General features: G+C 64.7%; 46 protein-coding genes. 23 read left to right on the top strand and 23 right to left on the bottom strand.

Annotation, left to right across the window (positions count from 1 at the left end):
- The first annotated feature begins 128 nt into the window (after window positions 1-128).
- From QZY03_RS25775 to QZY03_RS25765, 3 genes are all read left to right on the top strand, one after another.
- A complete protein-coding gene (locus QZY03_RS25775) occupies window positions 129-539 on the top strand; it encodes a toll/interleukin-1 receptor domain-containing protein (RefSeq protein ID WP_295585991.1) in 411 nt (136 codons plus the stop codon).
- A gap of 145 nt (window positions 540-684) precedes the next feature.
- Window positions 685-930, top strand: coding sequence for an antitoxin (locus QZY03_RS25770; RefSeq protein ID WP_295585988.1), 246 nt, complete (start codon window positions 685-687; stop codon window positions 928-930).
- Window positions 927-1,391 carry a TA system VapC family ribonuclease toxin gene (locus QZY03_RS25765; protein ID WP_295585985.1) on the top strand — a complete coding sequence of 155 codons (465 nt, stop codon included), beginning with the start codon at window positions 927-929 and terminating at the stop codon, window positions 1,389-1,391. Before QZY03_RS25770 ends, QZY03_RS25765 begins: the two co-directional genes overlap by 4 nt.
- On the opposite strand, the gene QZY03_RS25760 is transcribed toward QZY03_RS25765, so the two are convergent.
- Complete coding sequence (locus tag QZY03_RS25760) at window positions 1,345-1,830, bottom strand: ATP-dependent zinc protease (protein WP_295585982.1); 486 nt, start codon at window positions 1,828-1,830, stop codon at window positions 1,345-1,347. The genes QZY03_RS25765 and QZY03_RS25760 overlap by 47 nt on opposite strands.
- Before the next feature lie 410 nt (window positions 1,831-2,240).
- On the opposite strand from QZY03_RS25760, the gene QZY03_RS25755 reads away from it, so the two are divergent.
- The 5 genes from QZY03_RS25755 to trpC all read left to right on the top strand — a co-directional run bounded on the left by QZY03_RS25755 (window position 2,241) and on the right by trpC (window position 6,098).
- Complete coding sequence (locus tag QZY03_RS25755; protein ID WP_295585980.1) at window positions 2,241-2,498, top strand: hypothetical protein; 258 nt, start codon at window positions 2,241-2,243, stop codon at window positions 2,496-2,498.
- 134 nt (window positions 2,499-2,632) lie between these two features.
- A complete protein-coding gene (locus tag QZY03_RS25750; RefSeq protein WP_295585977.1) occupies window positions 2,633-3,304 on the top strand; it encodes a hypothetical protein in 672 nt (223 codons plus the stop codon).
- Window positions 3,305-3,334: 30 nt separating this feature from the next.
- Window positions 3,335-3,916: an aminodeoxychorismate/anthranilate synthase component II gene (locus QZY03_RS25745; protein WP_295585974.1), complete on the top strand. Its 582-nt coding sequence runs from the start codon at window positions 3,335-3,337 to the stop codon at window positions 3,914-3,916.
- Window positions 3,917-3,923: 7 nt separating this feature from the next.
- Window positions 3,924-4,946 (top strand): anthranilate phosphoribosyltransferase, encoded by a 1,023-nt coding sequence (gene trpD, locus QZY03_RS25740; RefSeq protein WP_295585971.1) that lies wholly within the window; start codon window positions 3,924-3,926, stop codon window positions 4,944-4,946.
- 354 nt (window positions 4,947-5,300) lie between these two features.
- Window positions 5,301-6,098 (top strand): indole-3-glycerol phosphate synthase TrpC, encoded by a 798-nt coding sequence (gene trpC / locus QZY03_RS25735; protein WP_295585968.1) that lies wholly within the window; start codon window positions 5,301-5,303, stop codon window positions 6,096-6,098.
- 14 nt (window positions 6,099-6,112) lie between these two features.
- On the opposite strand, the gene crp is transcribed toward trpC, so the two are convergent.
- Window positions 6,113-6,766: a cAMP-activated global transcriptional regulator CRP gene (crp, locus tag QZY03_RS25730; RefSeq protein WP_295585965.1), complete on the bottom strand. Its 654-nt coding sequence runs from the start codon at window positions 6,764-6,766 to the stop codon at window positions 6,113-6,115.
- Window positions 6,767-6,922: 156 nt separating this feature from the next.
- Between crp and QZY03_RS25725 the strand changes: the two genes are divergently transcribed.
- The 4 genes from QZY03_RS25725 (at window position 6,923) to aceK (ending at window position 11,275) form a co-directional block, all read left to right on the top strand.
- Window positions 6,923-7,339, top strand: a complete 417-nt coding sequence (locus QZY03_RS25725) for an OsmC family protein (protein WP_295585962.1) — start codon at window positions 6,923-6,925, stop codon at window positions 7,337-7,339.
- On the top strand, window positions 7,332-8,936 hold the full coding sequence (locus tag QZY03_RS25720) for a DUF885 family protein (RefSeq protein WP_295585959.1): 1,605 nt from the start codon (window positions 7,332-7,334) through the stop codon (window positions 8,934-8,936). Before QZY03_RS25725 ends, QZY03_RS25720 begins: the two co-directional genes overlap by 8 nt.
- Before the next feature lie 91 nt (window positions 8,937-9,027).
- The gene (gene rraA, locus QZY03_RS25715; protein ID WP_295585956.1) at window positions 9,028-9,516 is read left to right on the top strand and encodes a ribonuclease E activity regulator RraA; all 489 of its coding nucleotides are present in this window, start codon (window positions 9,028-9,030) and stop codon (window positions 9,514-9,516) included.
- A 10-nt stretch (window positions 9,517-9,526) separates the two neighbouring features.
- The gene (gene aceK / locus QZY03_RS25710) at window positions 9,527-11,275 is read left to right on the top strand and encodes a bifunctional isocitrate dehydrogenase kinase/phosphatase (protein ID WP_295585953.1); all 1,749 of its coding nucleotides are present in this window, start codon (window positions 9,527-9,529) and stop codon (window positions 11,273-11,275) included.
- Window positions 11,276-11,500: 225 nt separating this feature from the next.
- Here aceK and QZY03_RS25705 read toward each other — a convergent pair whose 3' ends face one another.
- The 7 genes from QZY03_RS25705 to glcE are packed head-to-tail and all read right to left on the bottom strand — an operon-like array spanning window position 11,501 to window position 19,088.
- Window positions 11,501-13,027, bottom strand: a complete 1,527-nt coding sequence (locus QZY03_RS25705; RefSeq protein ID WP_295585950.1) for a hypothetical protein — start codon at window positions 13,025-13,027, stop codon at window positions 11,501-11,503.
- A 14-nt stretch (window positions 13,028-13,041) separates the two neighbouring features.
- On the bottom strand, window positions 13,042-13,518 hold the full coding sequence (locus QZY03_RS25700) for a hypothetical protein (protein ID WP_295585947.1): 477 nt from the start codon (window positions 13,516-13,518) through the stop codon (window positions 13,042-13,044).
- Between the two features lie 35 nt (window positions 13,519-13,553).
- A complete protein-coding gene (locus QZY03_RS25695; protein ID WP_295585945.1) occupies window positions 13,554-15,023 on the bottom strand; it encodes a hypothetical protein in 1,470 nt (489 codons plus the stop codon).
- Window positions 15,024-15,027: 4 nt separating this feature from the next.
- Window positions 15,028-15,816: a hypothetical protein gene (locus QZY03_RS25690; protein ID WP_295585942.1), complete on the bottom strand. Its 789-nt coding sequence runs from the start codon at window positions 15,814-15,816 to the stop codon at window positions 15,028-15,030.
- The gene (locus QZY03_RS25685; RefSeq protein WP_295585939.1) at window positions 15,810-16,730 is read right to left on the bottom strand and encodes a 2-hydroxy-3-oxopropionate reductase; all 921 of its coding nucleotides are present in this window, start codon (window positions 16,728-16,730) and stop codon (window positions 15,810-15,812) included. Before QZY03_RS25685 ends, QZY03_RS25690 begins: the two co-directional genes overlap by 7 nt.
- A 33-nt stretch (window positions 16,731-16,763) precedes the next feature.
- A complete protein-coding gene (gene glcF, locus QZY03_RS25680) occupies window positions 16,764-17,978 on the bottom strand; it encodes a glycolate oxidase subunit GlcF (RefSeq protein ID WP_295585936.1) in 1,215 nt (404 codons plus the stop codon).
- Between the two features lie 9 nt (window positions 17,979-17,987).
- Complete coding sequence (gene glcE / locus QZY03_RS25675; protein ID WP_295585933.1) at window positions 17,988-19,088, bottom strand: glycolate oxidase subunit GlcE; 1,101 nt, start codon at window positions 19,086-19,088, stop codon at window positions 17,988-17,990.
- Between the two features lie 198 nt (window positions 19,089-19,286).
- Between glcE and QZY03_RS25670 the strand changes: the two genes are divergently transcribed.
- Both QZY03_RS25670 and QZY03_RS25665 read left to right on the top strand, forming a co-directional pair.
- Window positions 19,287-20,756 carry a 2Fe-2S iron-sulfur cluster-binding protein gene (locus tag QZY03_RS25670; RefSeq protein WP_295585931.1) on the top strand — a complete coding sequence of 490 codons (1,470 nt, stop codon included), beginning with the start codon at window positions 19,287-19,289 and terminating at the stop codon, window positions 20,754-20,756.
- Between the two features lie 123 nt (window positions 20,757-20,879).
- On the top strand, window positions 20,880-21,827 hold the full coding sequence (locus QZY03_RS25665) for a DUF4124 domain-containing protein (RefSeq protein ID WP_295585928.1): 948 nt from the start codon (window positions 20,880-20,882) through the stop codon (window positions 21,825-21,827).
- Window positions 21,828-22,100: 273 nt separating this feature from the next.
- On the opposite strand, the gene ubiG is transcribed toward QZY03_RS25665, so the two are convergent.
- From ubiG to thrC, 3 genes are all read right to left on the bottom strand, one after another.
- Window positions 22,101-22,868: a bifunctional 2-polyprenyl-6-hydroxyphenol methylase/3-demethylubiquinol 3-O-methyltransferase UbiG gene (ubiG, locus tag QZY03_RS25660; protein WP_295585926.1), complete on the bottom strand. Its 768-nt coding sequence runs from the start codon at window positions 22,866-22,868 to the stop codon at window positions 22,101-22,103.
- 368 nt (window positions 22,869-23,236) lie between these two features.
- Complete coding sequence (locus tag QZY03_RS25655) at window positions 23,237-24,007, bottom strand: transglutaminase-like domain-containing protein (protein WP_295585923.1); 771 nt, start codon at window positions 24,005-24,007, stop codon at window positions 23,237-23,239.
- 6 nt (window positions 24,008-24,013) lie between these two features.
- Window positions 24,014-25,414: a threonine synthase gene (gene thrC / locus QZY03_RS25650; protein ID WP_295585920.1), complete on the bottom strand. Its 1,401-nt coding sequence runs from the start codon at window positions 25,412-25,414 to the stop codon at window positions 24,014-24,016.
- A gap of 456 nt (window positions 25,415-25,870) precedes the next feature.
- On the opposite strand from thrC, the gene QZY03_RS25645 reads away from it, so the two are divergent.
- The 8 genes from QZY03_RS25645 (at window position 25,871) to QZY03_RS25610 (ending at window position 33,945) form a co-directional block, all read left to right on the top strand.
- On the top strand, window positions 25,871-26,179 hold the full coding sequence (locus QZY03_RS25645; RefSeq protein WP_295585917.1) for a DUF485 domain-containing protein: 309 nt from the start codon (window positions 25,871-25,873) through the stop codon (window positions 26,177-26,179).
- A complete protein-coding gene (locus QZY03_RS25640; RefSeq protein WP_295585915.1) occupies window positions 26,176-27,879 on the top strand; it encodes a cation acetate symporter in 1,704 nt (567 codons plus the stop codon). Before QZY03_RS25645 ends, QZY03_RS25640 begins: the two co-directional genes overlap by 4 nt.
- A 488-nt stretch (window positions 27,880-28,367) precedes the next feature.
- On the top strand, window positions 28,368-28,625 hold the full coding sequence (locus QZY03_RS25635; RefSeq protein ID WP_295585994.1) for a DUF4212 domain-containing protein: 258 nt from the start codon (window positions 28,368-28,370) through the stop codon (window positions 28,623-28,625).
- A 12-nt stretch (window positions 28,626-28,637) separates the two neighbouring features.
- Complete coding sequence (locus QZY03_RS25630) at window positions 28,638-30,431, top strand: sodium:solute symporter family protein (protein WP_295585912.1); 1,794 nt, start codon at window positions 28,638-28,640, stop codon at window positions 30,429-30,431.
- Between the two features lie 11 nt (window positions 30,432-30,442).
- A complete protein-coding gene (locus QZY03_RS25625) occupies window positions 30,443-32,308 on the top strand; it encodes a putative nucleotidyltransferase substrate binding domain-containing protein (RefSeq protein ID WP_295585910.1) in 1,866 nt (621 codons plus the stop codon).
- An 11-nt stretch (window positions 32,309-32,319) separates the two neighbouring features.
- Window positions 32,320-32,997, top strand: coding sequence for a 3'-5' exonuclease (locus tag QZY03_RS25620; RefSeq protein ID WP_295585908.1), 678 nt, complete (start codon window positions 32,320-32,322; stop codon window positions 32,995-32,997).
- Between the two features lie 100 nt (window positions 32,998-33,097).
- Entirely contained in the window at window positions 33,098-33,508 is a 411-nt protein-coding gene (locus tag QZY03_RS25615; RefSeq protein ID WP_295585905.1) for a nucleotidyltransferase domain-containing protein, read from the top strand.
- Window positions 33,505-33,945 carry a DUF86 domain-containing protein gene (locus tag QZY03_RS25610; RefSeq protein WP_295585902.1) on the top strand — a complete coding sequence of 147 codons (441 nt, stop codon included), beginning with the start codon at window positions 33,505-33,507 and terminating at the stop codon, window positions 33,943-33,945. Before QZY03_RS25615 ends, QZY03_RS25610 begins: the two co-directional genes overlap by 4 nt.
- A 286-nt stretch (window positions 33,946-34,231) precedes the next feature.
- Here the strand turns inward: QZY03_RS25610 and QZY03_RS25605 are convergent, their stop codons facing one another.
- Window positions 34,232-34,450, bottom strand: coding sequence for a cysteine-rich CWC family protein (locus QZY03_RS25605; RefSeq protein ID WP_295585900.1), 219 nt, complete (start codon window positions 34,448-34,450; stop codon window positions 34,232-34,234).
- A 202-nt stretch (window positions 34,451-34,652) separates the two neighbouring features.
- Entirely contained in the window at window positions 34,653-36,137 is a 1,485-nt protein-coding gene (locus QZY03_RS25600; protein ID WP_295585897.1) for a phosphomannomutase, read from the bottom strand.
- Window positions 36,138-36,232: 95 nt separating this feature from the next.
- Between QZY03_RS25600 and QZY03_RS25595 the strand changes: the two genes are divergently transcribed.
- Window positions 36,233-37,090 (top strand): hypothetical protein, encoded by an 858-nt coding sequence (locus QZY03_RS25595; RefSeq protein ID WP_295585896.1) that lies wholly within the window; start codon window positions 36,233-36,235, stop codon window positions 37,088-37,090.
- 72 nt (window positions 37,091-37,162) lie between these two features.
- On the opposite strand, the gene yihA is transcribed toward QZY03_RS25595, so the two are convergent.
- The 9 genes from yihA to ubiH all read right to left on the bottom strand — a co-directional run bounded on the left by yihA (window position 37,163) and on the right by ubiH (window position 45,935).
- Window positions 37,163-37,813: a ribosome biogenesis GTP-binding protein YihA/YsxC gene (gene yihA, locus QZY03_RS25590; RefSeq protein WP_295585893.1), complete on the bottom strand. Its 651-nt coding sequence runs from the start codon at window positions 37,811-37,813 to the stop codon at window positions 37,163-37,165.
- Window positions 37,813-38,322: a cyclic pyranopterin monophosphate synthase MoaC gene (gene moaC / locus QZY03_RS25585; protein ID WP_295585890.1), complete on the bottom strand. Its 510-nt coding sequence runs from the start codon at window positions 38,320-38,322 to the stop codon at window positions 37,813-37,815. The genes yihA and moaC overlap by 1 nt, the downstream gene beginning before the upstream one ends.
- A 22-nt stretch (window positions 38,323-38,344) precedes the next feature.
- The gene (gene ppa, locus QZY03_RS25580) at window positions 38,345-38,893 is read right to left on the bottom strand and encodes an inorganic diphosphatase (protein WP_295585888.1); all 549 of its coding nucleotides are present in this window, start codon (window positions 38,891-38,893) and stop codon (window positions 38,345-38,347) included.
- 277 nt (window positions 38,894-39,170) lie between these two features.
- A complete protein-coding gene (locus QZY03_RS25575; protein WP_295585885.1) occupies window positions 39,171-41,195 on the bottom strand; it encodes a sodium-translocating pyrophosphatase in 2,025 nt (674 codons plus the stop codon).
- 39 nt (window positions 41,196-41,234) lie between these two features.
- Window positions 41,235-41,462, bottom strand: a complete 228-nt coding sequence (locus QZY03_RS25570; protein WP_295585882.1) for a hypothetical protein — start codon at window positions 41,460-41,462, stop codon at window positions 41,235-41,237.
- 69 nt (window positions 41,463-41,531) lie between these two features.
- A complete protein-coding gene (locus tag QZY03_RS25565; protein WP_295585880.1) occupies window positions 41,532-42,785 on the bottom strand; it encodes a 6-phosphofructokinase in 1,254 nt (417 codons plus the stop codon).
- A 108-nt stretch (window positions 42,786-42,893) separates the two neighbouring features.
- A complete protein-coding gene (locus QZY03_RS25560) occupies window positions 42,894-43,256 on the bottom strand; it encodes a hypothetical protein (RefSeq protein ID WP_295585878.1) in 363 nt (120 codons plus the stop codon).
- Window positions 43,257-43,419: 163 nt separating this feature from the next.
- The gene (locus QZY03_RS25555; protein WP_295585876.1) at window positions 43,420-44,634 is read right to left on the bottom strand and encodes a UbiH/UbiF/VisC/COQ6 family ubiquinone biosynthesis hydroxylase; all 1,215 of its coding nucleotides are present in this window, start codon (window positions 44,632-44,634) and stop codon (window positions 43,420-43,422) included.
- The gene (ubiH, locus tag QZY03_RS25550; protein ID WP_295585873.1) at window positions 44,631-45,935 is read right to left on the bottom strand and encodes a 2-octaprenyl-6-methoxyphenyl hydroxylase; all 1,305 of its coding nucleotides are present in this window, start codon (window positions 45,933-45,935) and stop codon (window positions 44,631-44,633) included. The genes QZY03_RS25555 and ubiH overlap by 4 nt, the downstream gene beginning before the upstream one ends.
- Window positions 45,936-46,241 lie beyond the last annotated feature (306 nt).

Genomic DNA, 46,241 nt, shown 5'->3' with positions numbered 1-46,241 from the left:
TGTCGATGCCTGAGTCTGAACGCGGGCGGCGTGCGTCATCATACCCACCCGTGCGCCGAACCTCGACTGCCGGTGCGTCCCGGCAACACGGTTCTTGCATGGGGTATTGGGCGCCATTTCGGGTCAGATTGAACATCCTACTCTCGCACTGCAGCCTCGATCACGATTTCACCATCCGCGTGGCCGCCACCTTGCGCCGCCACGGCGTGCCCCTGTGGTTCAGCCAAACGAATATCATGGGAGCGCAGCAGTGGCACGACGAAATCGGGTCGGCCCTGCGCAGATGCGACTGGTTCATCGTCGTGCTCTCGCCGGACTCGGTCGGTTCGAGGTGGGTAAAACACGAGCTGATCTACGCCCTGCAACAGGCGCGATTCGAGGATCGCATCGTACCGCTGCTCTACCGGCAGTGCGATATCGAACGGCTGTCCTGGGTTCTGCCCGCGTTTCAGCACATCGATTTTCGCAGTGATTTCGATGACGGCTGTCGGGATCTGCTGAGGCTCTGGGGTCTGGGGCATCAGCCCGCCTATGGCTAACCTCTCGGGGGGCGTACGTACTATGGTGCTCGCGCTGGCCCGCGACGCCCGCGGTAACGACCCCTCCGGCTTCCGGGGCGGCTGGAATTGCTGACGCGGCACCCCGCCGTTTGATCCCAATCCGTCGGAGTGGTATTTTCGCATTATGATCGAGACCCGACTCCAGATTCCGGATGACCTCTACCGCGAGGCCGAGCGCGTCGCGCGCGAGCGCGAAATCACCCTGGGCGAGGTCGTACGCCGGGGCTTGGAGTACATCGTGCGCGTCTACCCCCCGGTCCCGCCGACGCGACCGGAATGGCACCCCCCGCCGCCGCGGTCACTCGGACACTTCCAAGCCCCGGTGGAAGACTGGCGGCTTTTGGCCAACGAGCCGGACGCCCCCCCGTGATCTCGATCGACACCAACATTCTGCTGTATGCGCAGAACGCCGACTGCGCCGAACACGATGCAGCATTCGCGTTCCTTGGCGGCTGCGCGGGACGCGACGATGTGGTGATCTGCGAACTCGTCCTCGTCGAACTCTACCTTCTGCTGCGCAATCCTGCTGTCCTCAAGCGCCCGCTCGGCCCAAAGACCGCCGCCGATATCTGCGCGGCCTACCGCGCCAATCCGCGCTGGCGCCTGGCCGGACAGCCCGGATTCGCACGTCGCCGGATCTTCGACGCCCGCATCGTCCTGACCTTGTTCCATCATGGGGTCACCGATCTTGCGACCGCCAATGTTGCCGGAGGGCGCAGATCGAACATTTCGGTGACCTCACCGGCAGACTGCCGCAGAATCCGACCAGTCGCCAGCCGGCGGGTCAGTCCCTCCCGTAATGCCGGGCCGGCCGGGACTGACGCCCGGTGAGAAAGGAGCGGCCGGGGTCCACCAGGGCGCGTCCGGCGAACGCGGTGCGTCCCAGCAACATGCGAAACAGCATGGTCTCGCGGTTGGACAGGCCGAGTTCGATGGGCCAGGTCGAACCGCCCAGCGTCAATCGGGTCAGGATCACGTAACGCTGCTCACGGTGCCCGCCGGAGTCCGAAACCTGGCGGCGATCGATGACCGGCTCCTCGGCGTGAACCACCACATCGGTGCGTCCGCGCAGCGGATGGATGCCGAAGCGCACCCATGGCGCGCCGTGCCGATCGAAGGGGTCAATGTAGAAGGCATGCAGGGTGGAGGTGCGCGCCCCGGTGTCCACCTTGGCCTTGATCAGCGTCAACCCGAGGTCCGGCAGGGCCGCCCACTCGCGCCAGCCGAGCAGCAGCGGGCGGTGCGTCGATGCGGTCGGGGGGACGCTCATCGCAGGAGCTCCCGCGGGGTCAGACCCCAACGCGGATCGGCCGTGTCCCCCGCGGGTCGGCCCAAACCGCTGCCGGACGAAGCGATGTGAAACGCGGGGCTATGCATCGTGCGGTTTTGCAGGCTTGAGGTGATTTTCGGGATAAGGATTGACCGACGTGTGGTGTAGGGGCGACTAAAGTCGCCCCTACAGCCCCTGTGGATCTTGCAGGGATGCGCACTCGGGATGCTGACTCCTGGGAATCGCCCGAAGCTCTCCCGCCGGCATCAACATGAGCGCCGATTTACCGCACGGGGCCAGGGAGGCTATCATCCTCAAGCCTAGCGCACCGCACCGCCGTTCTGCTACCGCGGACCCGATGCGAACCCTGCCACCGAGCGCAAACCCCGTGATTTTGGAGCCGAGCAACAATGACGCGTTTACATTCCGCACTCCCCCTCGCCCTGTTCCTGGCGGCGGCCTCCCCCGTGTTCAGCCTCGCCGAAGACACGGCGGACGCCTGCCGCCAGATGGCGATCGACGATGAGGTCGCCCCGGAGGACATGGAGGACTACATCGCCGAGTGCCTCGCGGTGGTCCAATCCGACTCGCCCGAGGAGGCCGTGGAGGCGATGGAACACTTAGAGGCGATCGCGCCGGGCACCGCCGCTCCCGACCAGGCGCCCTAGCGCGGCAGCGCCGCGCCGCGGTCTTGATCGGCATTCCGGCCGCCAAGCCCGAACATCCGGTCATCGGCGCGGCGGCAGACTTGGCCCGTTCAAACGGCCCAGCGCTCGCGCACTACCGTCCAGCAGGTCCTTTCATGGTCAAACGCGTCACACTGCTCGCCCTCGCCGGCCTCGCCGCCGCCCTCCCCGCGTGGGCGGAGCAGGGCACGGCCAAAATCCTCGCCCCCTGGGAGGCCAACGGTCAGATTTACCAGGTGGCCGTGGACAAACTCCAGTTCATCGGCACCTTCGAGGGCATCATGTACATCGAGCACGGCCAGGGACTCCTGGACGCCGCCCTGTTCACCTGCCCCTCGACCCAGATCACCGAGATCCTCGCCAACACCATCAAGGGCCAGGGTTACTGCACCATCGAAAGTCCGACCGGCGACTACATTTATGCCGAGTTCACCTGTGACGGCGAGCCCGGCTCCTGCACCGGCACCTTCAAACTGACCGGCGGGACCGGCAAGCTCACCGGCATCACCGGCGAGAGCGATCTGATCGTGCGCACCGCGCTGAGCGGGACCACCATCGACCAAGCGACCGGCGGGACTGTCTCCGCCGCCAAAGGCCTCGCCATCTGGCCGGAGATGCGCTTCGAGATCCCGGGCAAGAGCGCCGAAGCGGTCAACATGCTCGGCACCGGCGTCGCCGGCGCCAAGAGTCCGCCGTTCCAGCCCAAGCCACCGGCCAAACCGGCCGAGGAACCCAAGCCGGGCGGCCTCACCAAGCCGTTGGTGCCAAGTGAGCCCGTGCGCAAGTAAGACGCTCCCACCCCCCAGGGAACCTTCCAAATGCTGCTGATGATCGACAACTACGACTCATTCACCTACAACCTGGTCCAGTATCTGGGCGAGTTGGGCGCCGCGGTGCGGGTGGTGCGTAATGATGAGCTGAGCGTGGCGCAGGTGGCCGCGCTGAACCCGGAGCAGATCGTGATCTCCCCTGGCCCCTGCACCCCGAACGAGGCGGGAATCTCGGTGCCGCTGATCCAGGCGATGGCGGGACGGGTGCCGATCCTGGGGGTCTGTCTGGGGCACCAGTCGATCGGCCAGGCCTTCGGCGGACAGATCGTCAAGGCCCGCCGGGTGATGCACGGCAAGACCTCGCCGGTGCACCATCGCAATCAAGGGGTGTTCACCGGGCTGGCGAACCCCTGCGAGGCGACCCGCTACCACTCGCTGGTGATCGCGCGCGACAGCCTCCCGGACTGTCTGGAGATGACCGCCTGGACCCAGACCGAATCGGGCGCACCCGACGAGATCATGGGCGTGCGGCATCGCACCCTTCCGATTCAGGGGGTCCAGTTTCACCCGGAGTCGATCCTGACCCAACAGGGTCATGATCTGCTCAAGAATTTCATCATGGGGCGCTGAGTAACCGATGGATATCAAGGCGGCGATTACCTCCTGCGTGGAGGGGCAGAACCTCGATAGCGCGCAGATGACGTTGGTGATGCGCACCATCATGACCGGCGGGGCGACCGCGGCGCAGATCGCCGGGTTTCTGGTGGCGCTGCGCATGAAGGGCGAATCGGTCGCGGAGATCGCGGCGGCCGCCGGCGTGATGCGCGAACTGGCGGCGGGGGTGGATATCACCGGGCTTGACTTCCCGGTAGACATCGTCGGCACCGGCGGGGACGCCAGCGGAACCTTCAACGTCTCCACCACCGCGATGTTCGTGGCCGCGGCCGCGGGCTGCCATGTGGCCAAGCACGGCAACCGCTCGGTATCGAGCAAATCGGGTGCAGCGGATGTCCTGGAAGCGGCGGGGGTGCGGCTCGATCTCAACCCGGCGCAGGTCGCGCGCTGCGTGCGCGAGGTGGGCGTCGGGTTCATGTTCGCCCCCGGCCATCACAGCGCGATGAAACACGCCATCGGACCGCGGCGGGAACTGGGCGTGCGCACGGTTTTCAATATCCTGGGGCCGCTGACCAACCCGGCCGGTGTGCCCAATCAGTTACTCGGGGTCTTCAGCGAGTCGCTGCTCCAGCCGCTGGCGGAAGTGCTGCAGCGCCTGGGCAGCCAGCATGTCCTGGTGGTCCATGCCCGCGATGGCCTGGATGAGATCAGTATCGGGGCTGAGACCGAGGTGGCTGAACTCAAGGATGGGATGATCAGCCGCTACCGGATCAGTCCGGATGACTTCGGTTTGCCCCGCGCCGGACTCGACCGCATCCGGGTGGCGGATCCGGCCGCCAGTCTGCGCATGCTGCGCGGTGTGCTCGCCAACGAACCCGGCCCCCCGCGTGACATCGTGCTGCTGAACGCGGGCGCCGCGATCTATGCCGCGGGGCGGGCGGCGACCCTGGCGGAAGGGGTCCGGCTGGCGGAGGCCGCCATCGCGAGCGGCGAGGCACTGCGGCGGCTGGAGTCGCTGGTTGCGCTGACCGCGACCATGGCCTAGGAACCATTCACTAACTAGGCGAAACAAGCCCATGAGGAAACGCCTTTGGCGTCCCGGTCGTTGTCGTTGTCGTAATCGAGTGGATGGGTAGTGCCACAATCGACGGATCCTCGAAGAGGGCGGGAAGCGGTAATCCTCCGATTTTTCGATCGTTCCCGGTCAGTGTTGCAGGGCTTCGCCTACCGATTTCAGGACTACCCAATCGCTATCCGATTACGACAACGACAACGATTGTGCTTAACTTGTTCCTGGCTAGTTACTTAGGTGCTTGCCGGAATCTCTGTACCAGCTCGCGAAGGATTTACGTCTTCGCGTTTGCGTTTGCTTTTCCGCTCAGCACGAGATGTCTCAGCCATGCCCGGAACCCCTGATATTCTGAAAAAGATCTGCCACCGCAAAGTCGAAGAGGTGGCGGCTCGCGCCGCGCACCTGCCGCTGACGGCACTCCAGGCCCGGCTGGCCGCGGCACCACCGGTACGCGGCTTCGCCGCGGCCCTGGAAACACGCATCGCGGCCGGCCAGCCGGCAGTGATCGCCGAGATCAAACGCGCCAGTCCGAGCAAGGGGGTACTGCGGGCGGATTTTGCTCCGGGGACGATCGCGGCGAGCTATGAGCGCGGCGGAGCCGCCTGCCTGTCGGTGCTGACCGACATCGATTTCTTCCAGGGCAGCGATGCCTACCTCGTCGAAGCGCGCGCCGCCTGCAGCTTGCCGGTGATCCGCAAGGATTTCATCATCGACCCCTATCAGGTGTATGAGGCGCGCGCGATCGGCGCGGATTGCATCCTGCTGATCGCGGCCTGCCTGGACGATGCGCGGTTACGCGACCTGAGCGCCCTGGCCCAGGGACTGGACATGGACGTGCTGGTGGAGGTACACGAAGCCGCCGAGTTGTCGCGCGCCCTGGCCGTGCCGGGCCGGCTGATCGGGATCAACAACCGGAATTTGCGCACCTTCGAGGTGACGCTGGACACCACACTGGAGCTGCTGGACGCGGTGCCCGCCGACCGGCTCCTGGTGACCGAGAGCGGCATCCTGAGCGCGGAATCAGTCACCCTGATGCGCCACCATGGGGTCCACGCCTTCCTGGTCGGCGAAGCCTTCATGCGCGCCCCCGACCCGGGAACCGAGCTGCGGCGGTTATTTTTCTGAGCGCGAAGCGCATCCTAACGAGTGCCGAACACCACGATCGTCTTACCCGCCACGCTGATCAGTCCCTGCTCCTCCAGGCTCTTCAACACCCGCCCGGCCATTTCGCGTGAGCAACCGACGATGCGCCCGATCTCCTGGCGCGTGATGCGGATCTGCATACCGTCCGGATGCGTCATGGCGTCCGGTTGCTTACACAAATCAAGTAAGGTACCGGCGATCCGCCCGGTCACATCGAGGAAGGCCAAGTGACCGACTTTACGGCTGGTTTGGCGCAACCGCGTCGACAGTTGCAGACCGACGGCATAGAGAAATTCCTTGGCCACATCCTTCAATTCGTTGTCGAGCAGCCGGTCGAGACGCTGATAGGTGATCTCCGCGACCTTGCATTTCATGCGGGTCCGCACGATGACGCTACGGGTGTTCAACGGCATGAACAGCCCCATCTCGCCGATGAACTCACCCTTATTGATATAGGCCAACAAGAGTTCGCGGCGCTCTTCGTCGTCGATGACGGCGGCCACCGAGCCCTCGATCAGGTAATAGATGCTCTCTGCCGGCTCCCCGACGCGGATGAAGTCCACGTTCTTGTCGTAGGACTTGGTATGGCAGTGAGACAGGAATGGCTGGAGCCAGCGGGGTTCTTGCTTGGGTGGGATCAGGATGGTCATCGGTCGCGGCCTTCGTCGGACAATGGCGCTGCGGGGCAGCGCACGAGTTAATTGGGAATCTTAGGCGAGCATCTGCGCCTTGTCGAACTATGGTAGCCTGCGGCGTCAGTACGGACGCCGCGGCGGCGTCCCGGATCGACTGCTTTGGGGGTGTTCATGAAGGCTCGGGTGAAGTGGATCGATGGGGTTGCCATGCTCGGCGAGTCCGAATCCGGACACGGTATCGTCATGGACGGTCCGCCGGACGCGGGCGGACGCAATGTTGGGGTGCGCCCGATGGAGTTGCTGCTGTTGGGGATGGGCGGCTGCACCGAGTTCGACGTGCTCTCGATCCTGCGCAAGGCGCGGCAGCAGGTCACCGATTGCGTGCTCGAACTGACCGCTGAGCGGGCACCCGCCGACCCCAAGGTCTTCACCAGCATCCACGCCCACTTTATCCTCACCGGACGGAACCTTGACCCCCGTCAGGTCGAACGTGCGATCAAATTGAGCGCCGACAAATATTGCTCGGCCTCTATCATGCTCGGAGCCGTCGCCACTGTCACCCACGACTTCGAGATCCGCGATGCTTGAAGCGGCGGCCGCATTCGACGCCGTCGTCGCGGAGTTCTATGAGGGTTGGTTTCGCTACCACCCGGACCGCGCTTTGGAACTTGGCTTCCCGGTGTCGGGCCGCTTGCTCCCGCCGCAAGAGGACGATGATCGCGCCGCCCTGCGCGGCTGGATCGAGGCCCTGATCCTGGGCCTGGATGAGATCGCATTCACCGCGTTGGACGCGGATCGGCAACTGGACTACGAGCTGCTCGTCGGCGCCGCGCGGATCGAGCATCAGGAGTCCCTGACGCGCGACTGGCGCTGGCTCGACCCCCTGCACTTTCTGCCGGTCGCGGAGATCGACCGCCTGACCCTGGACCCGATGCGGGCGCTGGACGGCGCCCTGCCCCAACTCCTGGAACAGGTACCGGAACACCTGCGCCAGGCCCAGGCCCAACTGCGTGAGACGGCGGCAGCGCTCAGCGCGCCCCTGGTGCGCGTCGCCGCCGCGGAGGCCGCGAGCGGTTGCTGTTATCTGCGTCACCTGGCGCGGAGCACCTGGCTGCGCGACCACGCGCGCGCGCCCCATAGACTACAAAACCTGGCGGAATCGGCCGCTGATGCCCTGACCGGCTTCGGCCACCTGTTGACGACCGAGTTGGCTAACCGAGCGCGGGGGGAACCCGGCTGCGGAAGCACACACCTGCAACTGCGGTTGCGCTATCTCCATTGCATCGACTGCGATCCGGAAATCCTGGGTGACTCCATTGCCGGGATGCTGCGGGCGACTGAAGGTGAACTGAGTCGCTTGACGGACGACCTGAATCAGGATGCCGTGTCGGGATCTGAAGCGCCGACCGCGCCGCCGGCCCGACTGCAGCAGTATCGCGAACGCGCTGATGAACTCGCGGCCCAACTCACCGCGAGCGGCCTCGTTACCCTGCCCGACGCCCCCCTGCGCATCGACCTGCGCCCGACTTGCGCGGGGCCGCGGCGCGCCCACACGGACTACCTCCCGGCGGCGGATGGAACGGGGACCCTGTATCTGTCCGCCGGCGACCTCGGGACCGAGTCCGATGCCCGTATCCGCGACCGTTGTCTCGTCAAGGGGTGGGGCGGCAGTCACTTGCTGGCCTACGCCGACGCGGCGCGGGCGCGGCGCCTGCCGCGCCGACTCGCCAACGCCGTCTCACTGACAGGGGGCTGGCACCTCTATCTGACGGACCGGCTGGGACGCACGGGAGTTCACGCCGGCGACCAGCACCATTGGACACTGATCGCCCGGCGCGACTGCCTGCGGCGGGCCGAACTCGACCTGGGCCTGCATACCGGCCGCATCGATAGCGCCCAAGCCCTGGCGCGCCTGCGTTCCCACGGGATCCCTGAGACGACTGCGGAGGCGGCCTTCGCATGCATCGTGCTCGCGCCGGGTGATGCACTGGCCGCGGTGCTCGGCTGGCGACTGCTGGAAGCGGCGCGGACGCAACAGGAAGCACGCGACGGCACGGGATTCGCCGAGCGGGCCTTTCATGACCGCTTGGTCTCCCAAGGACCGATCCCGTTGGCACTCGCGCTGCGCTACGGCCTGGGCCAACCCCTGTGGCAGAGCGCGGCCGATATGGTGTTCGGCGCTTAGGCATCAGCGCAGTGCACCCTTCGCTTCGCCGCCGTTTGCCCTTATGCTTTCCGCTACCGACGATTCAACCTTCCGCCAGGTCCATAGTCCGATGGCATTCAAGACCGCCGACCTTTACGACCAATACGAGACCCAGGTGCGGGTCTGTGATCCCATCTTCCGGGACTTCGGCGGACGCCGCGCCTTTTCCGGCGCGGTGGTGACCGTCAAGTGCTTCGAAGACAACACCCAGATCAAGGCGTTGCTGGCCGAACCCGGAGCCGGCCGCGTGCTGGTGGCCGACGCCGGGGGTTCGCCGCGCTGCGCCATGCTCGGCGACCTGATCGCCGCGAGCGCGGTCGCCCAGGGGTGGGCCGGGGTGATCCTGTTCGGCTGCGTACGTGATACGGATGAACTGGCCGGGATGGACCTGGGGGTCAAAGCCCTGGCCGCCAATCCGCGCAAGAGCCAGCGCCGTGGTGAGGGTCAACGCGACCTGGCGGTGAGTTTTGCCGGAGTCAGCTTCGCACCCGGCGACTGGGTCTACGCGGACGCGGACGGCATCCTGGTCGCCGCCGCCCGACTCGACCTCGCGGACTGAGGAGAGCGCCATGGCCTGGACCGAAGCGAAACAGATCGCGGAATGCATCCTGGATGGCTTCGACAGCCATTACCGACAGTTCCGGGAAGTCACCGCCAAAGCGCGACAGCGCTTTGAGAACGCGGATTGGGCCGCGGTTCAGACCGCCTCCCGCGAGCGCATCGACTACTACGATCAGCGCGTGGTGGAAACCGTGGGCATCCTGCGCCGCGAATTCCACCTGCATAACCGCGACGAGCGCCTGTGGCGGCGGGTCAAGGTGGAGTACCTGCGCCTGCTGCCGCAACATCGCCAGCCCGAGTTGGCGGAAACCTACTACAACTCGGTGTTCTGCCGCCTGTTCGACCGCCGCTATTACAACAGCGCCCATATCTTCGTGTGGCCGGTGTTCTCCACCGAACACCTGGAGGCGGAGAACCCGATCTTCCGCCCCTATTACCCGGCCCGTGACGGCATCGTCAAGATTATCGGCGCGGTGATGAACGGACTCGGGTTCACGCTTCCCTTCCGCGACCGACGCCATGACATCCGCAACCTCATGAACGCCATCTGCTCCCGCTTCCCGCACAATCGGGCGCTGGCGCAGAATTTTCAGATCGCGGTACTGACCGAGCCCTTTTTTCGTAACAAGGGGGCCTATGTCATCGGCAAGATCATCAATGGGGCGGACCAAACGCCCTTTGCGGTGCCAATCCTCAATGACGAGCAGGGCGGGCTCTATTGCGATGCCCTACTGTTGGGCAACGACGAGATCACCGACATTTTCAGCTTTTCCCGCGCCTATTTCATGGTGAATACCCAGGTGCCGGCAGCGGTCGTGGACTTCCTGCGACCGCTTCTGCCGCGTAAATCAAAAGCCGAGTTCTATACCGCCATCGGCTTCCAGAAATACGGCAAGGCCGAATTTTACCGTGATTTCCTGAAACATCTGCGCTATTCCTCGGACCAATTCAAAGTCGCACCCGGCATCCGCGGCATGGTGATGTGCGTCTTCACCCTGCCGTCATTGTCATTCGTCTTCAAGGTGATCAGGGACCGGTTCGCACCACCCAAGGAAATGACCCGCGAGATCGTCAAAGAAAAATACCTGTTGGTCAAAATGCATGACCGGGTCGGGCGCATGGCTGACTCCTGGGAATACTCCCACGTCGCCTTCCCGCTGGCGCGCATCTCAGCGGATCTGCGCGCGGAGCTGGAGTCCGAATGCGCCGGCAGCCTGGAGATCGATGGCGATCAGCTCATCATCAAGCACCTGTATATCGAGCGGCGCATGACTCCGCTCAATCTCTATCTGCATACGGCGGATCAGGATGAGATACGCCATGCCATCAGGGAATACGGCGACGCCATCAAGCAACTCGCCGCCGCCAACATCTTTCCCGGTGATTTTTTGTTCAAGAACTTCGGCGTCACCCGTGCCGGCCGGGTCGTCTTCTACGATTACGATGAACTGTGCTATCTCACCGAATGCAACTTCCGGGAGATCCCGGAGGCGCCCTACCCGGAGATGGAGATGGCGGCGGAACCCTGGTATACGGCCGGACCGGATGACGTCTTCCCGGAAGAGTTCGCGACCTTCCTGCTCACCGATCCGCGGATTCGTAAGGTCTTTCTCCAACTGCACCGCGACCTGCTCGAACCCGCCTGGTGGCGCACCCGCCAGACGGTGATCCGCAGCGGCCGTCTCGATGACATCTTTCCCTATCCGCAGGAGCGCCGATTCCGGCGCGCCCTATCTCAAGAAACCGCTCGCCAATAAACGTTTTCTCGTTCCCACGCTCCAGAGATTGTGAAAGTATTCGCTCCGAACCCGAAAACAGCGCAATGCCGTAGGTTGGGGTGAGGAACGAACCCCAACATTTCCGCGCCTTACGTTTGGCTCCTCGTTGGGCTTCGTTCCTCAGCCCAACCTACAAGGAATACTTGCCCAATCTCTCCAGCGTGAGAATGCCGTCCGACCGCTCCAGCGGCCGGTGGCGTCAGATCAATCTTTGACCCGCACGAAAAACAACAGTGCCATCGCCGGCAGCGAGGCCAGGAAACCAATGGTGAAAAGGCCGATATAGTCGACCTGTTCGACGATGACTCCGCCCATCCCGCCGAACAGGGCGGAGAACACCGACATGAAAGCCGATCCGATGGCGTAATGCCCGGCCTTGAACTCGGGTTTACAGGTACGCAGAATGTAGACGATGAGGACGGCGTTACCCAGACCCGCGGCGATCTGCTCGATCGTGTAGACAGTCCCGATGGTCAGGAATCCCAGCGTGCTGGTCGCCAGCGGGCGCTCATAGGCCAGCCAGATGTAGGCGAGGATATTGAGATTCATCAACAGCGTCAGCGGCCAGATGGCCCGGCGCAAGCCGGTGCGTTTGATCCAGAGTCCGCCGATCGTGGTCCCGATGATGGAACCCACCAACCCCAGCAGACCGCTCATCCAGGCGAGTTGCGTGTTGTCCACCAGCAGATAGCGCTTGAGAAACGGCGTCCCCATCGAGAAGATGATCTCATCGCCGATCTTGTAGAACATGATAAAGGCCAGACTCAGTGCAATCGCAGGCTTGGCCTGGGCCAGCAAAGCGATCAGCATGAAGGCGAAGCCATAGGTCAGGGCCTGCACCCCAGGGACACCCAACGCCAGGAGGACCGCGCTCAGGGCCAAGCCAAGCAGGGGAGCGCTGACCAGCGCGATGAGTGAGCGACGCGGCGAGACCTCAAGGTAAGCGGCGAAGGAGTTCAGGAAGGCGGCGCCCGCGTGACGGCCACCGACGCTGCGCTCCCGCGGCTGCTGGTAGCGCGGGAGCTTGACCAGATGCAGTATGGTCAGGACGGCCATCACCGCCGCCCCCGCCGCAAAACCGCAACCCCAGGCGCTGTACAGATTGCCGCCGAACGCATGCTTGGCGACCTCCGCGACCGCCAGGATGATGCCAAAGCGCGCCACGATCATCGCCAGACGGTAGGCCGTGACCCGCAACCCGGTATAGGCGGCCTGCTGCTTGGGGTCGCTGATGCCCTCCATGTAATAACCGTCGATGGCGATATCATTGGTGGCCGCGAGGAACGCCAAGACGATGAAGAGCCACACCAGAATAGCGTCGGGCAACCCCGCCCCGTCCCCGCGCAGGAGGCAGAGTCCGGCCAGCAGCGCGGTCAGCACGGTCAGCAGGGCCTGGATCAGGATCATCCAGGTACGCCGGGTGGAGTAGATATCCACGAAGGGCGCCCACAAGAACTTCAGATTCCAGGGCAGGCCAAGGAAGTTGAGATAACCCAGCGCGCGCTCCGACATCCCGACATCGGTGAAAAAGACCGACGACATGGCGCGCACCACCATGTAGGGGAAGCCCTGGGCGAAATAAGTGGAAAAAACCCACCACCGCGGATCGCCGAGTGGATCGGTCAGATCCGTAGGGTCCGCTGTGCGGACCAGCGACTTCGCGGTCGGTGAGCTGGCCGGGATGATGATCAAGGCCGATCGAGGCGCCTCGCGGTTTGCGTCGCTATCCATAAACCTCCAGGGAATCAGATGCCTTCAATCTCGACTCGCAGGACATTCGAGTTCGACCCGGCGTAGGTGACGACGACATCATAGACCCCAGGCGCCAGGAGTTTCGGGAGATAGCGCTGCGCATCGATGTTGAAATAGCCGCCGGTCGACACCCCGGCGAGGGACTCACGGCTCGCCGTGGGGGCATCGGGCGGCGGCGGCTCCTCCGGTTCGTTGCCGCCTTCCTCCATCACCGTACCGCGCACAATGACCTTGGTCGCGACATGACGCACTTGCACACCCAGCGGCGGCCCATCCATGGCGGCCAGCACCGGGACCAGAAAATAGCCGCAGATCGGCACCACCGGACGCTCACCGGCAGCGATGGTGATGCGTTGCGGCGCCGTGATCCGGACCCCACTCCAATCGGACGATGGCGCCGCGGGTGAACACACCGCTTGCGCGAAGGTACCGAGTGCGACCTCGCGAAACTGGTCCGGGATAAAGTCCATCCTGCCTGCCCTCTGGTGATGACATCAAGCGCAGACTACCAGCCGCTGCCGATGTCCAGTTTCTTGACGGCCTTCTCGCAGTTGTCGCAGAAGGCGTTCTTGCTGTTCACTGCCCCGAAGATGACGCATTGCGATGCGGAGAGATTCGCGCTGGTCGAATAGCTGGCCTCGCCATCCGGACAGCCCTTGAAGCAATGATCCCCGGCATGACCCTTACCTGAATAATGCGTCGCCACCTTGTCCGGCAGCGCACCCGTACCATTCGCCACCATCCCGACCTTGTGGCCGATTTCGTGGATGATGGTACACTCCTGTTTCGCGTCGGGCTGATCACTCCACCAGGCTCTGGTACAGACACAGGTTTGATTGGCGCCGCCGAGCGCCAGGCCGCCGCGCATCCGGTCGACCACATTCACCTTGACCTCGACCTTGCCCCGGCCGGCCGGCAGGGACGCAACGTCCACCTCGACCTCGTTCCAATAGTCTCCAGTCCCCTTGTGAGTCACTTTATCGGCTGCAATCGTGGATTCCCCGCCGCCGTCCGGCTTGAATTTGGCCTCGACGAACCAGCTCTCACCCGCAACCAGATCGTGCCACAGATAACGGGTCGCCACGGTGTTCGGCGACAGCAACCCCGCCGCCGTGACCGGAATGACGACCTTGGGCTTGCCGGGACCCACGTCGACCGTGGCACTCTGGACCACCACGTCGGCGTGCTTGACCGCGAGATGATCCGTGTAGGCCACGGTCAACAAATAGGGCTTGGTCGGCTTGACGGTCGCGTCGGCATCAACCGCGGTATCCACGTTGCCCGACAAGGTGTCGGTATCGGTGTCGCTGCCGATATTGCTTTGATGGGCAATGGACAGCGCGCTGTGCTTTTTCAGCACCATGTAATGCTTGTCATATTCGGTGTCGACCGGTGCCGTGGACGACAGCACCGAGGTCAACCCCGTCATCTTCGCCTCGACATAGTAGAATAGGCGCTTGGTGGTGAGGTCCCCGGTCTTGACAACCTTATCCTTACTGTCTTTGGCCTGGGCCTTGAACTTGTAGCCGCCACCCGCCACCAACGCGAAGTCGCCGTCGATGATCTTGGTGCCGTCCGCGTCCGTGGTGTAGCTTTTCTCGTCTTCCGTGTATTTGAAGTTAGCATTGCGGCCCTTCTCGGTATCGGTGTAGGCGTCGGTTCCCGTTGGTGCCAGCAGCTTGACCTTGAAGGCGTGCGACCCCGGTTTGTCGAACTTGACTTTCAGCCGCGGCTTGAGTCCCAGGCGGTCTTTGTTCTGGATCTCCGCGCCATTGACCCACTTATCTTCTTTCGGCAGGTTGACCCACTGATCGGCCGTGGCCACCTCCTTGTCATCGGCGCCGTCCAACCAGCCGATGGAAACGATATTGGGATCGGCCAACGGGCAAGGCTGCTTGGGATCGCCGACCTTCTTGTCGCATCCCTTCTTTTCAGCCGCCGTGGACGCCTTATCTGGTTTCGAACACCAACCCATTGTATTATTCCTCGATCAGCAGCGACGCGCCGCGCACCTTCGCCAACATCGTGTCGAGATACAGCGCCACGCCGCGACCCAACAGCTTGGTACGGCGCGCCGGATCGCGTTCCGCGGCCAGTGCCTGCGCATAGTGCAGCGCCCCCCCCAACACCAAAGGATCGCGGAAGAATCCGAGTCCGGCGAGAAAGGCGACACAGACATAGAGCACGCGAGCCGGCGGCTGCTCGAAGCCATCCTCCCAGGCGCGCGCCAGGGTTCCGCCGCAGAACCTGGTCAGCGTCGACACGGAGTGCGCACCGCACTTTTCGGGGAAAATACGATGGAGTGTCTGAATCAGGTCATCAGTCGTGACGCTCCATCCCTCTTTGGGCGTACCCAAGGTGGCTCTGAGTCTTGCCATGGCTCGAATCAGGTTGGCCGCATCCGGGCCACGGGTGGCGTCGAGGTAGCTCCAGGCGCGGTCGTAGACGAGATCGAGACGCTGAATGGGGCTGACGAGATCCTGGTCGAACAAGGGCGCCGCGATGTCCGCATAGAGCGGATTCCGGTGGAAATCCGCCCCCAGGAGAACCATGTGATCAGCGAATGACTGGACCGTCGCTTCCGTATCGATGCCGACCGCCGCTGCTTGCGTCATCGCGAAGTCCACGAATTCGCCGAGTGACTGCTCACTCGCCATCGCGGTCTGCAACGGGAACGACACCAGCAGATGCCGCTGCAAGCGAACGTTGAAGCGCTTCACCTCGTCGGCGGCCAACTGCGCGATTTGTTCAGTGCGAATGATCAGCATGGTGATTCCGCGGGAACCAATCCGCCATGCGCGCTCCGGCTGCCGCTCATGGCCTCCAACACCTTGTAAATGGCCGCAGAGTCTTCCTCACCCAGCCCTTGGCCGACCAGGGCGTTGAGGTATTGGGCGATGGTCGCGGCGCTCGGCAATGCCAGGCCAAGTTCAAGCGCGGACTCGCCGACGATGCGCATATCCTTCTGGTGCAGCCGCGCTTTGAAGCCAGGAGCGAAATCGCTGTCGATCATGCGCTGTCCGTGGACCTCCAGGATACGGCTGGCGGCGAATCCACCCAGCAACGCCTCACGGACCCGCGCCGGATCGACACCGGAGGCGCGCGCCAGCAGGATCGCCTCAGCGACCCCGACGATGGTCGCACCCACCACGATTTGGTTACATGACTTGCAGACCTGGCCAGCACCACTTCCGCCCACATGGACGATGTTGCGCCCCAGCGCCGCGAACAGCGGTCGGACCCGCTCGAAGACCGCCGCCTCGCCGCCGACCATGATCGATAGCGTGCCCGCGATGGCGCCAGCCTCACCGCCCGAGACCGGGGCATCGAGCATGGCCAGACCGCGCGCGCGCAACCGTGCGGCGATGGTGCGGGTGACGGCGGGCGAGATGGTGCTCATATCCACCAGCACGGCGCCGGGGCTCGCCCCTTCGATGACCCCGCCCGGCCCAAGGATGACCTGCTCCACGTCGGCGGTGTCCGCCACCATGGTGAAGAGGATATCCGCGTGGCGGGCGACGTCCGCCGGGCTATCGCAGGTCGCGGCACCGGCCGCGGCCAGGGGTTCCATGGACTCCGGGCGACGGGCATAGACCGCCAGGTTCCACCCGGCGCGCAGCAGATTCAGCGCCATGGGGCGACCCATGATCCCCAGCCCGATGAAACCGACGCGCTCTGCCATGCTGGTCACTCCAGAGGATTTGAACCTGATGCTTCAGTTGGCTGGGTCCAACAGTTCGAGCCAGTGTACCACCGGGACCCCACTGCCGGCCCCCAGGTGCAGTTGACAACCGATATTGGCGGTCGCGATCAGTTCCGGCGCACCAGACTCCAAGGCGAAGACCTTGTTCGAGCGCAACGCAAGCGACAGCTCCGGCTGAGTAAGCGAGTAGGTGCCGGCGGAACCGCAACACAGGTGCGCGTCCGGCACGACGCTTAAGGTAAAGCCGAGCCGGGTAAGAATGCCTTCGACCACGCCCTTGATCTGCTGCCCGTGCTGGAGCGTGCAGGGAGCGTGGAAGGCAATGCGCCGACCCCGACCGGGAGCCCCCAGCGGGCTCAAGTCCGCCGCCGCCAGCCACTCGGCCGGATCGCGGGCCAAGGCCGACACCCGCGCGGCCTTCTCGGCATAGAGGGGATCATCGCGCAACAGGTCACCGTAGTCCTTCACCATGCCCGCACAGGCGCTCGCGGTCACCAGAATGGCGTCGCAGCCGGCCGTTATCTCAGGCCACCAGGCGTCGATGTTACGGCGCATGGCGTCCAGGCCCTCGTCCTGGGCATTGAGGTGATACGCGACCGCCCCGCAGCAGCCGGCGGCGGGACTGGTGATCAGGTCGACACCCAGCCGGTCGAGCAGGCGGGCCGCCGCGGCGTTGGTCAGGGGTGTGGCAACCGACTGAACACAGCCGGCCAACACCAGGCAACGCCGCCGACCGCGCGGCGCGGGCCAGTCCCCAGCCGGGCGGGCGCGCGGCACCTTGGCCGCCAGCGCGGCCGGCAGCAGGGACCGCACCAGCCGACCGAGGCCGAGCAGCGGACGCAGACGGGCCGGATGCGGCAGCAGCCGGACCAAGGCGGTGCGCAGCAGCCGCTCGCCGACCGGACGCGCGACCCGCTCCTCCACCAGATGACGACCGATCTCGGCCAGCCGGGCATAGCGTACCCCGGACGGACAGGTGGTCTCGCAGGAGCGGCAGGTGAGACAGCGGTCCAGGTGCTGCTGCGTGATGCGGGTCGGGGTATGGCCTTCGAGGACCTGCTTGATCTGGTAGATCCGCCCGCGCGGTCCGTCCAACTCGTCGCCCAACAACTGATACGTGGGGCAGGTGGCGGTGCAGAAACCGCAGTGGACGCAACTGCGCAGGATGGCGTCGGCCTCGCGCCCCGCGGGGGTGGCAAGAAACTCCGGGAGGATCTGGGTCTGCACGGTTGGCCCTCAGAGGTCCTGATACAGTCGGCCGGGGTTGAGAATGCCGGCGGGGTCGAAAGCACGCTTGAGGTTGCGGTGCAGGGCCAGCAGCGGCGCGGACAAGGGTTGGAAGACCTCCCCCGTGCGGTCACCGCCACGGAACAGGGTCGCGTGACCGCCCACGCGGGCGACCAGGGCACGGATGACCGCGGGCGCGTCAGCACTGCGCAACCAGCGCTGGGCACCGCCCCACTCCAGAAGTTGCGGACCCGGCAATTCCAGGAGCGGCGTCGCCGCCGGCACAGCGCAGCGCCACAGGGGCAGATCGCCTTGGAAAAAGGCGTGGCCCTGCTCACGGACCTGATCCTCCCAGAAACCGATGGCATCCGCATCCGCCAGCGGTTCGCCGCCGATGCGTTCGGCCGCGGCGCGAACCCCTTGGGCGGCCCCGGCCAGACGCACCCACAGCCGACCGCCGTCGCCGGAATCGATCCAGCAGGAGGCCGTGATGGGCAAGGGCTGCGCCGCCCAACGCTCCATCCGCGCCAGGGCCTCGGGTTGACCACAGTCCTGCACCAGGGTCCGGGACACGGCCGGAGACGGCAACACCTTGACGCTGATGTCCAACAACACGCCCAAGGTACCGAATGCCCCGACCATGAGGCGGGAACAATCGTAGCCCGCCACGTTTTTCATCACCTCGCCGCCAAAACGCAGGACCTCCGCCCGGCCGGTAAGAATACGGGCACCCAACACCAGATCGCGGATGGCGCCGCCGGACGGCCGGGCGGGGCCGGAGAGACCACAAGCGACGGTGCCGCCCAGAGTCGCGCCAACACCCAGCCGCGGCGGTTCGCAAGGGAGATGCTGGCCGTGCTCGGCCAGTGCGGCCTCAATGGCCGCCAGGGTAGTCCCACAGCGGGCGGTCACCACCAGTTCCTTGGGCTGGTAGTTGATAATCCCGGAGTGCCCGGACAGGTCCAGTGGCGCGGTGCCCGCCGCGACCTGACGGCCGAGCCCGGTCTTGGTTCCGGCCCCGCGCAGGTTCAACGGGCGGCCAGCCGCCGCGGCCGCCCGCAACTGATCGAGCAGCGCGACCGTAAGATCGCCATCGGCGTCGGTGGTCATACTGGCTGATGCCCGCTGATAAAGGCGTACAGCCGCTTGGTTTGTTGCTCCACGGGATCCTCCAGTGCTTTTGCGTCGCGTCGGCACATCGACTATGTTACTTGTGAGTTGCGTCACCTTGCTATCCGCTGCCATCAATGGGATGCCGGGGTCGGGATTGCAACCTTGAGGCCGACACCCGTCAGGAGACCGCTATTCATGGGCTATCTGAGTCTCTCACGCGCCGCCCGCCTGGCCGGGGTCACCCGCGCCGAGATCCAGCGACGCATCCGCCGCGGCGACCTCGAAACCTTCGAGGGCGCCGTCGCGATCCAGGATTTGTTGCTGCTCTACCCGGCGGTGAGCCTCCATGACGACGAGGCGCTGCTCCGGGTGGAGCGGATCAAGTCCGCGGCCGTACCGAAGTCTCATCACGCCGATACCATCCTGCCCAGCCCCGAGGTCCTGGTCGCACGTCTGCGCGGCCTGAGCGCGACCCTGGTGGAGCGGATGTCGGCCCTGACGGCAACCGAGTCGCTGTTGGACGAGGTCGGCGCACGGCTCCAAGACCTTTCGGGCGGTGATCAGGGTCCGTCCGCGGCGGCGATCAGCGCGATGCAAGCCTGGTTTGCGCAAGCCCGCCTGGCCCTGGCGGAGCGACCAACGGCCGACAAGACGGCCCAACTGCTGGCGAAAGATACCTTCCTGCGCATCATGGCTGCCAACTGTAAACTGATCCCGAGCGGGCACGACTTCTTCATCGAGGGCGCCGAGTCCATCCTGGATGCCTCGGTGCGCGCCGGACTCAAGCTGGGTTACGGCTGCGCCAGCGGTAACTGCGGCGAATGCAAGGCCCGCGTGCTGAGCGGCGAGGTCGCCACGACGCGCGATCACGACTATGTGCTGAGCGAGCGCGAGAAACAGTTGGGCTACATTCTCACCTGCTCGACGACGGCGGTTACCGATCTGATCCTCGAGGCGGCCGAGGCGCTGTCGGTGCAGGACCTGCCGCGTCAGGAGATCCGTGCCAGCCTGCGCAAGCTGGAACCGCTCGCACCGGATCTGGTGAGCCTGAATGTCCAGACCCCGCGCACCCACACCTTGCGCTTCATGGCCGGCCAGCGCGCCACCCTGACCCTGGAGGACGGCGCCAGCCGTGAATTGCCGATTGCGAGCTGTCCGTGCAACGGACGCAATCTCTGGTTCTATGTCCGACGCGGGACGGACGCCTTCTCCGCGGCGGTGTTCAGCGGACTTCATGCCGGTCAATTGATCAAGGTGACCGGCCCGCAGGGGACCTTCGTGCTGCGCGAGGACGCACCGGAACCCGCGGTATTCATCGCCATCGGCGACGGCATCGCCCCCGTGAAAAGCCTGATCGAGCACGCCGTCTCCATTGATCTGATCGAGTCATTCCACCTCTATTGGGGCACGACCCATCCCGAGGGACACTACCAAAGCCGCTGGGGACGCGCGCTCAAAGACGCCCTGGACAACTTCAGCTTCACGCCGCTGATCAGCGACGCGGCGGCGGACCTGATCGCGGCAGTCCAAACGGACCACGCCGACCTCAGCGGCCTGCGCTTCTATCTCGCCGGGCCGGCCGCCGCGGTGCGCGCCGGCGCGGCAGCGCTCGGCGCGCTCGGTGTCGCCCAGGAACGCATGGCGAGCGAGTACACGGATACCTGACCGATTCGCGTCGGCTGCGGCCAACGGCGGCCGGCCGGGTTGTAAAGAATTGTTAGGACGGATCACGCAAGCCGCGCTAGCGACTAGAATCGCCAAGAGGAGGTTTAACCCCGAAAGGCGAGTATGAAGATCGCTGCTCCGATCCCTGCTGTACTCCTGTTGCTGATGCTTTCGATCGGCTCGGCCGTCTGTTTTGCCAAGGTTTATCAATGGAAAGATGCCGATGGCAATGTGCAGTTCAGCGACCGCCCACCTGATGCGCTCCCGGCACAAGCAGCCCAACCGGGCACGGCCTCGACCAATCAGGCCAGGGCCGACTCCAGCCTGATCGTCCGGGTCGTGCCAGTCGACTTCCGCCTGCACGACCGCGTCAACCACATGGTCGAGTCGGTTCCACGTGCGGTCGATAGGATTTATCGAACACGCTGTAATCTCACCTTCCCGGCCCAGCCGACCCTCACCATCCGCCTGCTCCCTGACCAGGTGGCCTACGACCGCGTCGTCGGAACCGCCGCCGCACCGTCCACTCCGGACCGCCAGGGCGCTCCCGCGACCGGCGAACTCGTCACCTGGTATCGACTCAGCCCGGATGCGATGGCGCAAGCCTTGGCGGGGGAAACGAGCGAGACCCTGTTGCGCAGCGATTTCCCGTTCGCTCCCCGCTGGCTGCGCGCCGGACTCACGCGTTATTTCCAACTGCTGCGGGTCTTGAGTGATACCACCGCGGTTTTTTCAGACCCGCAGCTGGATCTGACGGTGCAAACATTACGCAATACTGACCGATTGCTCCCGACGGCCGAATTGCTGAGCTTGTCGGAACCCGACTGGCAGCGCAAGAACGCGCCGAATCAGCGTGCCGAGGCACAAGCCTGGTCTCTGGTGTACTTCCTGATGTCGATCCCGGAAGGCGGGCCGCTCATCGGAGAGATCCTGAAACGCTCCGAAGCGACCGCGGGCGATGATTCGGCATCAACGTCAGTCATCGACTCACGTTTCCCCGGTGGCATGGGCGGTCTCGACGCGCGCTGGCGGGCGTGGCTGCCCACCCACAAAGCGGCTCACTACTACTGATGTCGTGCTTCACCTGAAGTTGCCCACCCGCCATTTCAGTCGTTGTCGTTGTCGTTGTCGTAATCGATCTTGTACCGCGTAGTTTCGCTGACCGATTGCAATCATTGTCACGATTCCTTGGCTCCTGGCCCAGCGATCGAGGCCATTTGGAGTTTTAGCAACCGTGCACGCCCAGGCAAGGTAGCGAGTCGAAACCAGCCAGGCATCGGACAGTGCATGCCCGATAAAAAACGCTTATCCGACAACGACAACGACAACGATTGTATTCGCAGTTCAACCGATTACGGACTCCCTAGCCGCTCGCTGCATCACGAGCATATAGTTCACCCCCATCCACCGGGTCAGGGAGAAGGCCCGGTTGAACGGGTTGACCCGCACCCCGGTCCGATCCAAGACCCGATAATCCGCACCCAGACCGGCGATCACCTCGCCCGGACGCACCAGTTTGCGGTACTGGTGGGTCCCTCTCGGCAACCAGCGCAGGACATACTCCGCCCCAAAGATCGCGATCAGGGCCGCCGCGACGGTCCGATTGATGCTGGACACCACCATGATACCGCCCGGCCGGACCAGGCGGGCACAGTGCGCAAGAAAGTCCGGCAGCCGCTCGACATGCTCCACCACTTCCATGTTCAGCACCAGGTCGAAGACGATCCCGGAATCGGCCAGTTGATCGACGGATTCCAACCGGTAGTCGATCGTCAAGCCGCTCCAGCCGGCGTGCAGGCGTGCCACACCGAGGTTTTTCTCAGTCACATCGACGCCGACCACCGTGGCCCCCAGGCGGGCCACGGACTCGCTTAAGATACCGCCGCCGCAGCCGATATCGAGCACGCGCAAGCCCGCGAACGGACGCTCCTGCCGCGGATCCAAACCCAGCGTCTGCGCAATCCGATCACGCAGGTAACCGACCCGAAAGGTATTGAGTCGGTGCAGCGGCCAGAACGGCCCCGCGGTATCCCACCACCGGTGGGCCAGGCGTTCGTAATAGGCGACTTCGGCCGGATCAATGTTGGCTCCAGTCAGTTGAGTAGATGCCATCGGTGCAGCCTCTCGTTGGCGTTAGAAACGCATCAGGAACAAGTTAAACGCGAACACAGCCGTTGCACTGGTGGTTTCGTTGTCGTTGTCGTAATCGTAATCGGAGAGGCGGTTTGGATTCGCTCCGTCGCCTGGGCCTAGAAGGCCACCAAGCGCTTGAAAAGCTTCGATATCCGCGCACGGAACCAAAGGCATCGTTGCGCTGCTTGCAACGCAGGGGCTGCGAAACAACGCGGTGCGAGCGAATCCTCGCGGGTATCGTCACCTCGATTACGACAACGACAACGACGCCACTCTCCGGTTTGAACAAGGTCAATTGCGCAGCGCTTGACATGCCACTGATCGGACGCGATTACAAGCGCCGTGAGTCAAGGCATCAGCAGCCAACCCAGGCCGACGCACACCAGCCCCAGCCCAAATAGCGCTAACGAAACAAGCAGCTTGGGCTCGGCCAACAGGCGCGGCCGCGTCACCAGCTCGGGCTGAGGGACGAACCAACCGAGCACTGAACCGAGGACACGCGTGGCCGGCATGCGCTCCCAATTGATGGTCCTGGGCCACCGGTAGCTCTCAAGTTCGGTTGGATAAAAGGCGACTTTGGAAGCCGGCCCCCGTTCCGCGGCAAGCGCATGAATGCGCGCCTCGAAGCGTTCCGGCTGCTGCTGGAGCTGCGCCACCCCAAGCAGCCCCCCGGCCCCGTCCGGAAACACGATATCGAATACCGGGTCGGCGGCCGCGCGAAAGCCGGGTAACCGGGTTTCAACCACCGTGTGTGTGGACCGGGCATAGTCCGGCGCGTAGAGCATCACCAGTGTACTGGGGATACCCAGTTCGTCGAGCATGGCCGCCAGCAGCCTGGATTTATCGGCACAATCGCCGCCTGATTCCAGCACCTGCAACGGCGTCGGGCCGAACCGCGGACTCAGGAAATAACGTGAATTCTTGGCGAACCCCTGATTGTTGTAGACCCAACGGGTGAGCCGTTCCAGGGTACGCGCCGGGTCGCGCCGGTGATCAGCCGCGACAGCGCCGATCGCCGCCGCGCGCAAGACACGTGATTCCCGCCGATACTCGGCGTACAGCAGTCCCGCGCCACCGAGTAGCACGACCCCGACCAGGATCGCGAGCATCCCTGCCATACCGGCTCAGGCCGGCCCGGCACCGACCACGCCCAAGGTCTCCCGGATGTGCTCCCGCACGGCCTCGGTGGTCGCGTCCAACTCTGTGCAGCGCGTCGCTTTGTCCATCAGTCCGCGCAATGACTCAGGCGCCGGAGCGTCCTGACCGATGGCCGCCTGCACCGCCTCATTGAACTTGGCGGGGTGCGCGGTGGCAAGGCACACCGCATTGCCCCGCACCCGCGCCGCCCAGACTCCGGTGGCGGTATGCGGGCAGAGGATGTAGCCACTACCGGCGAAGGTGGTGCGCATCTGCTCCAGTGTATCGGCATCGGACACCGCAGTCGCATCGAAATCCGCCCGCACCTGATTGAGTCGCGACCCCTTCACCGTGAGTCGGCCGCTCGACTGCATCTGCTCGACCAGGTCACGGACGATCGCGGCATCGCCGCCGTGGAGAAAATACAGATAACGCTCGAAATTGGAGGCGACCTGGATGTCCATCGCCGGACTTAACGTCTGGTGGACCTCAGCCGCCTCATAGATCCCGGTGTGCACAAACTGAGTGAGGATCGCGTTACGGTTGGTGGCGACGATGATCCGGTCCGCCGGCAACCCCATGCGCTTCGCCAGATAACACGCGAAGCAGTCGCCAAAGTTTCCGGTGGGCACCGAGAAACTCAGGCGCCGATCCGGGTCGCCGCCGCTCACCCGACCCCAGGCGTAGAAGTAATAGATCGTCTGCGCAAGGATGCGCGCCCAGTTGATCGAGTTGACCGCGCCCAGGTGATACTCGGCCTTAAAGGCTAAATCGTTGAACAGATCCTTGACGATGCGCTGGCCATCGTCGAAGGTTCCACGAATGGCGATGTTATGGACGTTGGGGTCCAGCACCGTGGTCATCTGCCGCTCTTGGATCGGCGAGACGCGGCCTTTCGGGTGAAGGATCAGGATCCGGATGCGCTCCTTACCCCGCACCCCGGCGATGGCGGCCGAACCAGTGTCGCCTGACGTGGCACCGAGAATGTTCAGGTGTCCACCGTCGCGCTTGAGCAGGTATTCGAACAGATTCCCCAATAACTGCAAGGCCACGTCCTTGAAAGCCGCGGTTGGACCGTGAAACAGCTCCAGGATCTTGAGGCCACCGGCCTCGACCACCGGCGTCACCTCCGGATGGGAAAAGCCGGCGTAAGCGCGGGCGATGAGTCCACGCAGGTCCTCGCGCGGAATTTCCCCGCCGACATAGGGGGACATGACCTCCAGCGCGAGGTCCTGGAACGATAGCCGGGACCAGTCGCGCAGGGTATCCGTCCCAACTTGCGGGATGACGGCGGGCACCAGCAGGCCGCCGTCAGTCGCCAGACCCATCATGACCGCCTCAGCGAAGCCGACGGGGCTGACCCGTCCGCGCGTACTCACATAGTTCATAATATTAACGATCCTGCAAGTAAAGCCCCGCACCGGACTGGGCGTTTGGCCAAGCCTGCATAGTAAGAGAGCCCTGGAAGCTTGGCAAAGCCTGCGCAGGCAGGATAGCAGGGACCAGGAACCCAACCCGAACGCCCGTCGGGCGGCCCGTCCCTGTCGTTTGCGCAGAAAGATCCCAGATGGCGTTGACACGCATTGCGCTGGGGCAACACAATCAGCGCGTCCCGCCGTACCGCTCGGACGTTCAATGGACACGCAGGCCGGCCCGCTGCGCTTAAGAACACTAAATGAACACGGGGCACGACCTGGACTCCGGTCTACCGCGCCTGGATGCGACACGTGTTCGTTCTTGGATGCGGACAAGTGCCGATTTGCTGCCCACGGATTGGCAAGGCCCCCGCCCGGGCGGGACAATCGCAACACCACTCAGACTTTTTCAATCAACCAGGTAAGCCCATGACTACTGACTCGGTCGAGGCCATCACGCGACACCCGCTCTACGCGGAACTCGTCACAAAACGCAAACGCTTCGCATGGATATTGACGTTCCTGATGTTCCTGTTCTATTACGGATTCATCATGATCGTCGCCTACGCGCCGAAATCCCTGGCCGTGCCGCTGTGGGCCGGTTCAGTAACGACCGTCGGCATCCCCGTGGGCCTCTCGGTCATCATCTCGGCCTTTGTCCTGACCGGAATCTATGTCTACCGGGCCAACGGTGAGTTCGATCGCCTGACCAAGTCGATCCAGGAGGATCTGCGATGAAACGTCTTGCCCCCTGGGCCATCCTGGCCGCACTCCTCGTGCCCTTTGCCCTGGTGGCCGCGCCCGCGGTCACCGGCGCGAAGCAGCCACTGAACATGACCGCGATCTACATGTTCATTATTTTCGTCGGTGCCACGCTGGGCATCACCTACTGGGCGTCCAAGCGTACCCGCACGGCGCGTGAGTTTTACACCGCCGGCGGCGGCATCACCGGCTTCCAGAACGGTCTCGCCATTGCCGGCGACTATATGTCCGCGGCCTCCTTCCTGGGTATTTCCGGCCTGGTATTCGCGTCCGGTTTCGACGGCCTGATCTACTCCATCGGCTGGCTGGTCGGCTGGCCCGTGATCATGTTCCTGATCGCCGAGCAGATCCGTAACCTGGGTAAGTTCACCTTCGCGGACGTGAGTTCCTACCGCTTCGGTCAGACCCAGATCCGCACCATGGCGGCCGTGTCCTCACTGGTCGTCGTCATCTTCTATCTCATCGCGCAGATGGTCGGTGCCGGCAAACTGATCCAGTTGCTGTTCGGTCTGGAGTATTGGATGGCGGTCATGATCGTCGGCGCTCTCATGATGATCTACGTGATCTTCGGCGGCATGACGGCCACCACCTGGGTGCAGATCATCAAGGCCGTGCTGCTCCTGTCCGGTGCCACCTTCATGGCCCTGGCCGCACTGAATCACTTCGGGTTCTCCCCGGAGGAAATGTTCAAGCAAGCGGTCGCGACGCACGGCAAACACGACGCCATCATGGGTCCCGGCGCCCTGATCAAGGATCCGATCAACGCCATCTCGCTGGGTCTCGCACTGATGTTCGGCACCGCCGGTCTGCCGCATATCCTGATGCGCTTCTTCACCGTGCCGAACGCCAAGGAAGCGCGTAAGTCGGTGTTCTACGCCACCGGCTTCATCGGCTATTTCTACATCCTGACCTTCATCATCGGCTTCTCGGCCATCGTCCTGCTCGCCCAGAACCCGGCCTACTTCTCGGCCGGCGCCCTGGTGGACGGCGTCATCACGGACCCGAAGGGCCTGCTCGGCGGCACCAACATGGTCGCCATCAAGCTGGCCGAGGCCGTCGGCGGCAACCTCTTCCTGGGCTTCATCTCGGCGGTGGCCTTCGCCACCATCCTGGCGGTCGTCTCCGGCCTGACCCTGGCCGGCGCCTCGGCGATCTCGCATGACCTCTATGCCAGCGTCATCGCCCGCGGCCGCAGCAACGAGACCATGGAACTGCGCGTATCGAAGTTCGCGACCCTGGGCCTGGGCATCATCGCCATCATCCTCGGCATTATCTTCGAGAAGCAGAACGTCGCCTTCCTGGTCGGCCTGACCTTCGCCATCGCGGCCAGCGCCAACTTCCCGGTGCTGGTGGCCTCGATCTTCTGGGGCAAGATGACGACCCGCGGCGCGCTGGTCGGCGGGTTCGCCGGGCTCATCAGCGCCTTGACGCTGACCGTGATGTCCAAGGCGGTGTGGGGCGAGACGCTCGGCCACATGGGTGCTGACGGCAAGCCTGTCGGTCTGATCTTCCTGGACAACCCGGCCATCATCTCGATCCCCTTGGCCTTCATCTGCATCTGGCTGTTCTCCATCACGGATAACTCCAAGCAGGCCCAGAAAGATCGGGCGCTCTTCCCGGCGCAGCGCGTTCGCTGCGAGACCGGTATCGGCTCCGAGGGAACCGCCAGCCACTAGCAGGAGAACGGTTTGCGGAACAGGGAGGTTCCGCGGCAGCGCGGCGGGCCGGGCAGTGGCGTTCCGGCGGCCGTGCATCCAGAGGCCCAGGGTCGCTTTGCGACCCTGGGCCTCTGTCTTTGTGGGCACGCACGTTGACAGACGCGACAGGACAACTCAACAATGCCGGGACGCCGCCGGACCGGGCGGACCGGGCAAGTAACGCCTCAACGACAAATTAGACACAGTCGTTGTCGTTGTCGTTGTCGTTGTCGTTGTCGTTGTCGTAATCGAGTTGATGATACCCACGAGGATGCGTTGGTCCCATGCGCGGCGATCGAAACCCGACAGACAGCGGGCTACTCATGCCAAACGTGAATCGCTTATCCGATTACGACAACGACAACGACCGCGACCCAGAAGGCCTCACCTAACGGACTGAACAGTTCCTCAGGCCCTCCCAGCCACACCCAAGCCACTCCCGCTGGAGCCGGACACCCATGACACCCATGACACCCGAGCATCGTTACGCCTATTGGAGGGCGAATCTGCGACTGGTCACCATCCTGCTGATCTGCTGGTTCACCTGCTCCTTCGGATTCGGCATTCTCCTGGTCCATCCGCTGAATGCGATCAGACTCGGCGGATATCCGCTCGGCCTCTGGTTTGCTCAGCAGGGGGCGATCTACTGCTTCATTCTGCTGATCTTCGTATACGCCTTGGCCATGCATTGGCTCGACAAGAAATTCGAGATCCACCAGGACTGAGGAATCGCTGCCATGACATCATTACAGATTTGGCTGTGGCTCATCGTCGGTGGTTCGGTGGCGGTCTACATCGCCATCGCCTTCTGGTCACGCGCCAGATCCACACGCGATTTCTATGTGGCCGGCCAGCGTGTTCACCCGATCGCCAACGGACTGGCGACCGCCGCTGACTGGATATCCGCCGCCTCCTTCATCTCGCTGGCCGGTCTGATCGCCTTCGCGGGTTATGACGCCTCGGCGTACCTGCTGGGATGGACCGGCGGCTATGTGCTGCTCGCCCTGCTGCTCGCGCCTTATTTGCGCAAGTTCGGCAAGTTCACGGTGCCGGAGTTCATCGGCGAACGCTACTATTCCCAGACGGCCCGACTGGTCGCCGTCATTTGCCTGATCGTCATCTCCGTCACCTACGTGATCGGCCAGATGAAGGGCGTCGGTGTCGCCTTCTCGCGACTGTTCGAGGTCGAACTCGAAATCGGCGTCTATATCGGCATGGGCATCGTCTTACTCTATGCCGTCATGGGCGGCATGAAGGCCATTACTTACACGCAGATCGCCCAGTATTGCGTGCTGGTCTTCGCCTACACCGTCCCGGCGGTGTTCATCTCACTGCAACTCACCGATACCGCCGTGCCCCAGTTCAGCCTGGGCGCGGAGTATCTGCGCGACGGTGCCGACGGCGGTCTGTCCCTGCTCAATAAACTCGATCAGGTCGTCACCGAACTCGGGTTCAGCGCCTTCACGGCGCAGAAAGACAATACCCTCAACCTATTCCTGCTGACGCTCTCGCTCATGATCGGCACCGCCGGGCTCCCCCATATCATCGTCCGGTTTTTTACCGTACGACGGGTGGCGGATGCACGCTCCTCCGCGGGTTGGGCGCTCCTGTTCATCGCCGTCCTCTACACCGCCGCACCGACGATCGGCGCCATGGCGCGACTGAATCTCACGCAGACCATCCAGACCGGCCCGGTCGGGGAACTCTCGGCCAACATCGAAATCGCTCAGGTCCCGGACTGGATGAACCGCTGGCGTACCACCGGGCTGCTGGAGTGGCAGGACCGCAATGGCGACGGCCGCATCCAATACTACAATGACCAGAACCCGGCATTCGCCGTTCAGGCCGCGGGCTTTGGCTGGAAAGGCAATGAACTGACCGCGATCGATAATGACATCATGGTCCTCGCCAACCCGGAGATTGCTCATCTGCCCGATTGGGTGATCGCCTTGGTGGTGGCCGGCGGCCTGGCCGCGGCACTCTCCACCGCTGCCGGTGTTCTCCTCGCCATCGCCTCGGCCATCTCGCACGATCTCCTGAAGGGCATGATCCTGCCGGCCTGTTCGGAACGGACCGAACTGCTGGCGGGGCGGATCGCGATGGCTGCCGCCATCGTCGTCGCCGGCTACCTGGGTATCAACCCGCCCGGCTTCGCCGCGGAAGTGGTGGCGCTGGCCTTCGGCCTGGCCGCGGCATCCCTGTTCCCAACCTTGATGCTGGGTATCTTCGATCGGCGCACCAACCGGATCGGGGCCATTCTCGGGATGCTGGCGGGTCTGCTCTCGACCCTCACCTACATCTTCTGGTTCAAAGGCTGGTTCTTCGTCAAGGGGACCGAGATGGCCGCCAATCTCCCGGACAATTGGTTCCTGGGGATCTCCCCGGAGGCGTTCGGCGCCCTGGGTGCGGCCATCAACTTCGCCGTTGCCTATGCGGTCTCGCGCCTGACCGCCGAACCCCCGCAGGCAATCCAGCAGTTGGTGGACGAGATCCGCTTACCCAAAGCCGCTCAATCCGTTGTGCAATCCTAAGAGGGATCAGCGTGGACGTTGAACTCGTTGAGATTCAGGAATTCCTGGCCAACCACCCACCCTTCGACAAGCTCCCGGCGGAAACCCTGGAGCGTTTGCCGAAACGGCTCTCGGTGCGCTACCTGCGCCGCGGCAGCGCCTTCCCTCCGGAGGATGCGGATCAGCCGTATCTCTACATCGTGCGCCGCGGGGCCGTGGAGTTGCGTGACCCCCAGGGCGACCTGGTCGGCAAGCTGGCCGAGGGCGACCTGTGGGCCAAGCCCTGCGCACCAGACGAGAACGACCCCAGCATTCGCGGCAACGCGGCCGAGGATGCGCTGTTCTACCTGCTGCCCTGCGAGGACCTCCAGACCCTGCGCGAGCAGCATACGGACTTCGCCGAACACTTCGAGCAATCGGCGACCAACCGGCTGCGGCGCGCCCTGGACGCCATGATCGAGACCCCGGCCGCGGGCTCCGGTCTGATGACGGTGAACGTCGGCCGCCTGGTCAATCGCATCCTCGTTCCCGCGGCCCCGGAGACCAGTATTCGCAAAGCGGCGCAGCTCATGTCCGAGCTTCAGTCATCCTCCCTGCTGATCATGGACGGCGAACGGCTCGCCGGCATGATCACGGATCGGGATCTGCGCCGCCGCTGTATCGCCGCGGGACTGTCCTACGACCGGCCGGTCCGCGAGATCATGACCGAACGGCTGCAAACGGTCGATGCCGAGACCCTGGGCTTTCAGGCGCTGATCACCATGACCCGGCTCAATGTCCACCACCTGCCGGTGATGGAGCACGGCCGCGTCGTCGGCATTCTCTCGACCACGGACTTGACCCGCGTCCAGAGCGCCAACGCCGTCTATCTGGTCGGCGACGTGCATCGCGCCCGCGACCTGGACACCCTGGTGCAGATCAGCACCAAGTTGGGCGAGTTGCAGGTGCATCTGGTGAGCAGCGGTGCCACCGCGGATCAGGTCGGCCAGGCGATCAGCGCCATCAACGACGCGATTACCCTGCGCCTGATCGAGTTCGCCGAGGCGGAGTTAGGCCCCCCGCCGGTCCCCTACGCCTGGATGGTCGGGGGCTCCCAGGCCCGGCGCGAGCAGTCCGCTCACTCCGATCAAGACAATGCGCTGCTGATCGCCGACCACATGAAACCGGAAGACGACGCCTATTTCGCTACACTGGCAGGCATGGTCAACGACGGACTCAATGCCTGCGGCTACATCTATTGCCCGGGCGATGTCATGGCCAGGAACCCCAAATGGCGCCAACCATTGCGTTTATGGAAGAAATATTTCAACACCTGGATTCAGCGCCCCGACCCCATGGCCTTGATGCTGTGCAGCGTCTTCTTCGACCTGCGGCCGGTCTATGACCCGGAGGGCATGTTCGAGGAGATCCACGACCAAGTCCTGCGCTTGTCGAAGAACAGCCGGATCTTCATCGCCTATCTGACCGCGAACGCCATCCAGCATCGACCGCCGCTCGGCTTCTTCCGCAACTTTGTGCTGATCCACGGCGGTGATCACGATCAGACCTTCGATATCAAGCACCGGGGCACCGTGCCCATCATCGATCTGGCGCGGGTCTATGCCCTGTCCAGCGGCATCACCGAAACCAACACCCTGGAGCGACTGCGCACCGCGGCCGAAAACGGTGCACTGAGCCGCGAGGGTGCCGCCAATCTGACCGACGCGGCAGAGTTCATCGGAACCCTGCGCATGCGCCACCAGGCCGCACAACTGCGCCGAGGTGAAAAGGCCGACAATTTCGTCTCCCCGGACGAACTCTCACCCCTGGAACGCGGACATCTGAAGGACGCCTTCATCCTGATCGACAGGATGCAGGAGGCGCTTGGGCAGCGTTACCAGACTGGCCGATTCACCTAAGGCGCCGGGGCGTGCTGTCCGCGCTCGACTGGCGCCGACGCTGGCAGTTGCGGCGGACCCTGCCCTGTCCGCTGCGTGACTATCTGGCGCGGCCGCTGCCGCCCAAGGGCCAGGACTATCGGACCACCGACTTTGTGGCGATCGACCTGGAGACGACCGGACTGGATGCGTCCCGCGATCTGATCCTGAGCGTCGGCTATGTCGTCTTGCACGGCAATCGCATCGATCTGAGCAGCACCTGCCACCGTGTGGTGCGGATCGACCGTTCCATTCCGGAAGCCAGCGCCGTGATCCATCAGATTACGGACGACCAATCCGCCCGCGGCCTGGAACTCATCGACGTGATGACCGAACTGCTGGACGTCCTGGCAGGCAAGGTCCTGATCGCCCACCACGCCAGCATCGAATGCGGTTTCCTGGGCAACGCCTGCCGCCGATTGTGGGGCGGTGGGTTACCGGTGCAGGTCGTGGATACCCAGGTGCTTGCCCACCGGACCTTCGAGCGGCGCCAAACCGCCTTCAAGGCGTCGGATCTGCGTCTGCACTCACTCGGCGAGCGCTTCAACCTGCCGCGTTACGGCGCCCACAACGCGCTCAGCGACGCCCTGGCCGCCGCCGAACTCTTCCTGGCCCAAGCGGCTTACCGTGACAACGGCCAGGGGCTGCCGCTCAAGGAGTTCCTCTGGTGAGTCGGGCCGGCTGACGGGTTGAGACCGGGCGGCGCCTGGCGTACTCTGACGACTTGGCCAGCGTCGGCCTGGTTCAACGTCGGCAACCGACCTATCCCCGATGCGCAAACTGGACGACACCGATTTCACGAGACTGACCACGCTCCTGCGCGATGCGCCGGACCTGGTGGCCGGCTATTGTTTCGGCTCCCAAACGGACCCCACCTGCCGGAACCCGCGCGATCTCGATCTCGCGGTGCTGGCGGCGCAACCACTGAGCTTGCGGCGCCTGCTGGCACTGGGCGCCGACATCACCGACCTCATTGCCACCGACGCGGTCGACCTGATCGATCTCCACCAGGCCGGCCCCGTACTCAAGTTCCAGGTCATCAAGTCCGGACACCTGTTATTCACCCGCGATCAATCGCTGGTCAATCGCTTCGAACTTGCCGCCATGCGCGACTACCAGGACTCCGCCTACCGTCGCCGGATCCAATTCAGCGCGCTCTGTGCACGGCGGACATCAGCGTGACACTGGAACCCCGCGTCGTCGAACAACGCCTGAAAAAACTCGACGAGACCATTCGCCGGCTGGAGCCCTTGGCGGCGATCCCTCGCGAGGCATTCATCGCCGATTTCCGCATCCACTGGGCCGCCGAGCGCGGCATCCAACTCGCGGCAGAGGCGGCATTGGACATTACCAACCACATCCTCGCCGGACACTTCGACCGCTTTCCGGAAACTAATGAGCAGGGTCTGAACGCACTTTTGGAAACCGGTGTCATTTCTGCCCACACCCGCGCCCGTCTGCGGGGCTTTGGTCGCTTCCGCAACATCCTGGTCCACGGCTACCTCGAACTCGACGTTAGCCAGGTCTACGACCACCTTCAGCAGATCCCCGCGGACCTCGGTGCATTCGTTCGAGACGTGGCGCACTGGCTGGCAGGTGCTGGAACAGCGGCGACTTAAGGTGATTTGACGTGTAGGGGCGACTTCAGTCGCCCTAACAGGCGCCTCGGTCGTTGTCGTTGTTGTAATCGAGGTTATCGTGCCGCCCAGGATTCTCTCGCACCGCGTCGTTTCACGGTCCTTGCTTTGCAAGCATCGCAACGATGCGTTGGTCCCGCGCCCCAGACGACGTAGCGAATCGAAACCCGATCGACGAGAATGATTACGTTTCCCAATGTGGTTGCGGTTTAACCGGATGTTGGGGCGGGTTTCAAACCCGCCCCTACGCCAAGGCCATGTCCGGATATCACGTGCGAAGGCTATACTCAGACGCTCCCGCCGCCAGCGCGGTCAGGCAACTCAGGCACAGACAGTCGCGATACTGCTCCTGAATGCGCAGCAGGGTCTCTTCAGACAAGTGCACCCCCGCGCACTCACAGTGCACCGGATTGTTGAGCTTGCACTCGAACACCCGACCGCAGCGCGGGCAGGTCTTGATCTCGTGTTTGATCCGACGCTCGACCATGGTCTTCAAAGTCCTCTGACAACGCTGCGGCACGCCGCGCGTTCGGCGTTGAAGACGATGGCACACCCACACGATGGGCATCGCCCGTGGGAGCGGCCTCCGGCCGCGATGGGGGCTCGCCGGATCTCGCAGCGTCGGAGTTCACGATGGCCCCATCGCGGCCGGAGGCCGCTCCCACAAGATCGCCAGGTCACTTTCACGGTCACCGCCATCCCCCCAACACCTCCAGACAGATGGCGTTCATCCGCGCCGCCCGCTCCGGGCTCTCCGCCTCGGTATAAGCACGCAGCTCAGGCGCATTCCCGGACGGGCGCAGGTGGGCGATCTCCCCGCTGGTGAAGGTGATGCGCAGTCCGTCGGTGTAATCAATCCCGGACACCGGGCCGAAATGGCGGCCAAACAGCGCTTCCGCGGCATGGATGTCATGCGCCCTATCACCACTGGTCAGGGCGGCAATATGCGCCTGGCTGATCGCGGTCGGGAAGTCCCTGATGCGGTCGCTGTGAGTGAAACGCGCGGGCAGATCATCGGCCAGCGCCGACAGGCTCCGACCCTGCTGCGCGGCGGCCTGGAGGATGCTGAGCGCGACTAGGACCGCGTCGCGGGTCGGCAGGGCGGCCAGGGTGCGGCCGTCGCAGACGATCGGGGTCTCCAGCAGGAATCCGCCGTTAGCCTCGTAACCCGCTACCGGGGCCAGCCCCTGGGTCCGCAGTTGCTGCATTCCCTCGATCACGAAGGGCGAACCGATGCGGGTGCGCAACACCTGGGCAAAGGCGCCGCAGCGCTCCACCGCGGTGTTGCTGCTCACCGGGGTCACGACCGCGCTGACCCCGAGCTGGCGCGCACACAAGATCCCCGCGATGTCGCCGCGCAGCCAGGTACCGGTGGCGTCGGCCACCAGCGGACGGTCGCCGTCGCCGTCCGCTGAGACCAGTGCATCAAAGGCCCCGCCCGCCGCCCAGTCACGGGCCAGGGTCACATCCTCTGGGCGGATCGCCTCGGTATCGACCGGAATGAACCGCTCGGCCAAGCCCAGCCGGGTTACCTGGGCACCCAGCCCGGTCAGAATGTCCCAGTAAGCATCGCGCGCGACGCTGGAGTGTTCATAACTGCCGACCCGCAACCCATGGAGACAGCCGGACGGAAAAAAATCCAGATAGCGCCGCACATAGGCATCATAGGCCGCCGACTCCGCGATCGGCAGCGCGGACGACGCCCCATCCGCGAGCCCCCCGGCCGCGTTGAACAGCCCTGCCGGGAGGGTCACCACTTGGGAACGGATGCCCGCCTCGTCGGCTTTAAGCACCTCGCCGGTCGGCAGGTTGAACTTGATCCCGTTACGATCATCAGGAATATGACTGCCGGTCACCATCAGCGACGGACAGGCGTGAGCGATGCCCCAGGCCGCCACCGCCGGGCTGGGGATGCGGCCGAAGTAGCGCGGCTGAAAACCCAGATCGCGAACGGCGCGGGCGCAGGCGGCCAGGATGCGCCCGGTGCTGGGGCGCAAGTCGCCGGCCAGACCGACGTCCACACCCGGCCGGACGGCCCCCGCGGCAAGCAGATAGCCCAGGAACCCGGCCGTGTAGGCGTAACAGACCTGGTCGGTCATCGCCGCCGCGAGTCCGCGCGCGCCGCTGGTCCCGAATCCAACCCCGCTCTCGTTCATCAGATCGCCGATAGACATGAAAAACCTCGCTGGTGCCCTTACCTTACGGCGAGGACGGTTACCGCCCGCGGGCGGGCACGTTCAGGTTCGCAAACACTCTTGGAGACCTCAGCATGTTCGCTATCCCCCGAGTCCTGTCAATCGCGTCCGCGGCCGTACTCACCCTGGCCCTGAGCCAGGGTGTGCGGGCGGATCAACCACCCGCGGCGCAGGCCGTGCCGCCGGCCGCTCCGGCCCCGGTTGCCCAAACACCTGCCGCCACTCCAGCGCCCGCTGCCGCGCCGAGCCCGATGGACGCGGCCCGCGCCAAGTCCGAGGCCCGCCGCGCGGAAATGGACGCGGAACGCGCCAAACGCTACGAGGAATTGCGCGCGCGGGCGGCCGAGATCGGCGTGGACTTGCCCGCAACACCGCCCTGGGCCGGCGCGACGGCCGGGTCCGACCTGCCGCGGATGCCCGAGATGCCGCCGCACGGCGCCGGGATGACGCCCGAGGAGATGAACGCGATGCGCGCCCAGCGGGAGGCCATGCGCGAAAAAATGCAGAAGATGACTCCGGAAGAACGCAAGGCCGCCCGGGAAGCGCATTGGCAGGAAATGCGCACGCGCGCCGCCGAGCGCGGGATCGAGATGCCGGAGTCCCCGCCCTGGGCCGAAGCCGAACAACGCTATAAGGCCGCCCAGGAACAATTCGATAAGTACCGCAAGACCATTGATGAACTGACTCCCGAACAAGTGGAAGCGGCGCGGGCGGTCTTCGGCCGCGGCGGCCCCGGCATGCCGGGCATGAACGGCCCCATGCCACCGATGGGTCCGCGCGGACAGATGCCCCAGGGCGGCTATGGCTATGGTCCTCAAGGCGGCTATCCGGGATATGGCGGCTATCAGGAGGGGCCGGTCCCGATGGCACCCCCAGTCATGCCCGATGCCGGCGGCCTGGAGCAGGCACCGCCCCCGCCACAGGGCCAGTGATCCAGCGGGTTGCGGACCCGCACGGGTCCGCGGCTCGCAACGAGCGGCCAGCGCTGACCGCTCAGTTCAGGTTCATTCGCCTTCGTTTGCGACCGGATCCGGATTCGCTGCGCCATCCGACAACCCCGCCACCCCGAGCCAGCGGTCAAGCACGGCCTGCACCGCCTCCACCCCGGTCCGCTCCATGGCCGAGAAGGTCAACACCTCGACCGGCCCGTCCGCCGCGGCCGTCTCACGCGCCACACCGAGTTGCGCGGCGAGCACCGCCCCGCGCTTGAGCTTGTCGGCCTTGGTGAGGAGCAGCAGCACCGGCAGGCCGGCACGTCGCCCCCAGGCCAACATCTGCCGGTCATAGTCCGTCAGCGGATGACGGATATCCATCACAATGACCAGTCCGGCGAGTGCCTGACGGCGCTCGAGGAACTCCGCCATATGCGTCTGCCACTCCAGTTTGATCGATTCGGACACCCGCGCGTAGCCATAGCCCGGCAGATCCACCAGTCGGCGCTCGTCGTCGAGTCGAAAAAAGATCAACTGCTGGGTGCGGCCCGGCGTCTTGCTGGTCCGCGCGAGCGCGCGTTGATGGCAGATGGCGTTGATGGCACTGGACTTGCCGGCATTGGAGCGGCCGGCGAAGACCACCTCGCGCCCATGATCCTCGGGCGCCTGGTCGAACCGTGTGGCGGCAGTCAGAAACTGCGCGCCTTGATAGAAGGAATTCATCAGACAGTCACCTCGGTCGCGCCGGTCCCGTCGGTGGACCGCGACCAGGCACCCGACTTGCCGCCGGCCTTTTCAAGCAGACGCACCTGTTCGATGGTCATCCCGCGGTCCACCGCTTTGCACATGTCGTAGATCGTCAACAGACTGATCTGGACAGCGCACAGGGCCTCCATTTCAACACCGGTTTGGCCGGTGGTTTCAACCCTGGCACGGCAGTAGACAGCCGCTGCCGCGGTGCGGACATCGAGCGCGATCTCCACCCCGGTCAACGCCAGAGGGTGGCACAGGGGCACCAGGTCGGCCGTCCGCTTGGCGCCCATGATCCCGGCGATGCGGGCAACGCCGAGCACATCCCCCTTCTTGTGCCCACCCGCGGCGATCAGGGCCAGGGTTGCCGGCAGCATCCGGATCCAGCCCTCCGCGACCGCCACCCGGCGGGTGACCGCCTTGGCGCCCAGGTCCACCATGTGGGCCTCGCCCGCGGCATTGAAGTGCGTCAGTTGGGACATCGCGAATTGGACGGAAATCGCCTTAGAACGCCGGCTTCTCCGGGGCTTCCTCGAACATCGTCACGCTGGCCATGATCTCGGCCCGCGCTTCGTCCACTCCGCCCCAACCGCCGACGCGGACCCACTTACCCTCATCCAGGTCTTTGTAATGCTCAAAAAAGTGGGCAATCTGGTCGAGCATATGCACCGGCAGGTCGCGGAAGCTCTCGACGTTGCGGAAGCCCTTATAGAGCTTATCGATCGGCAGGGCCAGGATCTTGGCGTCATCGCCGGACTCATCCGTCATGGTCAGCACGCCAACCGGCCGGCACTTGATGACCGAGCCCGAGATCAGGGGGTAGGGCGTCATGACCAGCACGTCGACCGGGTCGCCGTCGGAGGACAAGGTATGGGGCACATAGCCGTAGTTGCAGGGATAGTGCATGGCGGTGGACATGAAGCGGTCCACGAACATGGCCCCGGTGGTCTTGTCCATCTCGTACTTGACCGGATCGGAGTGGGACGGAATCTCAATGATGACATTGATTTCATTTGGAACATTAGCGCCGCGGGAGACCTTCGAAAGATCCATGACTCGACCTCGTGGGAACTGAAAAGGGTGACGGGAAAAGGCACAAAAAGGCACAGGACCCTCAGGGGTCCCGCCTCGGCGCCAATCGGTCCAATTGTATGCCAAAAACCCCCCGTAAATCCCAATGGTGGGGATTTCCGGGCGACTGAGCGTCCGATCAGGTCCCGGCTGACAAAAGAAAAAAGGCCCTTGCGGGCCTTGTAAAGGGCGTCGGCATGGCTGCCGACGCCGACTGCATTGTCCGGGACGCGAGTCGCGCCCCGGACAGCAGGATCGACTACAACAAGGGCACGATCAGCAGTGCCACGATGTTGATGATCTTGATCAGCGGGTTCACGGCCGGGCCGGCGGTGTCTTTGTAGGGGTCGCCGACAGTGTCACCGGTGACCGCCGCCTTGTGGGTCTCGGACCCCTTGCCGCCGAAGTTGCCGTCCTCGATATACTTCTTGGCATTGTCCCAGGCACCGCCGCCGGCGGTCATGGAGATGGCCACGAAGAGACCGGTGACGATGGTGCCGATCAGCATGCCGCCCAGGGCGATGGGGCCTAAGATCAGGCCGACCAGGATGGGCAGGCCCACCGGCAGCAGGGAGGGGATCAGCATTTCGCGGATGGCGTCCTTGGTCAGCATGTCCACGGCGCGGGAATAATCCGGCTTCTGGGTGCCGGCCATGATCCCAGGCATCTCGCGGAACTGACGACGAACCTCGTTCACGATGCCGCCGGCCGCGCGACCGACCGCCTCCATGGCCATGGCGCCGAACAGATAGGGCACCATGCCGCCGATGAAGAGCCCGATGATGACCATGGGATCATTCAGACTGAACTCCGTCGTGCCGCCCAGCGCATGGGTGTAGTCGGCGAACAGGACCAGGGCCGCCAGACCGGCGGAGCCGATGGCATAGCCCTTGGTGACGGCCTTGGTGGTGTTGCCCACGGCGTCCAGCGGGTCGGTGATGGCGCGGATCTTCTCGTCCATCTTGGCCATCTCGGCGATACCGCCGGCGTTGTCGGTGATCGGGCCATAGGCGTCGAGGGCCACGATGATGCCGGTCATGGAGAGCATGGCGGTGGCGGCGATGGCGATGCCGTAGAGTCCGCCGAGCCAGTAGGAGGCGAGAATCGCCAGGCAGATGACCAGCACCGGCGCGGCGGTCGCCTTCATGGAGACGCCGAGGCCGGCGATGATGTTGGTGGCATGACCGGTCTGGGAGGCGGCGGCGATGTGACGCACCGGGGCGTACTCGGTGGCGGTGTAATACTCGGTGATGACCACCAGCAGTCCGGTCAGGGCCAGACCGACCAGCGCGGCCAGGTACAGGGAAAAGTTGCTGTGGGCCGCCGCATACTCGCCGCTGCCGATCGGGTTGAACAGGAAGGTCAGGGGCAGGAAGGCCACCGCGGCGATGCCGCCGGCCACGATCAGGCCGCGATAGAGGGCGTTCATGATCTTCTCGCCTTCCTTCGCCTTGACGAAGAAGGTGCCGACGACCGAGGCGATGATGGACACGCCGCCCAAGACCAGCGGGAAGACGACGGCGTTGGTGTCCTTGATCAGGAGCCAGCCGAGCAGCATGGTGGCGACCGTGGTCACCGCATAGGTCTCGAAGAGGTCAGCGGCCATACCGGCGCAGTCGCCGACATTGTCGCCCACATTGTCGGCGATGACCGCCGGGTTGCGTGGGTCATCCTCGGGGATGCCGGCCTCGACCTTGCCCACCAGGTCAGCGCCCACGTCGGCGCCCTTGGTGAAGATGCCGCCGCCCAACCGGGCGAAAATCGAGATCAAGGAGCCGCCGAAGCCGAGACCGACCAGGGCGTGCAGGATGGCGTCCTGTTTGAGCGGATCGGCACCGCCCAGCAGGGCGTAATAGCCGGCGACGCCCAAGAGCCCCAGACCGACCACGAGCAGACCGGTGATGGCGCCGCCACGGAAGGCGACCTGAAGGGCGGCGTCAAGGCCGTTATGGGCGGCTTGGGCGGTGCGCACGTTGGAGCGCACCGAGATGTACATGCCGATATAGCCGGTGGCCCCGGAGAGCACCGCACCGATCACGAAGCCGAGCGCGGTCTCCCAGCCCAGAAAGAGCAGGATGAGGACGGCGAGCGCACCGCCGACCATGGCGATGGTGGTGTACTGGCGATTGAGGTAGGCCTGGGCGCCCTCTTGAATGGCGGCGGCAATCTCGCGCATCCGCGCGGTGCCGTCGGGCAACGCGAGTATCCACTTGACTGACCAGAGGCCATACCCGATCGCCACCAGGGCGCACAGGATGGCAAAAGTCGTACCGAACGATGACATAGTGACGTGACTCCTCGATCATTAAAACCCTGAAATGGGCTAGGTTTGCGGGTTTGGGCCCGGCGGGCGGCCGACCCCGCTGAAATCGGTTCCGGGCTTCAGACCAAAGGCGGCCTCAAGCCCCAGTTCCCGGATCAGCCCGTCCACCGCCCCCTGGCCGTGCGCGCGACCGATCTCTCCCAGCATAAGCCTAACAGCGTTGCGGTTATAGCCGCCGCCGAACTGCAACTGGGTCCGGATCAAGTCACGCGCCTGGTCGAGGGTCATGGCGGGCCTTTTCTTATGATGCAAGCCGGGCCTCGGCAGGAGGCAGCGACCCCCTGCCGACCAGGCATGTCACAGTGTGAACGCACCGAGCCGGCGCGCGACCGGAGCGTTCTTCAGGGTGACATACTTGGGCAGGCCGTTCTCGTAAGGCGGGTAGTCCTCCCCTTGGATGAGCGGATACAGATACTCGCGGCACTTGTCGGTGATGCCGAAACCGTCCTCGGAAATATAGTCCTTGGGCATGAACTTCTCGACATTGGCCACCGCCGACAGCGGCGCCTGGCCGATCTCCCAGACATAGGGAGACGAGGACTTGCGCACCACCGTGGGCATGATGGAGCCGTGGCCGGCGATGGCGTACTCCACCGCCGCCTTGCCCAGGGCATAGGCCTGTTCCACGTCCGACTTGGAAGCCAGATGGCGGGCCGCCCGCTGGAGATAGTCGGCCACCGCCCAGTGGAATTTCAGGCCCATGGCCTCCTTGATCATGTTGGCGACCACCGGGGCGGCCCCGCCGAGTTGGGCGTGGCCGAAGGCGTCGCGCGTCCCCTGCTCGGCCAGGAAGCGTCCGTCGGGCCAGTGACAGCCCTCGGAGACACAGATGGTGCAAAACCCATGCGCCGCCACCTTGGCCTTGACCGCGGCCAGAAACCGCTTCTGATCGAACTCCACCTCCGGGAACAGGGTGACGACCGGAATACCCTGATCGGCCACCAGGGCGCCGGCGGCGGCGATCCAGCCGGCATGACGCCCCATCACCTCGATCACGAAGATCTTGGTGGAGGTGGCGCACATCGAGCGTACGTCGATCGAGGCCTCGAGCGTCGAGGTGGCGATGTACTTGGCCACCGACCCGAAACCGGGGCAGTTGTCGGTAATCGGCAGGTCGTTGTCCACCGTTTTCGGCACATGGATGGCCTGGACCGGGTAGCCCAGGGTGGCGGAGAGTTGCGACACCTTGAAGCAGGTGTCGGCCGAATCGCCGCCGCCGTTGTAGAAGAAATAGCCGATGTCATGCGCCTTGAAGACCTCGATCAGACGCTCGTACTCGCGCTTGTTCGCCTCCAGGCTCTTGAGCTTGTAGCGGCAGGAACCGAACGCACCCGAGGGTGTGTAGCGCAGGGCCGCGATGTTCTCGGCGGACTCCAGGTTGGTGTCGATCAGATCCTCGGTGAGCGCGCCGATGATCCCGTTGCGTCCGGCGTAGACATTGGCGATCTTGTCCGGATGCGCACGGGCGGTCTCGATCACGCCGCAGGCCGAGGCATTGATCACGGCCGTGACGCCGCCGGATTGGGCATAAAAGGCATTCTTCGCGGTCATTGGTCTCCCCTCGTTTGGTTCAGTCTCGAATTGTTCTTACTGCGCCCGCCAGTCCCGCCATGGCGTCGTACCGGTTGCCGACGGCTGCAGTGGGCATGATCTCAGCACTCAAGGGCCGGCGTGCGGCAGGTCGCCGCGTTGTTCAGCCGCGTAGTCGGCCTGGGCCTGCAGAATCGCCACGGCACACTCGGCCAAGTCGTCGTACTCCTCGATACCCGTGCCCATCTGTTTGTAAGGTTTATAGAAAAACTGACATCGATACTGCTGCTCGCCAGTCTTGAAAAGGACGAAACTGCAGCCGTCCTCGGCTTGCCAGAAAAACACGGGGCAAGTCGTCAGCTCCCGATCGGCCGCATGCAGCCGGATATCGGCATCCGCCAACTGATACGCGGGATCCCGCCCGTAGCGCTCCCGCAGGGTCGTCTGAATAACCCAGCGTTCGGTGTCGGTGATGTCCGGAACTGATGCCATAGGATCTCAACACTCGGAACGAAACCAGGGGATCGGGTCACAGCGCAACCGGCGCTGATCGGGCGCCGAACGCTACGCATGACCGTCGCGTGTCGCGCCAGCCGTTACGTCGGCCCGGACCGGGCGCAAGGCTACCCAAAATGTGCGCCCACTCCAAGTCTAATTATTTCCAGGGCCGCGCCAACGGCGGCAGACCGGGATTCAGACCCAAGGCCCGGTCCATGAAGCGTCGCTTCAGGGGCACCGCCCGGTCGGTCAGATCGAGCCCCCAACCGCGGAGCGCGGCCACCGGTGCGATGTCATTTCCGAACAGACGCTTGAACCCGTCCATCGCGGCCAACATCGCCAGATTGTCGCCGCGGCGGGCACGCTCGTAACGGCGCAGAGTCCACAGTGATGCGAGGTCGCGACCACGTTCCAACGCCAGTTCCAGAGCAGCCACCAGTTCAGCGGCATCGAGCAAGCCCAGGTTGACCCCCTGCCCTGCCAAGGGGTGGATCGCGTGGGCGGCATCGCCGATCAGTGCGAGCCCCGACTCCACGTAGCGTTGCGCATGCTGTAAACGCAACGCCACCGAGGCCCGCGGGCCATCGACCCGGACCTGGCCCAGACGGCGCTCGAAGGCGTCGGTGAGCGCCTGACCGAACGCGGCATCATCCAGCGCCAGCAGGTCATCCGCCCGTGACCCGTCGGCCGACCACACGATGGAGCAACGCCCGTCGCGCAGGGGCAGGAAGGCCAGGGGTCCGGTCGGCAGGAAGCGCTGCCAGGCAGTGTCCTGGTGCCACTGGGCCGTGACGACCGTGGCGACGATGGCGCGTTGATCGTAATCCCACCCTTGGGTGGGGATACTTGCCAGGTCGCGGATCAGCGAATCACGGCCATCCGCGGCCACCAGCAGCCGCGCCCCCAGGCGCCGCCCATCGGCCAGCACCAGCGCGGGGCCGTCGGCCGTGCGCTCCAGCTCGGCGATGCTCGCCGGACAAATCAGCGTCAGGTCCGGCAGTGACTCCAGCCGCTCCCAGAGCGCCAGTTGAATCACCCGATTCTCGACGATGTGCCCCAGGTCCGGTTCGCCCAGGTCCGCGCTGTCGAACTGGATGCTGCCGCCGCCGATGGCGTCCCAGACCCGCATCTGCCGGTACGGGCTGGCGCCCAGATCGCCGATGCGCTCCCAGGCACCCAGTCGCGCCAGCATCCGCTCACTGGCGCGCGACAGGGCCGAGACCCGCAGGTCGACCTCACCGGCCGGCCACGCGCGGCGCGGCGGGCGCGCCTCGACCACACCGATCGTGAGACCCTTGCCCGAGCAAGCCAGGGCAAAGGCGGCACCGACCATGCCGCCGCCGACGACCAGCAAGTCATAGTTCGTGTTCATGGGCGTTCATTCGCGGCTGGATTGCGACTCAGGGGCAGACCGCGCGCCAGACGCGGCGCTCGGCCCCCGATGCCCATGAAACGGCGCGCCACCGTGCGCCGCGCGGGCGGCAGCAGGTCCAGCCCCAACAGGCCCAGGTTACGCCCCAGTCGCAGCGGCAGCCAAGGGTTGACGAAAAGCCGGGCCAGGGTGTCGGTGAGGGCGGCCGTCCGCTGCTGATCGTTCCCGCGCCAACTGCGATAGGCCTCGAGCACGGTCGCCGCGCCCGGATCGAATCCGCGCGCGCCGACCGGCTCGCCGACGGGGGCCAGCACCTCCGCCAGGGCGGCCACGTCGCGCAGTCCCAGGTTAAACCCCTGACCGGCCACCGGATGCAGGGTGTGGGCGGCATTGCCGATGAGCACCAGCCGCGGCCGGACGGTCTCGCGCGTGAACAGCAGCTTCAGCGGATAGGCGCGACGCGGTGCCGCCTGACCCAACCGGCCCAGCCGAAACCCGAAGCGCCCCTGCAGGCGGGCCAGGAAGTCGGCATCCGACAGCCCCAGCAGCGCCGCGGTCTCGGTGTCCCGACAGGTCCAGACCACCGAGTAGCGCCCGCCGGTCATGGGCAGCAGCGCCAGCGGCCCGGTGTCGGTAAAGCGTTCGAAGGCCCAGCCGGTCAGCGGCCGGTCCGGTGTCACCGTGGTGATGACGGCTTGCTGTTCATAGGGACGCTCCTCGACCGCGATCCCCTGGTCGCGCCGGATCAGCGAATCGCCCCCGTCCGCGGCCACCAGGAGGCGCGTATGCAGGCGGCGCGTCTCGCCGCCGCACTGGACCTCGAGATCCACCCGGTCGGCGTGCAGCCGCTGGCTGATCACGCGTGCGGGGCACAGCCATTCCACCTGAGGCGCCGCCGCCAAACCCGCCCGGATGGCCGCGCCCATGGCGCGCGCGCTGGCCACGTACCCCAGTGCTGCGACGCCCAACTCGGCGTGGTCAAGCCGGGTGGTACCACAGCCGCCGCGCTCGGCGATATGCACCCGCAGGATGGGCTCCGCCTCCGGCGCAATCGCGTCCCACACACCGATGGCGCCCAGGATGCGACGACTGCCCAGAGACAGGGCGATCACCCGTTCGTCATAGCTCGGCTGGACCGCGGCATCCGCCGCCACCGCCTCCACCACGGCCACCCGCAACCCGGTGTCGGCCAGGGCACAGGCCAGCGACCCGCCGATCAGCCCGCCGCCGACGATCACCAGATCGAAATGAGACTGGCATGGGGCGGGTGAGGGATGGCGGGTGCTTGATTCTGGATGCATGGACGCTCGAATGAATGTGAAGAGCTTGCAACGCTCGAACAGCGAAACGACGCGGTGCGATGCGATGCGATGCGATGCGATAGCCGGCATCATAAGCTCGATTACGACAACGACAACGACAACGACAACGGTGGTTTTTAACTTTCTAGCAGCCTGTCGGACTTTAGGCGATTTCCGAATAAGACGCTATCAAGAACCAAGCTCCGTAGGAGCCCGCTTGCGGGCGACGTGACCTGCCGGAATCGCGTCATTGTGCCCCCACCCGTCGCCCGCAAGCGGGCTCCTACGGGTTGGATTTTTCGCGGA

The organism is uncultured Lamprocystis sp. (assembly GCF_903933125.1).
In the GTDB taxonomy this organism is placed as follows: Bacteria; Pseudomonadota; Gammaproteobacteria; order Chromatiales; family Chromatiaceae; genus Thiodictyon.
The sequence above is the reverse complement of the archived record's forward strand: the minus strand, read 5'-3'. Positions and strand labels throughout refer to the sequence as shown.

Excerpts from the sequence above, each read along its gene's own strand:
- QZY03_RS25770 (WP_295585988.1), top strand. The coding sequence starts at position 685 with ATGATCGAGACCCGACTCCAGATTCCGGATGACCTCTACCGCGAGGCC.
- QZY03_RS25760 (WP_295585982.1), bottom strand. The coding sequence starts at position 1,830 with ATGAGCGTCCCCCCGACCGCATCGACGCACCGCCCGCTGCTGCTCGGC.
- QZY03_RS25755 (WP_295585980.1), top strand. The coding sequence starts at position 2,241 with ATGACGCGTTTACATTCCGCACTCCCCCTCGCCCTGTTCCTGGCGGCG.
- QZY03_RS25750 (WP_295585977.1), top strand. The coding sequence starts at position 2,633 with ATGGTCAAACGCGTCACACTGCTCGCCCTCGCCGGCCTCGCCGCCGCC.
- QZY03_RS25745 (WP_295585974.1), top strand. The coding sequence starts at position 3,335 with ATGCTGCTGATGATCGACAACTACGACTCATTCACCTACAACCTGGTC.
- trpD (WP_295585971.1), top strand. The coding sequence starts at position 3,924 with ATGGATATCAAGGCGGCGATTACCTCCTGCGTGGAGGGGCAGAACCTC.
- trpC (WP_295585968.1), top strand. The coding sequence starts at position 5,301 with ATGCCCGGAACCCCTGATATTCTGAAAAAGATCTGCCACCGCAAAGTC.
- crp (WP_295585965.1), bottom strand. The coding sequence starts at position 6,766 with ATGACCATCCTGATCCCACCCAAGCAAGAACCCCGCTGGCTCCAGCCA.
- QZY03_RS25725 (WP_295585962.1), top strand. The coding sequence starts at position 6,923 with ATGAAGGCTCGGGTGAAGTGGATCGATGGGGTTGCCATGCTCGGCGAG.
- QZY03_RS25720 (WP_295585959.1), top strand. The coding sequence starts at position 7,332 with ATGCTTGAAGCGGCGGCCGCATTCGACGCCGTCGTCGCGGAGTTCTAT.
- rraA (WP_295585956.1), top strand. The coding sequence starts at position 9,028 with ATGGCATTCAAGACCGCCGACCTTTACGACCAATACGAGACCCAGGTG.
- aceK (WP_295585953.1), top strand. The coding sequence starts at position 9,527 with ATGGCCTGGACCGAAGCGAAACAGATCGCGGAATGCATCCTGGATGGC.
- QZY03_RS25705 (WP_295585950.1), bottom strand. The coding sequence starts at position 13,027 with ATGGATAGCGACGCAAACCGCGAGGCGCCTCGATCGGCCTTGATCATC.
- QZY03_RS25700 (WP_295585947.1), bottom strand. The coding sequence starts at position 13,518 with ATGGACTTTATCCCGGACCAGTTTCGCGAGGTCGCACTCGGTACCTTC.
- QZY03_RS25695 (WP_295585945.1), bottom strand. The coding sequence starts at position 15,023 with ATGGGTTGGTGTTCGAAACCAGATAAGGCGTCCACGGCGGCTGAAAAG.
- QZY03_RS25690 (WP_295585942.1), bottom strand. The coding sequence starts at position 15,816 with ATGCTGATCATTCGCACTGAACAAATCGCGCAGTTGGCCGCCGACGAG.
- QZY03_RS25685 (WP_295585939.1), bottom strand. The coding sequence starts at position 16,730 with ATGGCAGAGCGCGTCGGTTTCATCGGGCTGGGGATCATGGGTCGCCCC.
- glcE (WP_295585933.1), bottom strand. The coding sequence starts at position 19,088 with ATGACCACCGACGCCGATGGCGATCTTACGGTCGCGCTGCTCGATCAG.
- QZY03_RS25670 (WP_295585931.1), top strand. The coding sequence starts at position 19,287 with ATGGGCTATCTGAGTCTCTCACGCGCCGCCCGCCTGGCCGGGGTCACC.
- QZY03_RS25665 (WP_295585928.1), top strand. The coding sequence starts at position 20,880 with ATGAAGATCGCTGCTCCGATCCCTGCTGTACTCCTGTTGCTGATGCTT.
- ubiG (WP_295585926.1), bottom strand. The coding sequence starts at position 22,868 with ATGGCATCTACTCAACTGACTGGAGCCAACATTGATCCGGCCGAAGTC.
- QZY03_RS25655 (WP_295585923.1), bottom strand. The coding sequence starts at position 24,007 with ATGGCAGGGATGCTCGCGATCCTGGTCGGGGTCGTGCTACTCGGTGGC.
- thrC (WP_295585920.1), bottom strand. The coding sequence starts at position 25,414 with ATGAACTATGTGAGTACGCGCGGACGGGTCAGCCCCGTCGGCTTCGCT.
- QZY03_RS25645 (WP_295585917.1), top strand. The coding sequence starts at position 25,871 with ATGACTACTGACTCGGTCGAGGCCATCACGCGACACCCGCTCTACGCG.
- QZY03_RS25640 (WP_295585915.1), top strand. The coding sequence starts at position 26,176 with ATGAAACGTCTTGCCCCCTGGGCCATCCTGGCCGCACTCCTCGTGCCC.
- QZY03_RS25635 (WP_295585994.1), top strand. The coding sequence starts at position 28,368 with ATGACACCCGAGCATCGTTACGCCTATTGGAGGGCGAATCTGCGACTG.
- QZY03_RS25630 (WP_295585912.1), top strand. The coding sequence starts at position 28,638 with ATGACATCATTACAGATTTGGCTGTGGCTCATCGTCGGTGGTTCGGTG.
- QZY03_RS25615 (WP_295585905.1), top strand. The coding sequence starts at position 33,098 with ATGCGCAAACTGGACGACACCGATTTCACGAGACTGACCACGCTCCTG.
- QZY03_RS25605 (WP_295585900.1), bottom strand. The coding sequence starts at position 34,450 with ATGGTCGAGCGTCGGATCAAACACGAGATCAAGACCTGCCCGCGCTGC.
- QZY03_RS25600 (WP_295585897.1), bottom strand. The coding sequence starts at position 36,137 with ATGTCTATCGGCGATCTGATGAACGAGAGCGGGGTTGGATTCGGGACC.
- QZY03_RS25595 (WP_295585896.1), top strand. The coding sequence starts at position 36,233 with ATGTTCGCTATCCCCCGAGTCCTGTCAATCGCGTCCGCGGCCGTACTC.
- yihA (WP_295585893.1), bottom strand. The coding sequence starts at position 37,813 with ATGAATTCCTTCTATCAAGGCGCGCAGTTTCTGACTGCCGCCACACGG.
- moaC (WP_295585890.1), bottom strand. The coding sequence starts at position 38,322 with ATGTCCCAACTGACGCACTTCAATGCCGCGGGCGAGGCCCACATGGTG.
- ppa (WP_295585888.1), bottom strand. The coding sequence starts at position 38,893 with ATGGATCTTTCGAAGGTCTCCCGCGGCGCTAATGTTCCAAATGAAATC.
- QZY03_RS25575 (WP_295585885.1), bottom strand. The coding sequence starts at position 41,195 with ATGTCATCGTTCGGTACGACTTTTGCCATCCTGTGCGCCCTGGTGGCG.
- QZY03_RS25570 (WP_295585882.1), bottom strand. The coding sequence starts at position 41,462 with ATGACCCTCGACCAGGCGCGTGACTTGATCCGGACCCAGTTGCAGTTC.
- QZY03_RS25565 (WP_295585880.1), bottom strand. The coding sequence starts at position 42,785 with ATGACCGCGAAGAATGCCTTTTATGCCCAATCCGGCGGCGTCACGGCC.
- QZY03_RS25560 (WP_295585878.1), bottom strand. The coding sequence starts at position 43,256 with ATGGCATCAGTTCCGGACATCACCGACACCGAACGCTGGGTTATTCAG.
- QZY03_RS25555 (WP_295585876.1), bottom strand. The coding sequence starts at position 44,634 with ATGAACACGAACTATGACTTGCTGGTCGTCGGCGGCGGCATGGTCGGT.
- ubiH (WP_295585873.1), bottom strand. The coding sequence starts at position 45,935 with ATGCATCCAGAATCAAGCACCCGCCATCCCTCACCCGCCCCATGCCAG.